The organism is Arthrobacter sp. NPDC080031 (assembly GCF_040702485.1).
Lineage (GTDB): Bacteria > Actinomycetota > Actinomycetes > Actinomycetales > Micrococcaceae > Arthrobacter.
This window is the reverse complement of the sequence record NZ_JBFBLA010000028.1, coordinates 1-57671: the sequence shown is the minus strand read 5'-3', so window position 1 is coordinate 57671 and position 57671 is coordinate 1. Positions and strand designations below refer to the sequence as shown.

The following is a 57671-nucleotide window of genomic DNA, read 5'->3' as shown; positions in this document are numbered from 1 at the left end:
CACGGAGCTAAGTTGTTGCCGAGCCTGTGTCAGTGGTCCGGAAATTTGCGGGAGCAAGTTATTGGGGTCAATCCCATTCAATCGCTCGGCTGACGCACGGACGGCGTGGGCAGCGGTCGCTACGGTCGGTGCTGCATTGCGGATCGGTTCGAGGTCTGCACCGCTGCCGCTGGGCATCAGTTTGTTCCAATTCACGGAGTCGTAGACACCCACCAAGGGAGCGATTCCTAGGGCAGCTACGTCATCGGCTGAGCGGGCAATTTCCGCCGTCGCGGAAAAGTTCGCACCAAGCCATGGGGTTGCTGAAGCCAAGTTCCAGAGCGGATCTGATGCCGCATCGCGGGCGGCCGCGGTGTGGCGCCGAAGCTCGTCGACAAGCGACATGGCGTCTGCCGAGCGGTTCGCGAGGAGGTTCTCCTTGAGCTTTGGCACCAGCTGGGTGGAGGCCTCAAGCTCTGTCTTGATGGTGGAAGCCTTGGCGCCGAGCCACACTACTGCGGCCCCTAAGATCACTAGGATGGCTCCGAGGCACATTCCGGCGATGAGCAGACGACGCCGTTTGCCCAGGCCACCTTTGCCGTTGATCCGCATAGTCCCGGGTTCCTCTGGGATGCGTCTGGATTGTTCAGTGTCGGTCACGCTTAGGGCCTTCCCAGTCCACGGTAATTCCAACCAGCGGCACGCCATTTGGCAGCGTCAAGGACATTTCGCCCGTCCAAGATGCGGAGCCCCGAGACTCCTTTGCTCACGTCAAACGGATCAAGCTCTTTGTATTGCTGCCACTCGGTCAGTAAGAGCAGTGTGTCAGCTCCGGCCATCGCCGTTTCCAGATCCGGCTCGTACTGGAGTTCAGGGAAGCGCTTGGCGGCGTTCCTCAGTGCCTTCGGGTCTGTAACTGTCACGACTGCGCCTTGGAGTTGAAGCTGGGCTGCGATGCTGAGAGCCGGAGAGTCCCGGACATCGTCGCTTTCGGGTTTGAAGGCCGCACCGAGCACAGTGACGCGATGTCCAAGTAGGCTTCCGCCGCAAAGTTCGCGCGTCAGCTCTACAACTCTTGTCCGTCGGCGCATGTTGATGGAATCCACTTCCCGCAGGAAGGTCAACGCTTGGTCCGCCCCGAGTTCGCCTGCCCTGGCCATGAACGCCCTGATGTCCTTGGGGAGGCATCCACCTCCAAAACCAATGCCGGCATTGAGGAATTTGCGGCCGATCCTGTCATCCATTCCGATGGCGTCGGCCAGCCGTGTGACGTCTGCCCCTGCTGCTTCGCAGACCTCGGCCATGGCATTGATGAAGGAGATCTTGGTGGCCAAGAAAGAGTTGGCGGCGGCTTTGACGAGTTCGGCCGTAGGATGGTCCATGACCAAACGAGGAGTACCTTCAGAGATTGGTACGGCGTAGACCTCGTCCAAAAGGGTAACGGCGGAGTGGTCTTCGGAGCCATTCGCAACACCGTAAACTAGCCGATCTGGGGAAAGCGTATCGTTGACGGCGTGTCCTTCGCGGAGGAACTCGGGGTTCCACACGAGGTGGGCGCTGGGTTCACTTTCGGCCAAGATATCAGCCAGGCGGGAGGCGGTCCCCACGGGGACCGTGGACTTGCCCACCACGAGGTCCCTTGGCCCGATGTGAGGAACGAGCGCTTCCATAGCCGCATCCACATGGCGGAGGTCGGCCGCGTTTTCGCCCTTCTTCTGGGGTGTTCCAACGCAGATGAAATGTACGCTGCTCCCTTGAGTCTTAGACATATCCGTGGTGAATGACAGTCGTCCAGTTTCCTGCACGTCCCTAAGGAGCTCATCCAGACCTGGTTCGAAGAAGGGGGCTCGGGCAGCGGAGAGAGCGCTGATTTTCCGCTCGTCCACGTCGATGCCAACCACCTCGTGTCCAAGTTTGGCCATGCAAGCGGCATGTACGGCACCGAGGTAGCCGCAGCCGATGACTGAAATGCGCATTATGTTGCCTTCCCCCAGAGGGTCGTTTCTGCGTCAGAGGTGGTTAGTAGGCGCCATGGCCGCCGACGACGGCCCGGGCGGTGCGTAGCAAGATGATGAGGTCCCCGGCCAGTGACCAGTTTTCCACGTAGTAGAGATCCAAACGGACCGAGTCCTGCCAAGACAGACTGGATCGTCCGCTGACTTGCCAGAGTCCTGTCACCCCGGGCTTGACCAAAAGCCGCCGACGCACGTCCTGTTCGTAGTCTTCCACCTCGCTCGGCAGAGGAGGCCGAGGGCCTACAAGGCTCATGGAACCGGACAGAACATTGAAAAGCTGCGGAAGCTCATCCAGGCTATATCTGCGAAGAAAACCTCCAATGCGTGTGATGCGTGGATCATTCTTGACTTTGAACAAGAGCCCGCTGCCTTCATTCCGGTCAACGAGCTCAGCGAGTTGCGACTCGGCATCCGCCACCATAGAGCGAAATTTGAACATTCTGAAATGAGTGCCCTCTACCCCAACCCGTTCTTGCTGGAACAGCACAGGCCCTGGGCTATCGAGCTTCACAAGTACCGCAAGCACAGCAAAAAGGGGCGACAAAAGCACTATCAGCCCGGCTGAGACGACGATGTCGAACAGTCGCTTTGCAACGCGTTGCCCAGCCTCAAGTGTGGGTGTAGTTACATGGATAAGGGGTAGCCCGGCAACCTGTTGGGTATGGATCCGGGGTCCAGCGATGTCGGTGAGCGCGGGAGCCATGATGAGCCCGACGTTCCGGTTGGCTAACTCCCATCCGAGCTGGCGGAGGGCCCTCGGATGCAGCTGCACTCCTGCGGTGACCGCCACCGCGTCAGCCTTGCAGTGGTCTATGGCATCAAGAATTACTCGCGTATCCGGCTCATGCCCGAGTATTGGCAGCCCAATACCGCTCAATTCTTTCGAGGGGGACGAATCGCCGGGCGTATATGCGGCGATGGGGATGTATCCGGCGTGCTTTTCTCGTACTAGGGTCTCGGCGAGGTGGACAATTGCGCTGGGACCGCCAAGTAGAAGCAGCCGCGACATACGTCGACCGTTTTGCCGGTGAACGCTCAAATGCTGGCGAAGGAGCCAACGCGCCAGTAGCAATCCGCTAAGGCCCGCAGGCAAGGCAATCCCAACATAGCCGCGGGCTGTTTCAACGCGGAACACATAGGAGAAAATGGCAACAAGACCGAACAACCATAGAGACGCTGCGGCGACACGCTTGTACTCATCCGGTCCGGAGCCGAGAATACGACTTTGTCTTGTGCTCCAAGCTCCAAGCATGAGCCACCAGGCGAGAGCCAAGAAGATTGATAGCCAGACATAGGTGGAGTCCTGTCCGGAAATAGTAAAACCAGAATCGAGGCCGAAACGGATGCTGTAGGCACCAGCCACCGCCCAGACAATTACAAACGCGTCAACTATTCGGAGGGTACGCGACGTGCGTGCCCTCCAATTTGCCTCCTGACTCAAAGAGCCCCCCATTCCAGCTTGAGTACCGTTCTGACCTCTTAGTTGCGAATTGCAGCCAAATTTGATCTGTACCAGTCCACGGTGGCCTTGATTCCTTCTTCCAGACCAATGGAAGCAGACCAACCAGCGTTGGAGAGCTTAGAAACGTCCAGCAGCTTTCGTGGCGTGCCGTCGGGCTTGGAAGTGTCCCATTCGATGGCACCGGAGAAGCCGACTGATTTTGCCACGATGTCGGCCAGTTCCTTGATTGTCACATCCGTCCCGGTTCCAACATTCACCTGTTCCGGGTCGTCGTAGTTCTCCAGCAAATGAAGACAGGCGGCGGCCATGTCGTCCACGTGGAGGAATTCACGCCGCGGTGATCCTGTGCCCCAGTTGGTGACCACTGGGGTACTTGATCTGGCCGCTTCGTCGTAACGACGAATCAGGGCAGGCAGAACGTGTGAACCTTCCGGCGAGAAATTGTCGCCAGGCCCATAGAGGTTGGTGGGCATGGCTGATATCCATGGGAGTCCATACTGCCTGCGAACTGCCTGCACCTGCATGATGCCCGCGATCTTCGCGATCGCATAGGCGTCATTGGTCGGTTCAAGGTGACCCGTGAGTAGCGAGTTTTCGCGGATTGGTTGCTCTGCGAACTTCGGATAGATGCAGGATGACCCAAGGAAGAGGAGCCTTTCGACACCTTGCTCGCGGGCCGCATCCAGTACATTCACCTGGATACGCAAATTGTCGCTGAGGAAGTCCACAGGGTGGGTGTTGTTGGCAAGAATACCGCCCACTTTCGCGGCGGCTAGCACTACGTAGCGGGGTTCGTTCCGCGCAAAGAACTCGAAGACGGCGTCCCGGTCCTTGAGGTCCAGTTCGGCCGACGACCTGCCCACAAGCTGAGTGAAACCCTCGGTTTCCAGCTTGCGCCAAATAGCAGACCCGACCAGGCCGCGGTGCCCGGCTACGTAGAAGGTCGAGTCACGGTCAAGATTGCCAGGCGTGAATGAGATGGGCTCTGACATCAGTTCTTCCAACTGTCGAGATCGACTCCATCGATCCAGTGGTTGCCCGCGTGCTTCAAGGCCTCGATGTCAGCATCCACCATGATTCGAGCGAGCTCAGGGGTATGGACGGTCGCTTTCCAGCCAAGTTTCTCCTGGGCCTTCGAAGCATCACCTACCAGAGCGTCAACCTCGGTTGGACGGAGGTAACGCTCGTCAAAGCGAACATGGTTTTCCCAGTTCAGGCCAGCGTGCTCAAAAGAGATTTGAAGGAAGTCGCGGACGGTGTAGTTACCGCCTGTAGCTAAAACAAAGTCGTCTGGCTCGTCAACTTGGAGCATGCGCCACATGCCTTCTACGTACTCGGCTGCATAACCCCAGTCGCGGACGGCGTCAAGGTTGCCCATGTACAGGGCATCTTGTTTGCCCGCCTTGATGGCGGCTACAGCCCTGGTGATCTTTCGGGTTACAAATGTTTCCCCACGGCGGGGCGATTCGTGGTTGAAAAGAATGCCGTTTACGGCAAACATTCCATAAGCCTCGCGGTAGTTCTTTGTCACCCAGTAGCTGTACACCTTAGCCGCGCCGTAGGGGGAGCGAGGATAGAACGGCGTCTCTTCGTTCTGTGGAGGCGGCGTGGCACCGAACATTTCCGAGGAGGACGCCTGGTAGAACTTGGTTTCGATGCCGGACATACGGACGGCCTCAAGCAGACGAATGGAGCCGATGCCGGTCGTGTCGCCAGTGTGTTCGGGCTCGTCAAAGGACACCCGAACATGCGACTGCGCCGCGAGGTTGTAAACCTCATCCGGTCGGATCTGCGCGAGAAGGGTCACAAGGCGTGCCCCGTCGCTGAGGTCGCCGTAGTGGAGGAAGAGCTTTGCTTTGGCATCATGCGGGTCCACATACAAGTGGTCGATCCTCGCAGTATTGAAGGTGGATGCCCTGCGAATCAGTCCGTGAACTTCATAACCCTTGCCGAGAAGCAGTTCAGCGAGGTAGGACCCATCTTGGCCTGTGATGCCAGTTATGAATGCTTTTTTGGCCATGATTCCCCCGAGATACGAATAGTTAGATGACCCGCAACCTACCGACATCGCTGATCGAAGGGCGCCATCGTGATGATAATAGCCTCAAGAGGCAACGAAGAAGGAATCGGTGCGTACATATTTTGATGCGACAGAACGCTGTAGAGCGGGCGATGTGGGCGCCGCTGCGAACATCAGACTCAGTTCTTCAAGAACTTGGAACGGCGCCCGGACCTGCATAGCCGCTCATACCCGGGGTCTGCCGCGAAGCCAGGCAAGGAGCAGAGTGGCGATCCTCAGGCAGATGCACACAGCGAAGTCAATTGCTCAGGTGCTCACTCGGTGATAATCTGCAATCCGGGAATATTGAGGTTTCTGTCGTGGCAAAATTTGGGGGTTTTTTTGGGGTTTTCAACAACCAAAGTAGGGTCAGTTTCATTCTCGGTGGCAAGGATTGACGAAGTTGTTGAGCGTGCAATCAAGAATGCAATTTCCCGCCAGGGCCAAAATCTTCGCTTTTCAAATGCTTACTGTGTCGGCTTAGCTGACAGAGATGATCTCTATCGTCGCGCTTTGGAAGCCCCCGGGGAAAACTTTGCGGATGGGCTTCCGGTAGCGTGGCTCATTCGAATGGCGAGTGGACGATCTGGTCCGCTATCTGCATTTAGAGTACGGGGGCCGACCTTCTTTGAGAAGGTGCTTGCTAGTGGATGCTCGGATGGATTACGCCACACGTTCGTTGGGACAACATCGTCAACCTTAGAACTCCTCGAAGAGTGGGTACGAAAGAACTATCCCACGTCCGCTATCGCTGGGGTTTATGCTCCGCCGTTTGCTCCGTTAGACGATGAGTTCATCGAGGGAATTTGCCGAGAAATAGAGGAGCAAAATCCTCACATAGTCTGGCTAGGTCTGGGGACACCTAAGCAGGACCTGGCAGCTGAAAAACTTGCCTTAAGGTTTCCAAATCTGACTTTTGCAAGTGTAGGGGCAGCCTTCGATTTCAAGGCGGGAACTGCCTCGGAAGCTCCTCTCTGGATACAGAAATCCGGATTCGAGTGGTTCTATCGCTTCATCAAGGAGCCTCGCCGGCTCTGGCGGCGATACACGGTGGGCAGTTTCTATTTTTTCCGTTCCGTTCTTACGTCCAGGTCCTAGACCCTGGATCGAGGAAAATGTCTGCGAACCGCCATGAACGCTTGCTCGCGAAAATTCATAGAGGAATCGAAAAGCTAGTAAGTTCACTTGAGGGTGGATGGGATCCGCCGGGAAATCCGTGTTCTTTCTTGCTAACCGACCTATCTCTCAGCTAGCTTGCGCCCCGAAAAAAGGGCTTCATAGGCATAGCCAAGATTTCTCGCACCGTTGTCTAGAAAATAGCGGAAGGCTTTCGGCGAAGAAGGCATGATGAGTAATCGGAATGAGCTGTATGCTAGCGCGAGGGCGCGGGCTGGCAACCGGGCCGGAACGGACTCAAGTGAGCGCTGCGCCCGACGGAGAATCCGCCCGTTTGAAAAGTACCGTTTGATCAACCATCTGCGAGTGAGCCGGTTGGCAGCGACCGGCTCATAGGCTTCTCCTTCATCACACCAAACTATGGGCCCTTCATTCGCGCTGAGTCTGAGCGTAAAATCTGTATCCTCGCCGCCAGCCAGGCCCCAATCAAGGTCAAAGTCTGTGGCCTTCGCACGGTTTAGATCGAGCAACAGGTTCCCGGCGCCGGCGGACGGGACGATGGTTCCCGTTGCGTGGCGTTTCCTGATGTGAAGCGGGATATCAGCGGCTCTTAATCCCAATGGGGAGACGGGCCCTGCAACCGCAGCGCATGGGTGTGCTTCTGCAGTCTGGAGCATTCGCGCTAGCCAGCTGGGAGATACGATCTCGTCGTCGTCAATAAAAGCGAGATAATCATAACCGTCAACACGGGCTTTTGTAAGCAAAAACTGCCGCCCGGCCGCAATAGATCCGAGTCCCATCTGAACCCTTTTTGCGGTCGGTATGTAGGTCGCTACGCAATTTGAGTCGAGCTTATTATCACCGATTAACACGTCGACAGGTACAGCGACATTCTTGATCGCGTCGCTGATGGATTGAAGGCAAAGCTCAAGTTCGATCTCACGGTTGTATGTTAGAACGGCAATGAGAACCTTCACAGCATTTTCCTTCTAGGAGAGGGGAGCAACTGACATTACGAGACGGTGTTGGGTTGATCCTAAGCTTAGGATGATACCTTCTAGTTCGTCTCGGTACATTTCTCGAGAGAATTATGATAGACATCAACGCCGTCGCTGCGGATGATACCGCCAAACCTGTGGCGGCCAGGAGTCCACCTCCAGCCAAGGCTCCAGCAGCAACAATGGCAATTTGGGGAAGGATCAAGAGTAATCTCCACCGATTCAGACTTTGGGTTGCTCCCACTACGCGCGCGGCTGTGCCGACTCCGAGTACGACACCGCCGGAAGCCAAGGCAGCTCCACAAACAGCAACGATTGGAGGAAGGCTAAGATCTCTGTGCCCCGTGAGCAGCCCCAGAAGACTGAATCCAGAAATTTCGACGCTTAGGCCAAGGCTGAGAATCATTGCCCCGGCAAAGGAGCAAGCGGCAAGCAATAGTCCAAAATTCTGACCCGCTCTCGTTACTGCTCGTTTGTTGTTCTCACCCAACCGGCCCAGTTGCCTCAACAGTTGTGGGGATAGCCCGGAGTATACGACGGACATTGGCCCAAGAAGCGTTTGGGCGATTCTAATACGACCGGCGGTTTCGACGTTTGAAAGAACCGTAACAAGTAGAAACAGGAGCTGCTGGGTGATCGATCCGAGTGAAATCTCGAGGAGAAAGGGGCCAGATCTCCTGCGGTTGACAGAGGCATAACGAAACGAAGGTAAGGGAGGCCATAGTCTGAGCGCGAGGAAACCAGAAATTGCGGTCAGAATAACGCCCGCCAGGTAGACGCTTAGTAGCTCGACTGCATTTCCAGCAACAAACACCACATACGCGAGTCCACCAAGAGTCATTGATTGGACGCATACAGACACCCAAGTCTTTCCTGCGTGGAGAAGCAGGATTCTTACAGCATCCAAAAGTACGATGACCGGGGTTGCCGCCCAGTAAAGAATAACCGGGACGCCATGGGCGAACTGGAGGGCCGCTGGGATCGTATTGACAACGAGTACGCCGAGGGCCAGGAGAACGCTGGAAGAGAGGGCAGAGCGCCGATCGGTCGGGTTTGCACCCGACGCAGCCCATACATCCACTCCAGTAGCGCGCGCCGCCGCGAGACCTGTTAATGCGATCGTCTGAAATATGGCAATCGACCCAACCATGGAAGGGCCGCCCGCTCTCGACAGACCTGCAATCAGGACAAAGGTAATTATGCTGCTTACGGCCTGATCAATAACAAAGAACGATGCGAAGATTCTCCTCAATTTTCAACAACAGCCTCGATATGTTGTCGAATATCTTCAGTCGCTGCGATCCGACTGTAGCTAGCGTAATATCTCTCAAATGCCCGTCGTCGAAGCTCGGTGAGTTGCAAGTGGTCTTCAATTACACCAAGTGCCCGCGAGACGCTCGGGCTCGTGAGGTCATTCAGTAGGATGCCGGTGTCGCCGACGATCTCAGTCAGGGCACCTCCATTCGTATGAATTACAGGTGTGCCGACACTCATGGATTCGATCGCAGCTCTCCCGAATGGCTCGGCCCATTGCGAAGGCACGATGCTCAGAGAACTCGCCTTTAGTAGATTCAGGACGGCCGAGGCGGGTTGGATGCCCAACCACCGTATGTTACTTGCCTCATCATTTGACGCGCGCCTCGCTATATCCGCCAGTGGGCCGTCGCCGACAAGAGTCAGCAGTGGTGCATCCTTAATCTCAATCCAAGAGCTAATTATCTCAGCAATTCCTTTCTCCTCGGAAAGGCGGCCGACATAAATTACCCCGGAACCGATGTCAAACGAAGGCTCAACGAAAGAAGCTAGAAAGTTATGTCGAATTCGAATTCTGTCTGAAGAAATCCCATGTCTGACCAGCAAGTCTCTCGTGGTCGCACTTGTCGCCAGATAGGCATGATTCCTCCTTCGTGCGTTCGAAATTCGAACGTTCCACGAAAAAAGGGAGACTAGCGCGGTTTGTATGCGACTGTGGTTGTAGCAGCCGCGTGCTATACATTTGAAGGGAAACGTGAATGCCCCGCAATTTAGGCAATTTCCCTCGTTGGTCAATTTACCTGAAGGGCACACAATCCGATAGTTACGAAGAGCCTGAAGGGTTGGAATATTGCAGATGCGAGCTGCCCAAAGCACTGCAGGGGAAAGAGCAGGCCAAAGATTGTTGACGTAAACAAATTTCGGATTGCTCCGGCGCATCTTGCGCAAAGCCTTTATGAAGACGATTGGATTGAATATTGAGCCGATCGCCGATAAAAAATTCGAACGAAGATCCGTATTGGACAACTCGAATCTTTCCACTCGGAATCCGATAACCTCTAAGAGACTAGCCTCCTCATCAAAGCTGCGCTCCTCGCCTCCGAGCGTTCGATAGCGGGCATGAAACATGAGCACGACCGGCGTAGTTTCATCGAATTGCTTCGTCATACCAATTCCTCAACTCGAGAGTCAGGTTCTCCAAATAGTATGGGGACAGGTCGGCGTCGCTAGGACATGGGGGGCTGCCGGCAATAGCCATCGCTAGTTCGTGAACACCCTCGGAGCTTGGCGGAGTTGTTGTCCCGCAGCCGGTCAGGCTCACGATTTCTGCAGGACCCCCGTGGTTCCACGTATGCACAGGAGTTCCGACGGAGATCGATTCTGCCGCTGACCAGCCTGCTGCATCATGAGTTGAGAGAAGTAGCGAACAACGAACTTCTGCCAAGTGCCTTAGGACTGTATCTCTCGGGAGCTGGCCGTGAAAAAGAACTCGATCGGCGACCCCGAGTGACTTGGCTTGGTTCTGCAGTTTCTCGCGTACTGGACCATCACCAATTACGTGGAGGGTCCATTCTTTGAGTGCGTCCGATGCCATTGCCGAGATCGCGATATGAACCCCCTTCATCTCGATGAGGCGTCCCACTATTGCGATGTTCTTTTCCAGCCGGGGACCGAAATCCGCACTAGTTGGCGGAGTAATAACGTAGTTTGGTCGCACGTACACGCGTCGTACACCGGCATAATTCCTGGCGGTGTCGTGATTTTGAGCGATCAAGATATCAACATTTGTCTTGGCCCACCGGCGCGTGAATAATCGGACGGTGCCAGTCAGGCAGGATCGAATAAGCTCCTTTGCCAGGAGCCTTCGAGAAAACAGTTTCCCTAAGGCCTTGGGAAGCCCTGTGGAACCACCCACGGGTCCCCATATTAGGGGAACTCCTTCAAGCTTAGGAGCTGGCAGCCAGTCGGTTGCATATGTTATGTGGTGTACCAAGGAGATAGGACTCGCCGCATGTATTTCCGTTAACCGCGCCTGAGCTTGGAGAAGCCATCGTATATAGGAAAGCTGGGGAATCCTCCGAAAATGGCTAACTGCAACCTCATTGACACCGATTCCGGCGCTCAGCAATGCCGTTCTTGTATCTTGATCCAGAGGCCTAGTAATAATTTCCACGGCAGCAGACCTCGCCGCGGCGATCGCCCAATGGAAGCCTGCGCCTGGTTCACTCCCTGCGTCAGTTTTGCAGGCATATGCAAGTATTGCTATTCGTCTCAAGAAAGTCCCCCGATTTTCGATCGATAGTCGCTCAGAAATATCCAGGCCAAGAACCACGTGAGGCCAAAGTAGAATGTTGATTCGGCCAGATCCATAGTGAGGATAAGTACAACATATCCAATCTTCCAAGGATACTGTGCCGCTGCTGAGGTCGATTTCAACATTCGCCGTACCAGTAGCCAGAGTCCCAGTGCAAATAGGCCAATGCCCAATAGCCCCAATTGAAGGCGTAAATCGATGAGGCCGTTATGAGCGCTCCCAGGTACAAATGTCAATTGCTGGGATATCGCATCACCAACGCCACCAGCTGTTTGCCAGACTGCACCGAATCCCCATCCAAGAATAGGTTTCTGATCGGCGAACTGGTTGGCAAATGTCCAAAGAAATGTTCGACCAGTGAGCGTGGTATCTCTGGAAAGATAACCGGCAATTATCGGGCCTGCCAGTGGTATGAGATTTGACAGTAGGATGTAACTTGCCACGAGGATGGTTGCAAAACGAGATGCCAAGTTACGCCGATACGTTCTTCGTTCAAGTATCAATGCGACAACAAGGCCCGCCAGCGCAGCTACAAGGGCAGTCTGGCTGTCTGAGTTCAGAACCACAAGAACGCTTAGAAGTATCGACAGCAGCCAGGCCATTCTCAAGAATCCCGACGCTTTGATGAATAGGTATGCCGACAATAATAGTTCAATGGCGGCGACCCTTCCTAACGAGTTCTTATTCAAAAAGACTCCGCGCCAAGCGATCGAACGAGTATCGTTATCGATTCCGTAAATTGGAGCCAATATTACGACGAGAACCGAAATAACCAGCAGTCCGCCGAGCACTAAGGCCGCCGTACGGAGCCGTGCATCGAAATTGAGATATTTGGATATAGTAATGCCCAGTAGTCCAAATACTATTAGAGTTACCGCATCGTTGACGGTCTTCTGCTGGTAACTGGACCACAGGACGCTAAGCGTCGGTGCGAGACACAGCACGAATAGCGGAAGTAGCTCGTGCCAGCTTTCTTTCGGAAAACGAACGGGACTGAGGATCTGAATGAGGATCAACCAGCATGCGAGAGTTAGCGGAGCATAAACGAGAATTGCGCCACCGCCGGTTTGTGCAAATACTTGAAAAGCTCCGGTACAACCGACAAGCACGCTTGCCAAGGATAAATGAACGACGATTGGAGAGCTTGATTTAGGCTCCCCTGACAATGATTCGGAGCGCCCGTCAAACTTCGACGAGGCCGCTCTTCGTTTCTGCTGACGGATGGCGGGGGTGTCATAGCCTCGCGTGGATCCTGGAATGGTTGCGAGTCGCCCGGCACTTTTGCGAGATTGAGGCTGCATGTGCTCAATCCTCCTTCAGGTTCGACGTCAAGCAATTTCTAGCTTGCGTGGTCTGCATTGCCGGTAGATGCGGATACTGTGCGAGGCGCGTCGATATCGATGGGTCATGAATGCAGAGTCTGGAGACCTAGTTAGATAGCCCCAGTCGGCAGTTCAATGTTCCCTGTTTAGCTCGATGGAGTGTGAAGGCGCCGTGCTGCGCTTATGACTTCAACTACGGTCAATTTGGGCGTAGGGGTACGTACTCGCGGGTCTGGGATCATTGATTGAAGCGCGATCTTGGGATCTTCCGCTGCCGTCGGTTTCGATGTATTGACCGCTAGATGTCGAAGTGGAACGTGGTTCTTTGTCTTGACCGTAGTAGCCGTAACCGTACGTGTACGCGTCTGGGCCCTTTCCAGGCAAAAGGTTGAGGACAACTCCCAGAAGATTGGATTCCACCATGGACAGGGCGTTAAGGGCCTTCTGGAGGTCGTGCTGTTTGACTTTCGTCGTTCCGACCACAAGAACTACGCCTCCTACATACTGGGAAAGCACAGCTGCGTCTGTGACTGGGAGAAGCGGCGGTGCGTCAATGACGACCGTATCGAAGGCTCGTTCGAGTCGGGCGATGAGATCCTTCATCTCTTCTGAACCGAGCAGCTCGCTCGGATTGGGGGGAATCTGTCCCGAGGTCAGAACAAAGAGTTGATCCTCGCCCCAGTTCTGCAGCAAATCGTTGACATCTGCTGCGCCGAGGAGGGCAGTTGTGAGGCCAGCGTTTGAATCCAGGCCAAGATACTCGCTCACCATTGGGCGTCGGAGGTCGGCGTCAATGAGGCAGACGGATTGTCCAGCCTGTGCAATCGCAATTGCGAGGTTGGTTGCAGTTGTGCTCTTACCCTCACCAGGCAAAGAAGAGGTAACGAGCACCGTCTTCGCCCTCCCTGAAACGTTGGCGAATTGAAGATTTGTGCGGAGCTGTCTAAAAGACTCGGCCCGCCGACTTTGCGATGCGGTTTGGGTCAAGAGCGGTTTCTTAGCTGCATCTTGGTCAAACGTAATGGCGCCCAGAAGGGGTGAATCGGTGATTCGGCGCAGATCAACCTCGCCGCGGACCCGATTGTCCAAAGTCGTTCTAAGGACTGCTGCGATGACACCCAGGGCAAGTCCAGCTAAGAGGCCTAGCAGGAGATTAAGCGTTGTGTGGGGTGCCGACGGCGCTGGCGGCACTGTTGCAGGCTTTGTGACGGAGAGCCTCACAGGGGAGGAGTCGCCACTCTTAGGCCTCTCGAGCGAGTCGATGGCGTGAATCAAACTGTCTGCAACGGCCCGGGCGATTGCCGCTGCCTGCACTGGCGAGTGATCATCAACGGAGATGTTGATGAGTACCGTGTTAAGGTCAGTGCTTGCCTTGACCTGCTTCGACAGCTCTTCTGCGGTCACTGACAGGCCAAGTGTGTCGATCGCAGGCTGGAGAACAACCGGAGAGTCCACGGTCTTTACGTAGGACTGAACTCGTGCCTGACTGAACGTGTTGCCTTGTTGGAGTTCTTGCGCCGAACCAGAATTTTGAATTGCCACGAAGAGTTGCGTCTCCGACGTATATGTAGGTTTCGTCAAGATCGAAACGAGACCGCTGACAAGAAGTCCAGCCAACATGGTGGCCACGACCAAAATCCAGTTTCGTCTCAGAATTCTCACGTAATCGCGTAGGTCCAAACCGGGGTCCCCCTGTGTCGCTTCCCGGAGCCTGCGTGCAGGACGCGCCCCAGTACGTCGTTCAATCATGTGGTCCCGGTCATTCTACCCGCATAACTATTCTAAACTGTTCGCTGTTACCTCAGCCTCCGGCCGCACGTCTTGGCCACTTAGGCTGAGGCATCGCATATTGGCCTCATCGAGTGCCAGAGGCGACTGAATCTGTGCACTTGGTGCCGCCCGGCAGTTGTGTTCTTCGGAGTAGACCGGTCTCCATCAGACGGGATCAAACGAGTCGAAGTGCAGCGGGCCCTCGCGCTGTCCTTACTTGCCCGGGTTCGTGGTCGATACTTATCCAGGGGACGTTCAAGAACATCAAAAAATGGAGGACGCTTTGCCCGGCTACGTGGACATCAATCCATACCGCAAGAGTCGGCGAAGGCGGCGTAAGTATATGGGGCTCGCCGTCCTGATTTTCGCGACGGCAGTGGTTCTCTGTCTAGCGTTGTTCCGGTAATTCCCGAGTGTCCCCCGAAAATTTCGTATTCGGTCTGGCGGTCATGCTCGCGCCCTTGGTTATCATCGGAGTATCTGGGTTCTTCTTGACACTTGTACTTCTGAAACCGGGAAAGACCAAGTTGAGTCGTCCTGCGCCCACGGGATGACGTGCGTCTGTCCAACGACCTAGGCCGACACGCAGAAGGATCCGGACCTAAGATCCCAGCGACGGCGTCAAACACTCGTTGTCCTACCGCGTATCCAGATCCTCGAACACCAGGAACGTCTGCGTGTCCTGTACACCCGGCATCGACTGCAGTTGGTCGAAAATGACCCTGCGCAGATGAATATTGTCGGTGGCGCGGACCAGCAGGATGACGTCGAAATCGCCGCCCACCAAAGCAATGTGCTGCACCTCAGGAATGAGCCGTAGCTCTTCCCGGAGCTCCCGCCAGGAGTGCTGCTGCACCTTGAGCGTGACGTAGGCCGATGACTTCAAGCCGGCCTTGATGGGGTCCACCAGCGCGGTGAACTTGGTGAGCACGCCTTCGCCCGTCAGCCGGGAGATTCTCGAGTACGCGTGCGCCCGGCTGATGTGGACGTTTTCTGCCACTTGGGTAACCGACATCCGGCCGTCCCGCGTCAGTTCGGCAATGATGTCCCTGTCCACTTGGTCAAGTGGAACCTCTGCCTGATCCGCTTCGACCTCGGCCATCGCATCTCCAATTCGTCCACAGTGTAGGTCCGTTACCCAGCTCACATTTGCAATTTGTCTTCCAGACTAAAGGTTTCACGCAAACTTTTCCATGATTCTCCCCAGAGCTGGATACGAAACTTCTCCGGGGAACATACTGGTGACAAATAGTGGATACAGAAGGACGGACCAATGACGATCTCCGCAGACCATGAGGCCCAGGGTCTGGCTGACGCTCGGCCGGACGATACCGAAGCAAGCGACCAAGCGTCCGAAGTGCGGCGCAAGTTCGGCATCAGCGTCGAAGACTACATGCTGCCTGCCCACCATCAGATCCAGATGGTCGATCCCTCTGGTGGGCTCAAGCCTGAGGCTGAGCAGGGCACGGAACCGGGTCACGAATATCCCATCCCAGGCGACGCGGAACTCATGGCAGCTTATGAACAACTCGTAGTCGGGCGCCGCGTCAATGACCAGAACTCCGCCCTGGTCAGGCAGGGTCGTATGGCGGTTTACCCGTCCAGCCACGGCCAGGAGGCGTGCCAGGTGGCCGCCGCTCTGTGCCTTAGTGAAGGCGACTGGCTGTTCCCCACTTACCGAGACGCTGTAGCGGTCATGTCCCGGGGCGTCGACCCGGTGGAGACCATGACGATCTTCCGGGGCGACTGGCACGGCGGCTACGACCCGACCAAGCACAAGGTGGGCATCCAGTGCACGCCGCTGACCACCCAGCTGCTCCACGCGGTCGGAGTTGCCCATGCCGCCAAACTGCGCGGCGAGGACACCGTGGTGTTGGCAATGTGCGGCGACGGTGCAACCAGTGAAGGTGACTTCCACGAAGCACTCAACTTTGCTGCGGTCTTCCACCTGCCTGTCATCTTCTTCGTGCAGAACAACAAATACGCCATCTCAGTTCCTTTAAGCCAACAGTCTGTGGCGCCGTCGCTGGCCCACAAGGCCGTCGGCTACGGCATGGCCGGTGAGCGCGTCGACGGGAATGACCTGGTCGCGTTGCTCGCCGTGCTGGACCGCGCCGTGAAATTGACCCGCGAAGGCTCGGGCCCGCTTCTCATCGAGGCCCACACCTACCGCATGCAGGCCCACACGAACGCCGACGACGCCACCCGCTACCGGGAGGACAGCGAAGTGGCCGAATGGACCGCCAAGGACCCCATTAGCCGCATGACGGCGTACCTCACCGATCGTGGACTGCTCGACGACGACGGCTCCACCCGGATAGCAGCGAAAGCTGAAGCCGTTGCCTCGCAGCTCCGTGAAGGCCTGGGGGAGGACGTACCCGTAGACCCGCAGAATCTCTTCCGCTACGTCTTCTCCACTCCCACTCCGCAACTGAAGGAGCAGTCCGCCCTGCTAGCCGACGAACTCGCCCGTGAGGCGTCCAGCCAGAAGGAGGCAGGCAAATGAGCCCCGCCGTCACAACATCCTCTGAGGCCACCGAGCACGCCGCAACAGGTGACGTCAGCTCCGCCACCGCCAGTGCGGCCGCAAGCGCAGCAGCTGTCGCCGAAGCCTCCGGTCCACAAACCATCACCATGGCCAAAGCTCTCAACACCGCGATGGCAGACGCCATGGAGGCCGACTCTTCCGTTTTGGTATTCGGTGAAGACGTTGGCCGCCTCGGTGGCGTCTTCCGGATCACCGACGGCCTCATGGCCAAATTCGGAGAGCAACGGTGCTTCGATACCCCTCTTGCTGAATCAGGCATTGTGGGCATGGCCGTCGGCATGGCCATGAACGGAATGCGTCCCGTGATCGAGATGCAGTTCGACGCCTTCGCTTATCCGGCATTCGAACAGATCGTCAGCCACGTGGCCAAGATGCACAACCGCACCAAGGGTGCCGTGAAGCTTCCCATGGTCATTCGTGTGCCTTACGCCGGCGGGATCGGCGGCGTGGAGCACCACTGTGACTCGTCCGAGTCCTACTACGCCCACACTGCTGGCCTGAAGGTCTTCACGCCGGCGACAGTAGCGGACGGCTACCGCATGCTCCGCGAGGCCATCGATTCCGACGATCCCGTCATGTTCATGGAACCCAAGAAGCTCTACTGGTCCAAAGACCAGGTGGACCTGGGCGCCCTGCGCGCAGAACACGCCGCGAACGCTGCCGCAGGATCCAGCAGCGAGGGGCGCGCCGCCGTCGCGCGTCCCGGCACTGATGCGACGCTCATCGCTTACGGCCCCTCGGTCCCGACGGCGCTCGCCGCCGCGGCCGCGGCCGCTGAAGAGGGCCGTTCGCTTGAAGTGATCGATGTCCGCTCGATTGTGCCGTTCGACGATGAGACTGTGTGTGCTTCCGTCCGAAAGACAGGCCGAGCGGTTGTCATCGCCGAAGCCCACGGATTCGCCTCGGTGTCCTCCGAAATTGTCGCCCGGGTACAGGAACGCTGCTTCCACTACCTGGCCGCGCCCATCCGCCGCGTGACCGGCTTCGACATTCCGTACCCGGCTCCGAAGCTGGAGCACTACTACTTGCCAAGCGTCGACCGCATCCTCGACGCCGTCGACGACCTTCAATGGGAGAACTGACCATGAGCGCAGAAATGCAGGTGTTCCTGCTTCCGGACCTGGGGGAGGGCCTCACAGAGGCCGAACTCGTCAACTGGCTTGTGGCCGTAGGCGACGAGATCCGCGTCGACCAGCCGATCGCCGAGGTTGAAACCGCGAAGTCCATGGTGGAGGTGCCCTCGCCGTACGCTGGCATCGTCGCCAAGCTGCACGGTGAGGCCGGCCAGACGCTCGACGTCGGGAAGCCGCTGATCTCAGTGGCCCCTGTTGGTGCTTCGCTTGGTGCTGAGCCCAAGCCTGTGGAAGAAGAAGATTCCGCGGCACCCGCGGTCGCTGCAGCCGCCGAGACCTACCGGACCGAAGAGAAAGCCGGATCCGGGAACGTCCTCATTGGCTACGGAACATCCGGAGGCGGCGAAGCTCGCCGCACCCGGCCGCGGAAGGTGTCTGCTCCCGCTGTCGCTGTGACCTCAGAGCCCGACCTTGCCGAGCTCTCCTTGTCCCGTACGCGGATTCCCGGGAAGCTTTCTGCAGTGATTTCCCCCTTGGTGCGGAAGATGGCCCGGGACCATGGGGTCTCGCTGGACGCCGTGCCTGGTTCGGGGGAGAGCGGACTCATCCTGCGCCGCGACATTGAGGCCGCCATCGGCGGGGCCACGCGCGAGACCGCGCCCGTTGATGCGCCGGCCGTTGTCCAGACTTCCACCGGCGACCAGGATGCCCGTACCGGCTTGACCGTGGCTTCGCGCGCTCCCGTCCGCGGAATACGGAAGGCTGTTGCGGCCAATATGACCCGCAGCCGGTCCGAAATCCCGGAGGCAACTGTCTGGGTCGATGTCGACGCCACCGCGCTCCTTGAAATGCGCGCAGAACTCAAGAAACACGATCCGCACGGCGCTCCCGGGCTGCTCGCCTTCATTGCTCGTTTTGTCACAGCCGGGCTAAAAAAATTCCCCGAGCTGAACACCCGGATCGTCACGGCCGAGGACGCAGCGGGCGGTGAGATGCAGGAGATTATCGCTTTTGACGGCATCAATCTTGGCTTCGCTGCACAGACGGACCGTGGACTCGTGGTTCCCTCAGTCCGCAACGCCCACCTGTTGAGCGCCCGCGAACTCGATGCTGAAATCCGCCGGCTCACTGCCATTGCGCGCGACGGCAAGGCAACCCCGACGGAGTTGGCCAGCGGCACCTTCACACTGAACAACTACGGAGTGTTCGGCGTGGACGGTTCCGCAGCGATCATCAACTATCCCGAGGTGGCGATGCTTGGCGTAGGCCGCATCATCGACAAGCCCTGGGTGGTTGATGGACAGCTCGCCGTCCGCAAGGTCACGGAGCTGACATTGGCGTTTGACCACCGGGTTTGTGATGGGGAAACGGCTGCGGGGTTCCTGAGGTATGTTGCAGATGCGATTGAGAACCCTGGGACGGTGCTGGCGGATTTGTAAGGGTCGAGGCTCGCCCGGAACAGATCAATTGTAACGTCGCTGATTTTTTGGCCCTGGTATCGCAAGGTTGGGCAGGCGAAGAATTTCCCTCCGCCCGCTCGCTGAAATTTCCGTTTGGGTGACCCTGCAACAGCATGGGCTGGAATATCGTACGCGAGTAGGAATGCGCCACCTTCAGCCTGATATGCCGAAGGTTTCGTCGAAACTAGTGCTGCTCAGTCCTTTCGATTTCGCGTATGCGACAAGCGCTTGGAAGTCACTTACCGTCCAGTCCTCGGGAGCTGTCGGTGTCCCGGTGGTGAGAGAGTGGAACGCGAAGTGCGCGGTGTTTCCGTTGGCGGCAACCCTGTCGATGTAAGCCTGGGCGTCGGCGAGGGGCCGAGTCTGAGTGATGTAGTAGACGGGCGTGTCACATGGGTCGTAGACACCCGGAATGATGTTGTTGACCATGGGGCTCACTTTGCGGCGCGTGAGGAAGTACCGGCTCGCAATCATGTCCTTTTGTGGATCCGTTTGACCACCAGGCCATACCCAGTGTGAGGTTCCCCGGAGGAAGCCGTTATTCTGGGCCCATTCACGAGCGCCACGGAACACAGTCTCTGCGTCCGCGTCGCTCAATGACGTGATCTGAGTCGTGTGGTGCCCGATGAATTCCCAACCGGCTGCGTAGAGTTCCTTGTATTGATCGAGAGTGCACCTGTTCACAGCCCCGACATTCGTCCATTCCACAGCAATCGTTCCCGTATACCCGGCGGCCTTGAGGATCGGGTAAGCGACCGAGTATTGGTCCGCTCGACCGTCGTCGAATGCCCAGATAACTCGGGGAGCGCCGTCACCTTGGATCACACGCGGCTCGGCGAACTCAAGTGTCGCTGCTTGTCCTGCGGCAGGAATCGCCTTGATCTGTAGCTCGATGCACCAGTTCATATCTACACCCGGGTCCGAATACCTGGTCAGGAAGGCGGCAGGTAGGACCATGTCATACCACTGCCCCACAGGGACGGGGTACGTTCCGGTATCGGTATGAAGTGTCCTTGGTTTCGAGTATGGGCCCGTGACGACCACCACCTGAATTCCCTGAACGGTGGCGTTTCGCTTAATACGGATGGCGATGCCTCCGCCTTTGCGGACCGTGAAGGTGATTGGTGCACCTACCGTGGCCGTCATTCCCGGAGCAGTCACCAGCTTCAAACGCCTGGGCTGACCCGGGTCGTCAGTTTCAACAGTGAGGACTCCGCCACCTTCTTGCCGGACCCACGAGTTGAGGGTGTCCCAGTTTCTGATTGGGATGCCAAGACGGCGCGCGTTGAACGGTCCCGGATCGGACGTTGCCGCCGTTGTGAGTGGTGTAGCGATATCCGTGACGGCGTGCGCCGGGGTGGATGTGCTTAGTGCGGCCGCGCCGGTCCCGGCCGTCAGGGCTGCCCCAATACGAAGAAGAGAGCGCCTGTTTACCCCAGGCTGCATAACAGAACCCATGATTACCCCTAAAATCGTTGCTTTCCCAACTAATTTCGAGGCTACGGGGCAGGCCTCTATCAGGCTTGAGTGGTATTCACCTGTATTCGCAGCGGTTTCCTGATATTTCGGCAATCAACACGGGTGTCACTACTTGCTTTCAACTCCTGATACTTGCGATGGATCAGAAGGCAACGGCGCTGCACTAGAAATGAAGTATCATTCTCAGCTTGGGAAGTTTCGACACCAGATTAGCTACCCTGTCGTCTTTCAAAATGAATTACCGGCGGCTGTATTGGGCTTCCTTGGCGTACGGGCGCCCAGCACTGAATGAATCCCATCGGCGCCGACAACTGCGGCACGGAGAAACGGCTGCGAGCCTCTGTGCCTTCGGTGCCGAGTGGCGACAATACGGAGCGCTGCGTTGAGGTTTGGGTAATGGAGGGGGCTACGGATGGGGTTGTTGCTGGAGGAGGTGTGGCCTATCAGTGCGCGCTTTCCTGTAGCCTTTTGACGGGTGCCCGGCTGAACCCCGCTCCTCTCGCGGCTGGGGGTGTGACTCGTTCGAACTAGAAAGAACTTGAGACTGGAGGCTTCATTGGCGGAGAACGGGGAAGGTGAAGAACGGAACCAAAATTCGGCAAGGACGGCTGTGAGCCGGCGATCCTTGCTTGCTGGAATCGGAGTAGCTGCTGCCGCGGCGACTGGAGTTGGTGCGATCCACGCGCTGTCTTCAGAGCAAGTACAACAACCGACCAAGCCAGCATCCGTACTGCCTGTAATTAGAGAACCCAATGAACTGCCACGAACGGTATTGGCTCAATTCCAACGCGACCACGGCTTTCGCGGGGACGGAACGGCGGCAGGAGCCGTTGACGACACGGGGGACTACGTCGAGGGTGCTCAGTCCGTGTACTTTGAGACAACTGGAAATGGGGTACAGGCTAGTATAAGTAAACCTTCTGCCCTTTCGGTCGGTTTCGACATGTCGGGAAAGGTATTCGCCGTCCTTCTCAAAGTTACGGGCGGTGAGCATTTAACCAGACTTTCACTTCGCGCAGGCGATTCTGCCTTCAAAAACTACTTTCAGTTCATGATCCAGGCATCACCGACTCTCCCTTTTCAAGAAATCTTTCCGGAAAATCGGTGGTCATGGGTGACCATGCCCTGGATCCCAGGCTCAGAGGGGAAGCCGGCGCGTGAGAATCTAACGGATCTTTGTATCACGGCCGCGGACGACGGCACCGGCAACCGGGTAAAAATTCAGATTCAAGCGATTGCAGTGCAGAACGAACGTCCGGAGGCCTTCCCGTCCGGGGTGATCTCGATCAGCTTCGATGACTGCTGGGGATCGCAGAGAAAATATGGCACCTCTTTTCTTGAGAAATATGGATTTCAGCCCACGATATACACCATCGTTGACGAAGTGGGACGCCCTGGTCGGCTTTCGTTGCCTGATTTGCATCAGATAGAGGCTAGTGGCGGAGAGATCGCGGCCCATGCATGGACGACGGCAAGTCACAATCTGGGCTTCACGCGTCTCCCGGCTGACGTGCTTGACTCTGAACTGAGAATGACCAGGAATTGGCTTTTGGAGAATGGATTTCGGGGGGCTGATCTTTTCGCATACCCACTTGGCTACTTCAATGCCGATGTTATTAAAGCGACGTCCAAGTATTTCAAATTCGCCAGGACTCTGAACAACAGACAAGAGGAGACACTGCCTCCGGGAGAGATGTACACGTGCAGGGCGCAATCCAGCACAAATACAGTCACTCTTGCCCATCTCAGGGATCGGATCGATGCCTGTAAGGCCAATGGAACGTGGCTGAACCTTGTCTTTCACGACATAACCCCTGGGGTACCGGCTGCAAGCGTCCAAATCGCGCTATCGACGTTTCAGCAGGCAATCGACTATGTTGCCCGAATGGGTATTCCTGTTCGTACCACTTCAGAGGTGCTTCGCCGGGCGATGTGAGTATTCGCGGTGCGATCGAGCTCCCATCACCCCTATCCCGAGGTGATGAACAACTCGGGATATCCTTCGGGATAGCCCGAGAACACTGCAGGATCTGGTTGTTTATGTAGTTCACACAACGGTATTCGCGCCCGTCGGGGAGTCGACGGTGCCGACCATTCACTGACCCTTCAGCAATCTGGGTAGATCGCGACCTTGACGAAGGCCGCAGTTTGGTACAAGTACTGGTATGCCCAAGAGTACGTAGGGGTGGTCAGGGAAATCAGCGGCAAGTCCATCCTGTCAGCGACCATCCACACGTCTCCTGAGTAGCATCGGCTCACGATCACCCGGGCCCGGGTCACATGGAACTGAGCAGTAAGGACGTTCGCGCTCTTCCATCCGTACTGGTTTGACAGGTCTCTAAGCGCCCGGGCTTCGCCCTGTGTTGTGAACGGATCCGAATGGAAGCAAATAACCCGATAAGAGCGGTGATCCCAGCATATTTCTGCCTCGAATCGGCCGTCTTTGTCCACTGGACTTGAGACCGCAAGCGTGGGGGCGTACCCCTGCTGCATCAGTTGCTCGGCGTAGACCATGCGTTGGTCCGGGGGCCCCAGCACGAATAAGACATCAGCGTGCTTCGGTTCGTCAGCAGGCGGGGCCACGTACAGAAAGATGCCGGCAACGGCCCAGAAGATCGCCAAGGCTGCAATGACCGCAAACGACCGGAAGAAGAGACGCTTCTTTCGGGTAGGCGGTTTGGCCTGTGTTTCGTGATCTCGGAGAAAGGTCATACCGTCCTCTTACCAAGTGGGATGTGGGCGGCAGCGCTGCACTGGATCTAAGACTACTATCTGCTCACACAGAGACCCATCGGCGGCCTCACGCAAGAACAACCAGGAGGACGACGTTTTCGCCATCCTCGCTGAGTGTTACTTCCTTGCAGAGGGCCTGAAGCGTCGTCATCCCGAGACTGGGGTGGACCGGGCCTCGGAGCCGGCCCGGGGAACTGATGGATATGTGAATAGCTCCGGTGCCAGCCGCCGTTCGTGTCGGGTGCTGGTCTTGGGCGGACATTGTGACCCGGACATGGCTTCGTTCACCGTGGCGAATGGCGTTGGTAAATCCTTCTGAGAGCACTTCGATGACTGCCTCGGCCCGGGCAGGGTTCTCGTCGCACAACGCCCACACTTCAGGGTCAATGTCGCATGCCAGCTTCAGCACGCGCTCCCAGATACTCAGCAGGTCCTGGATACTCGATGCCGCGCTCCCTGCTTGCCCGGGCGTCTCGTCCAAGATCTCGCTCTGAGCGGTAGCCACGGCACGCGTCAGAATGTCCCTGACGCGTTGCCGACCAAAATCCTCTTCTGGATCGTTCCCTCTGGAGGTACCCAGGGCGAGGGCCCTCGAAACCAGGTTTCCCTGGAGGTTGTTGTGCAGAATCCTGGCGACTCTCCGGCGGGTGTGGAGCAGCTTTTGGTGCGCGCGGTCGGCTAGCTTGAGTTGCTCGTTGAGCGAGCGTGCCAGCCTAACCTCGTGCCGCCGTCGTTGGCGTTCGGTAGCTCGAAGAACCGCAACTGTGAGCGCGGTGAGCGGATAGGCCCAGACGGCGGACCAGTAGAAGAACGGGGTATAGCCGAAAGCGCCCTGCAGTAGGCAGGTCACCGATGCGGAAACCTCGGCGGTGGCCGCGTAGCAGAGGGTCATCGCGGAAATTCGCCATCGTGAACTGGTAATCCTGCCCACCGTCCGGGCCGTCGCGGTGTTCCCGAGGAGCAGGATTACCCCTCCGACTGAACCAGCAGGAAGAGGACGCCGTATTCGCCAGCAGACGGACTGCAATGAGTGACGTAAAGAGCAGGACAGGTAATCCGACCGGCGCGGCCCGGATCAAATGCGTGAGTCCCTCAGTGCGTTCTGCGAAGGAAAGCGGCCGCTGAGGGGCCCTCTCGTGCGGCCAGGGCGGTCGTGGAAGAGTTGGTGGCTCATCGGGCGGACGACGTCATCCGAGATCGTCCGCAGCAAGCGTGAGGCCTCGGTTCTGTCCAGGGTTGTCGTCATCCGGGTCAAGACGCTTGGAGAGTTCGGCGCCATAGTCGGAACGGATCGAGCGCAAGCGGTGCTCATCGAAGCCGAGCTGCGCCTCGATCGCAGCCTGGGCAGCGCGGAGCCGGGGTTCGAGCGCGGCGTGCCCGCGGATGGAGTCCGTCAGCATCGCGATCGCCGAGAGGAAGACCAGGGCCGCCCCGATGTTGATGAGGACACGGGCCCAGAGATTTTCGCTGAGGTCTGCGATATTCAAGGCCTGCGCGGACCAAGCCACCAGGAGAGGGCGGCAGGCGCCCAGGAACGCGAAGGTGCCGAACGCCGTCGCGATTCTGCCTTTGAAGCTCGGGCGTGCCGTGATCAAGGGGCGAAGGAGTATCCCCAAAAGACCAAGCACGACGTGAACCAGATCCACGATCGCCGTGCCGGAACCTTCCACAGTCGGCGTGACCGATCCCGTCCCAGCCAGCGTGATCGATCCGGCGAACATGTTCATGACCGTCAGCGCCAAGGGCAAGGTCAGAAGCCACGACCAGAGGCCCAGGGCATTGCTACTGCCGATACCCCGGGCCCAGAGCGCAGGGGAGCGGCTGATCATTTTTCGCTATCGACCGGGGCCGGCAACCCAAACGCGCGCGCGTACAGCGTTGCCGCGGCAACCCGCGGATTGACGCCCGGAGTCCGGTTCAGGCCAAGAGCCTCGAACGTCCGCGAAACGGCCTTCTCCACGGAGCGCGTGCTGCTTCCCCGTTGTTTGACGATTTCAGCGTTCGACCAGCCCTCCGCGATCATGCGCAGGATATCCAGCTGTACGCGAGTAAGCGAGCCGATCTTCGCTGCGTCCGACGCCACAGCGGGAGTCACAGTGAGCGGAAGCTCCACGAGGGTCGAGTTCACTGCACTGATGAGGCCATCCACGGAGTCAAGGGATGCCTTGTTGACGAAGGTTGCTCCAGCCGGCAGCCCGGAAAAGGGAGCTTCCGACGGATAGTTGGTAAGGAACACAATGCATGCGCAATCATGCACGTCGAATTCCGCGCCCCTCAAGGCCTCAGCAACCAGCCCGCGCATGAATGGTTGATCTTCGACAACCAGCACCCGCCGAACCCACCCCAGATCCCCCATGGTGTGAAGGCTATCCGAGCACGCCCTGTAATTCACCAGCGGCGCGTGTTGGTTACGACTCAGGATGGATTACGACGGCGGCGCGCTGGCGGTACTCTTCGCGACGGCGGCTGCCTGCGGCGAAGCGTCAGGCGACGGCCTCAGTGGCGGAGGGCAATCGTCACGACGAAAATTGTGGCGGCAGCCAACACCCCTAATCCGACGTAGGACAGCTGCCGCTGAATTCTTATTCGCCGCTCGCGTCGTTCGTCCCTGGCAAGATATCCCGTTCTGAAGTTCCCCATGCCGGGAGGGTATCGTCGCTGATTTCCGTTGGGGTCCCGGGGTTCGGGTATTGCGACCGGGTTCGATGCCGCCTACTCGTCCTTCCCATGGTTGGTGGGAAGGTCCCTCCCTTAGCTAATTTCCACGGCCGGTAGGGGATCGGGAACAGACGTCCCAACAGACAGTGACGTGAGCAGAATTGCTGTGTTCATCACCAGCGCGGCCAGACTGACTAGGAGTGCTATGTGGTACGCGTGCTGACCGGCGCCGCGCTCGCCGGCGATAGCCCACACCAACACAAGCACGGACAGCGCAGCTCCCAGAATTGGATGCAGGACTGCCAAGACGCCCCCAATGACCCCGGCGATTACGCATAGTCGGGACAACAGGATGCCGCTTTCGGTACCGTTTAGGTTCGGGGTCATTTTGAAACTCCTGTCCAAACAGATTCCGGTTCCAAATGCTGCTTACTCGTCCTTCCCATGGTTGTTGAGAAGGTCCGGGATCCGGTTTCGAAGCATGTGTGCTGCGATGCCCAGAGCTACGAGTGATGCGCCAAGCGGGGCAAGCCCGAAGCGCACGACTGAACCGACGAGGCCTGTCAGCCATATACCGACGCCCGCGCCGGCCCCGCCTTGGAGGGAGATAAGCAGCGAAAGTAAGTTTGTGGCCAACGTTTCGAAGATGACTCCGCCCGCGCAGACAATCACGCCAATAATGAGCAGCCGGTTTCCTATCTGGGCAATAATGTGCGAAGTTTGCAATTGAAGCTCCTATTCATCTTTGGCTCCTTGACGGGTTTAGTCCCTGACGGGCGTAGGGAACGCCCCACCCACGGGTGAGACGCTCCCCTCAAAATCAGCTGTCATATCGCTTGAAGGCCACTTGGTCCGCGCCATGATTGCGCGCCGTCGATCGAGGGACTAGGAAGGCGGCTCCCGGTAGGCGTGCACCATCGGGTCGGTGCGATCGACCTCGGCTGCACGTGCACGTGCCGCCTTCTCCCTCCGATAAAGAACTACTTCATTGATCACGTACAAAACCAGAACCACCGATGGCAAGAGGATTCGAAGCCACAGGTCCCAACTGGTCATAAAAAGGATCGCCAGGGACACCATAAAGATCGGCGGATGCGCGTAGCTGTACCGTTTCACGATTGCCTTCTCTCAGAAGCCGCAGTCCCGCCCGGGCATATCCCGGAGCGGAGAGGACGGGTTGGAAAGGTTGATGCCGTAGCACTTTGTGGCAACTAGGCTGGCATTGCTGAACGCGCCACTGATGATAGCGACGACAGATGCAACACTACCCACGCCGATCACTCTGCAAATCTGGCTCACGACTTTCGCGATCCACCCGGTCAGCTTGCTGAATGTGCAGCCTACCCACGCTCCGCCTACGAAGACCGCGGTCGTGAGTCCAGCAAGTACTTTCAACTCGGCGCCGCTAATTGCGAGAACTGGCCATGGTACCCACTGAACGCTCGTGGGATCGGCCGTTAGGGGAAATGCGTTCGAGGAATTGAATTCAATCCGCTGAACTAAGGTGCCGTCCTCGATCCTGAATGTCGTCGGTACCGGCTCGCCCTCGGCGTCGAATGCCCATGGGGCGACAAAGACGCTTGTTACTCTTCCCTCGGCGTCTCGAATGAGGACCGAACCGTCAGCTTCCACCTTCGCCGTGGATCCAGTCGAGAGAGCTAATGGGAATCGGTAATCGCGAGGTGCTTTGTCCGATTCGACTGTGATGAGCGTCTGCGAACCGCATGGAGTGCCATAGGTAGTTGTTGTCGCGCCCGACAGGACGGTTGTCAAAAGTGGTGCGCCTTCGCCAATAAAGTGCCCGATCGGGACGCCCTTTAGCTGGGCGGGTCTCGTCTCTGACTTTTCGCCGGGAACCGTAAACCGCAATGCACCCGAGCGTGACGGTGTTTGGAGCGTCGTGGTGCCGGGGGCGTTCCCGTCGACCACGTACACGCCGTCGCACTTCTTGGCGATTTCATGTAGTGGACTGGCACTTCGCCCGGACGAGAGCCCCTGATCCCAGGCGGCAGGCTGGATATTACGACCGGCATCGGCCAGTATCCGCTGATCTTCCCGTTCCTGGGGTGCCGTGTTCCTTTGAGCAGTACCTGCCTGTACTGGTGCGGCGATAAAGATGGCCGCAATCAAAGAAAGACATGCGGTAGCTGAAGCAATAATATGTAGACGCTGCAAGGGAAACTCCTATTTATGTAGGTGCCCCCTGAGACCCACAGCTTGCAACAAACGATACGGCTTCTTTGCCTTTGTTGGAAGGGAATTTCGAACAAAGTCGGACTATTTCAGTTCTTAAATTTGCATTTGAAAAGGAGGATTAGCCTAGTCGTCATGGTAACAACACGGGCCGCGAAGCCTTCCGACGGCCCGTTCGGGGGACTAGGATGCCGGAATGAAAGTTACGTTGCTCCGTGGGGAGGGCGATGGCTGGCCCGACTGCCCGCATCAATTCGTCGGTCGCTGCAATGATTGTCGGGACGCTGACCGAAATTCCAGTCGCGAACCGGGTGCCCGTGAGCCCGTTGGCCCCAGCGAATAGCCGGTATGGGGCGGCCGAGAAGTGTGATCCCGGGAGACTCCATCGCCGTCGGCTTGGCCAAGATTGCCGGCCTTGACGGTCAGGTGACGATCGATGCCAGCAATACCTTCGGCGAGCCGCTGCCGGGGTACGACTCGATCGCCCATCAGGTCAAAGCGATTGTCGGCGGCCCCGCCGCCAAGGCCTTCAACACCAACTTCGCTTCAATCTATGACGCCGTCGACGCTGAGCCAATGCCACCGGGAACCCTCTTCGCGTGCGACGCCGATGCCCGCGAGACGACCGAGCGCCTCATCCGGGACGCGGGATTCGAGCCGATACATCTTGGCGACTTGGCGAAGGCTGCGCTGCTGGAAAGTCTCATCACCCTGACTTCGACGCTCGACAGGGGAGAACTCGGTCCATTCTTCTACCGCTTCCACGGCCCAGGCGAGCTGGCGGCACGCTTAGGCCTCAACCCGAGCTGAGCGCCGGCAACACCTACTGCAGCTTGAACAGATTGTGCGTCGCCGGCCCCTCCAGCAGCTTGCCCTCGGCGGGGTTGGTTTCCTCGGTGATCGCCGGCTTCTCCTTCAGGGCTGCTTTGTCCCCGTAGGTTTTGCCGGATTGCAGGTTCCTCGCATCGCTTGACATCTTGCCGGCTGGACATGAACATGGTGCTAAATGGATTTAGCCAGGAAATGTAGCCCGCCTCTCTTGGGCCAACTCTTCGGACATAGACAAGGAGTCCTTCATGCTTTCGACCGCTCCCCGGGGCCGAGACTTCGATCCGACGCGCCAGCAGGTGTTCGCCCGATGACATTCGCAAAAGAAGACCACTGGGTGTGGGATTTCTGGATCGCCGACGATGGCGAGGCATACCATCTCTACTACCTACAGGCCCCGAAATCGCTCGGCCACCCCGACCTTCGACACCGCAACGCATCCATCGGCCATGCCACCTCCGCGGATCTGCGTACTTGGCAGGACCACGGCACGGTCCTCGTCCACGGAGGACCGTCGGAACCGGATGCTTCGGCAACCTGGACGGGAAGCGTCGTGCGTGGCGATGATGGGCTCTGGCGGATGTTCTACACCGGTTCGAGATTCCTACGTCCGGACGCGATCACTAATATCGAGACCATTTGCGTAGCGGTTTCGCCCGACCTGCACGCCTGGCACAAGTCCGCTGACTTCGCGCTGAATGCTGATCCGCGCTCCTATGAAACCCTGGACGACGGCGTCTGGCACGAAGAAGCTTGGCGCGACCCATGGGTATTCCAGGGCCCGGCGGGATCGTGGCATATGCTCATCACTGCCCGCGGCCGGAATGGACCAGACGAACGAAACCGGGGCGTTATCGGATATGCGCGTTCCCACGACCTTGAAAACTGGAGTGCGGGCACGGCGCTGACGGGAAGTGCCGGGTTCGCTCACCTCGAAGTTCCCCAGATCGTCGAGTTGTCCGGGAGGGACTGGCTGCTTTTCTCGTGCGACGGGAGTCATCTAGCCGGGCCGCGGGCCGGGCTGCCAGGCGGGATATGGCTCGCCCCGGCAGCCTCCCCGCTCGGTCCCTTCGACCTCGACCAGGCCAGCCTTCTGGCAGAGGAGCACCTCTACAGTGGTCGGATCGTGCATAACCGTTCAGGGCGTCCGGTTCTTCTTGCCTTCGAGAACCTTTCCGGTACGGGCGACTTTGTCGGGCGCATTTCCGATCCGCGCGACGTGGAATGGGATGGTCAGGGTTTTGTGCTCGCCCCAGAGCCTCAAGAGAGGCAGGCCGTTAGGTGACGCATACGCAGACACATGGAACCGTCGCACCTGGGTACGAGCCGGTGGCCGAAGCTTTCGCCCGAGCCTTCGACGGCCGTCCAACCATGGGTGCAGCCCTGGCTATCCTCGTCGGCGGAGAAACCGTGGTGGACCTCTGGGGCGGAGTCGCCGATGAAAGATCGGGATCGCTGTGGGAGCAAAACACTGCGACCGTGGTGTTTTCCTGTACCAAAGGACTCGTCTCGATCCTTGCCGCGCGGCTGGTCCAGGAAGGCCGGCTGAGCTACGACGCCCCCGTCCACCGCTACTGGCCCGAGTTCGCCACGGCGGGCAAGGGGAAGGTCACGGTTGGAGAGCTCCTCGCCCACAGGGCCGGCCTTTCGGCTCCCCGTATTCCATTCACTACCGAGCAGATCCTCGACTGGGACTATGTGACCTCCCGGCTGGCCCTGCAGGACCCGCTCTGGGAACCGGGCACCGGCTATGCCTACCACGCGATCACGCACGGGTGGCTCGCCGGGGAAGTCATCCGCCGTGTCGCATCTGAGTCAATCGGCGATTACTTCGGACGCACAATGGCTCAGTGGACCGGGGACGCCTGGATCGGACTACCGGCCTCGGAAGCGCATCGATCCGCGCACGTCCAAGTGAGTGAGAGCCAGGCGCAAGCCGGGCGCGCGCTTGCGGACATGCCGGATGGGTGGAACCTGCGGGCGATGACTCTCGGGGGTGCGCTGCCACCGGAGCTCGTCGGGGACGGCACCGGTTTCAATGACCCGCGAGTGCGAGCAGCTCAGATTCCCGGAGCCGGAGGTGTAGCCACCGCACATGCCCTCGCGTCTATTTGGTCGGCAACCGTCATTGAAACTGAAGGTGACCGCATCCTTGACGATGTGACGCTTGACCGTGCTCTCCAGCCCATGAGCGAAGGCGTGCCGGTTTACCATGCGCCCGGTCCGTGGCCGCGCTGGGGCGCGGGATTCCAGCTCGACTCAGCGGCCCGCCGCTACCTCAGCCCCCGAAGCTTCGGCCATGATGGCGCCGGCGGACAGGTAGCCTTCGCCGACCCCGATTCGGGGACCGGCTTTGCCTTCCTCACCAACTGGATGGAAGCCGGAGACGATCGCGCGACGCAGATTATTGACGCGCTCCGCACCGTCCATCGGGACTGAGTTCGCCCCGCAAGATTCCTGCCAAGTCACACCCCGAAACAAAAAGGACCACTCTTGACAACCTGGGAGAGGTCCGAAACCATGGCTAAATCCATTTAGCAAATTTTCAGCCGTAGCCCTACACGACGAAGGAGTCACCCGCTATGACACCAAGTACCCTCCGCCCAACCCCGCATCCGAGGCGGCGAAGCATCGCAGCGGGCGGCCTCGCTGCGCTCGTCTCGGTCGCCTTGGCGGCTTGCGGCGCATCATCGGCATCCGACTCGCCCTCGGCAGCATCGAACATTTCGGCAGGGTCCGGCACGGGCACCCTGAAGGTCTGGGCGCTGGACGGCCAGTCCGCGGAGAACACCGCGATCCAGAAGATCGCCTCCGACTTCGAATCCACCCACCCGGACATCAAAGTCAAGATGCAGTTCCTGCCAGCGGACTCTTTCGCAAAGGCAATGCAGACTTCCAGCCCCGCTGACCTACCCGATGTCCTGGAAGTCGACGGGCCGCAGATCGCCAACCTGGCCTACGGGCAGAAGATCGCTCCACTGTCGGACTACGTCTCGGCGGCCACCGTGCAGAACCAGACCGACGCCATCAAAGGCCAGAACACTGTGGACGGAAAACTCTACGCCGTGAGCATGATGAACTCCGGCCTGGCAATGTGGGGCAACAAGAAGCTGCTCGACAAGGCCGGGGTGACGATGCCGAAAAGCGCGTCAGAGGCCTGGACGGCCGACGAATTCACCGAGGTCCTCAGGAAGCTCTCCGCCGTCGTGCCCAACGGCAAGCCGCTCGGCATCGCGGAGAACAACGGACTGAGCTCCGAATACGGCATTTATGGCTTCTCTCCGGTCCTGTGGTCTGCCGGCACGCCGATGATAGCCAACGGCAAAGCCTCCGGTGCGCTTGATTCGGACACTGCGGTGAACGCCCTGAAGAAGTTCGCCTCTTGGAAGCAGTTCACCAACCCCGACGGTGACGGCACGGCCTTCCAGTCCGGTCAGGTGGCGCTGAACTGGATGGGCAACTGGATGTACCCGGCCTATGACAAGGCACTCGGGAACGACCTCGTCGTGGGCCCGCTGCCCAACTTTGGCAAGGGTGCAAAGACCGGTTCCGGAACGATCGCGTGGAGCCTTGGAGGGCACACGAAGAACGGGGCGGCAGCAGGCAAGTTGCTTGATTTCCTCATGAGCGACCCCATCGTTTCCACCTACACCGCAGCTAACGGGGCTCCGCCGGCGACGAAAACCACCGCCGCTTCCTCTCCGCTTTACGGAGCAGGCAAGCCCCTGGCTTTCCTGCAGGACCAACTCGGCGCAGCTTGCCCCACCGAGGATCGGCTGACCCAGCAATGCGTTGCCGTATCGCGGCCCGTGACGGCGGGTTACCCGGTGGTGGCGTCATCGTTCGGCAAGGCGCTTACCGCCATCTGGGGCGGGGCCGACGTGGCTGCAAGCCTCCAGGCAGCCGCACGGGCGATCGACCGCGATTTCGCGGACAACAACAACTACAAGTGATCGCTCCCGTACGGGGTGGGGTTGCCTTACCCCGTACGGTGATCGTCGAAGGCTAGGTTATGACTCTTCTTATTCGATCCCAGGCCGGGCGGACGGCGCCGCCCACCCAGCGGCGAAGGCGCCTCTCGTCCCATTCGATCATGGGCCCCGTGATGGCAGCCCCCGCGCTCATCCTTCTCGCCGTTTTCCTCGCCATCCCGTTCCTTGGTGCGATCGCCATGTCGTTCTACCGGCTTCAGCTCAATAGCACCCGGGCCCCACGATTCATTGGGCTGGAGCAATATTCCAGGCTCTTCGCCGACCCTGACATCAGCGCAGCCTTCCTTCATTCGCTGGGCAACAACTTCACCTTCGCGGCCGTGGTGGTGCCCGTCCAGACCGCGCTGGCCCTGGGACTAGCGCTTTTGGTGAACGGCAAGCTCCGTGGCATGGCCGTGTTCCGCACAATGTTCTTCATGCCACTCGTCTTTCCGCTGGCCCTGGTTGCCGTCGTGTGGCGGCTCATTTTCGCACGGGATGACCACGGCCTGCTGAATTCCGCAATCTCCCTGTTCACGGGCGGTTCCGTCGGTCCGCACGACTGGCTTGGAAGCAGCGCAACTGCCTTGGGGGCGATCATCGTGATGTCGATTTGGCAGAGCGTGAGCTTCCAGATGATCATCCTCCTCGGGGGACTGCAGGCTGTTCCCCATGACCTGTATGAGGCTGCCTCCCTGGACCGCGCTGGACGATGGAGTCAATTCCTGCACGTGACCGTGCCCGGAATTCGAAACACCCTCATCTTCGTGGCCCTGCTGACCACGGTCTTCTCTTTCCGCCTCTTTGACCAGGTGTACCTTCTCGGCCAAAGCGGATCCGTTGATATCGAATCGACCCAGACAATGATGTACCAGGTCATCACTACTGGCTATGACCAGAACAACATCGGCCAAGGCGCAGCCATGGCCGTGGTCTTCCTCGTCATTGTCACCATCGTCGCCGTCATCCAACGCCGGCTAGTCCGTCAGGAAGGAAGCATCCGATGACCCGCGTCCGAAGCATCAAACGGTCCCGGCTGCTCTCGAGGACCGGACGCTATGCCCTGCTCGTCTTCTTCGGCCTGATCTTCTTCGTTCCGGTGTACTACTTGCTGATCGGAAGCCTCAGGCCCGGTGACAAAGTCCTGGGCGGCCTGAGCGCCTTGGTCCCATCGGACCTGTCGCTCGACAACTATGCCGGGGTGTTTAACCGGTTCTCCAACGACACCACGGGATATGTGTGGCAGTTCGCTGGGGTCTCCCTGGCGGTTACCGCCGTTGTTGTACTCGGAGGTCTGCTGGTGAACTCACTCGCCGGCTACGCATTGGCGCGCATGAAGTGGCGGGGACGCAACATCGTGCTCCTCCTGGTGACCATCATGACAATCATCCCGTTCGAGGCGGTGGCACTGCCTCTTTACTACATGCTCTCCGGCCAACGGAACACACTATACGTCCAGGCCCTGCCATTCCTGGCCAATGCGTTCTCGATTTTCCTCTTCTACACGTACTTCCTCAGCATCCCCGTGGAGGTGGAAGAAGCGGCAACGATCGATGGGGCCGGACCGGTGCGGACACTCTTCCAAGTGGTGGCCCCCATGAGCCTGCCAGCTTACGCGACGGTAGCCATTCTGACTTTCCTGGGCCAGTGGGGCCAATATCTTTGGCCAGTACTCATGATTACCGACACCAAACTGCGGCCCCTTCCGCTGGAGCTGAGCGTTTTCCAAAACGCGCAGCCGCCGGAATGGGGACCGGTGCTAGCGTTCGGAGTCCTCTTTGTCTTGCCGGTGCTTGTTGTCTTCCTGATCTTCCAGAGATCCTTCGTCGCCAGCGTGGCAAGTTCCGGCGTGAAGGGTTGAGCGTCGCACCCGATTCCACCTGTTCCCCAGGAGAAAATGCACATGAATGAAGTAAATGGATTCGCGGCCGATGGCTTCGGCCCGGTGGCCGATGCCTACCGCAAAAGCGTCGGTGACGGCGAAGGCGGCTCTGCGCTGAACATCAGGGTCGGCGGTAAGACGGTCGTCGACCTGTGGGCAGGCCTCGCCGACCGGCACGAGGGAAGAGCTTGGGCACGTGATACGCCGACGGTAATCTTCTCTTGCACCAAAGGCCTCATCGCGGTCCTTGTCGCCATGCTGGTCGGCCAAGGCCGGCTCGGTCTGGACAGGCCGGTTGCCGATTACTGGCCGGAGTTCGGGGTTGCCGGCAAGGAGGCGGTCACAGTCCGTCAGCTCCTGAGCCACCGCGCCGGGCTTGCCGCGCCCCGGGAAGACATCAGCCTCGAGACCGCGCTCGACTGGCCCTCGATTGTATCCGTCCTGGCATCGCAGGAACCGTTGTGGAAACCCGGAACGGCGTATGGCTACCATGCATTGACTTACGGCTGGTACGTAGGCGAAGTCATCCGCCGCATTACCGGTACCAGCGTGGGCTCGTTCCTGCAAAAGTCCGTCAGTGGTCCGTTGGGCACCGACGCGTGGATCGGGATCCCGCCGTCGGTGGAGCCGCGGGTGGCCAGACTCAATGCGGGGAACAGCATCCGGAATCCGCCTGCGAGCGGCACGCGGCAACCAGATGAGGACGACCTGTACTGGGCCGGCCGGGCGATGACGCTGGGAACGGCTTTCCCGCCCGAGCTGGTGGTTGCAGGCGCAGGATTCGACTCGTCGGAGGTGCATCAGGCCGAGGTTCCGGGCGCGGGCGGAATCGCCACGGCCGCTGCACTCGCCACGATCTGGTCAGCGACAGTGGCTCCGACCGAGGGCGTGACCCTTGTGGAGAGCGATGTCGTCGACGACATGACCCAGGTCCAGAGCGAGGGGGAGCCTGTCTGGTGGCTTCCTGGCCCGTACCCCCGGTGGGGAACCGGGTTCATGCTCTCGTCTCCACGCCGGGAGTTCCTCACGTCCTCTTCGTTCGGACACGACGGCGCGGGCGGTCAGGTCGCTTTCGCGGACCCCGTGCATAGCATCGGCTTCGGCTACGTCACGAACACTCTCGAAAACCAAGACGATCCACGGGCGACATCCATCGTGCGAGCCCTGCGAAGAATCATGGAAGCCTAGCCAATGACCGATGAACGCTCAATCAACGGCATTGGAACCAGCCGCTCGCCTGAAGCCGCATCATCGGACAGCAGCAAACTGACCGCATCCCTGCCCATCTGTTCGTGGGGGAGGGCAACGGTGGTGAGGCCCGGACGTAGATATGAGGCCAATTCGTCGTTATCGAACGACACGAGTGAAACGTCGTCCGGAATCCGAAGACCTTTCTCCTGAAGCGCCTGATAAGCGCCGAACGCGAGCCGGTCGTTCATGCACAGCAGAGCGCGGATGTCCGGATGCCGACGCAGGATCTTCTTCGCCGCCACGTATCCGGTATCCGCCTCCCAGAGCCAGACTGATTCCCAAGCAGTGACGTCGATGCCGTGTTCGGCGACGGCATCCTTTATGCCTGCCACGCGGCGATTGACGGCGACCGAGCGGAAGAGGCCCCGCTCGGCTTCTTCCGAGTACCCGAGTACGGCCACCCCGTCCGCGATCTTGTGGCGGGCGAGTACTTCAACCGCGGTCCTCCCTCCGGTGTATTCGTCGGACAGCACGCTGACAGCATGCCTCTGACTCGTGGCGTTCAAGAGAACCGAACGCGTCCCTGCGGGCAGTTCGGGGATGTGTAGCTCCCGGGCACGCATGGAGGCAAAGATGATTCCGTCTACCTGCCTATCGAGTACGGCTTCGAGCGCCGAGGCTTCCAGTTTGGCTTCGCCACCGGTCTCGAGCACAAGCATGACATGGTCGGCGGCTCTCGCTGCCGCGAGGGCACCTTCGATCAGGCCGCTTGCGAATCTGGTTGTGGCGACGCGGTCCGATATGAAACCGATGGTCCGTGTCTTCTGCGTCCTCAGCCCTCTTGCCGCAACATTGGGGCGATAGTTCAGCTCGGCCGCCGCCGCGAGCACACGCTCGTGCGCCTCCTTGGACAGCCGGGTATCCGGACGTCCATTGAGGATCATCGAGGCGGCGGTGGTCGAAAGCCCGGCGAGCTTTGCAACATCTGCCAAGGTAACGCGCTTGGGCGCCATTCATACTCCTTCTGTGACCGCACGCGCCCCCGGGCAGGAGTAGTGCCATCTCAGTATATTTGCTAAATCCATTCATCTCCGGGCGGCGGCTCCAAAGGCAACGCTTTTCCCGGCAACCCCTACTGCAGCTTGAACAGATTGTGCGTCGCCGGTCCCTCCAGGAGCTTTCCCGCGGCGGAGTAACGCGAGCCATGCAGAGGGCAGTCCCAGGTCTTTTCGGCGTCGTTCCAGTGCAGGATCCCGCCCAGGTGCGCGCATTCCGCTGACACCCTGCACACCACTCCGTCCACCGTGCAGACGGCCGCGGGCTTCCCGTGGAAGAGCCCCGTGACGCCCGTTCCCTCGGCGGGGTTGGTTTCCTCCGTGATGGCCGGCTTCTCCTTCAGGGCTGCCTTGTCCCGGAAATTCTGCTGCTGTGTCTCTACGTTGTACGAAATCGTCGATGCTGCCCCGCGTGGACCCGTGACGCGGCGGTGGATCGTGTGGGCCCACTCCAGCTTTTCGCCACGGATATCGGCCGCGATGTCCAGCGCCGCCGCAACACCATTTGTCATGCCCCACTTGTTGTAGCCGGTGCCGAAGAAAATCTTCCCGTGGCCACGGGGGAACCTGCCGAAGAACGGCATGAGATTGGCAGCCTGGTAGTCCTGGGCAGCCCACGTGTGTGTGACCTCGGCACCCGGATAGTGCTGTTGGGCCCAGCCGAGCAGCTCATTCACATGGACCTGCGTCGACGGCGCCCGGCCACCCGGATGCCCGAAGCCGCCCACGAGAAGCAACGCCCCGCCGTCGGGCATTGGATAGTCCCGCAGCGAGCGGGTGGGCGGCTCAACGGAAAGGTACATCCCCGGCGGCGGGCTCATGCCTTCCGGCAGCCGCAGCGCGGCGGCGTACGAACGATTCGTCCGCAGCTTCGCGAAGTAAAGCCCGCGGTTCAGGATGGGTGTCCCGGTGGCGAGCACCACGTTGCGGGCGCGGACCTCGCCCTTCCTGGTGACCACCGTCATGGGATCGCCGTTGCGGACGTTCATGACGCGGATACCCTCCACGATGCTGCCGCCGGCAGCCCGAACATCCGCAGCCAGCGCATCCAAGACGTCCATCGGGTTGAACTGGGCCTGCTTCGCAAGCCGCAAGGCGTCGTCGACGTCGAACGGCAGCCCCGTCTCCCGGGTGGACTTGACGTTCAGTCCCGCAGCCCGGGCCATGAAGGCTTCCGCACGGAGCCGATCCGCGCCGGCCGGGGTGGTGGCGAACGTGTAGGCATCCCGATACTGGAAAGGCACACCCCGCTCCTCGAGATAGGCGAGCAACCACTTCTGGGCTGCCCTGTTCGCGTCAACGTAGGCGCGGACCACGTTCACCGAATACTGGTCCCGAAGCCTGGACAGCGTGGTGCCCTGCAACAGGGTCAGCTTGGCCGTGGTGTTACCGGTGTTGACAGCCCCGATATGTCGGGCCTCGAGGACCAGCACATTGCTCCCGGTCCGTGCCAGCATGAGTGCCGTGGCCAAGCCCGTGATTCCGGCGCCGACCACGACGGTGTCGTAACTGTTCCCCGGCGTGAATTCATCGGGGCTCGCGGCTGCGGAAACCTCGCGCGCGTCTAGCCACAAAGAAGTCATAGCGGTCCCACGTCCCTTCAGCCGGGCGCGGTCCACACCGGAAGTAGCGCGGCGGCGGCCCGGTAGTGCCAGAGAATCAGATGACCGCAGCAGAAGCAAGAGGGGAGCGCGCCGAGGAATTCGCCCGCTCCTGGCACATCCTGATCAAGGGTTCGATCAGATAAGGCGCCCACTGCTGAGGCGCCAGGTCGGTCAGGTCAGGTTCAACTAGCTCCGCAGGTTCCTGCCGCGACCGCCGGGGGAGGCGAGATGCCTGGCACGGCCGCCCCACTTGGCCCATTCGCGGGGCTGGACCGAGGGCCGCCCCAGGTGGTAACCCTGTCCGATCGTCACTCCCAGGCCTTTAAGGGTGGCAAGTTCGGCCTCGGTTTCGATGCGTTGGGCGGTCAGGACCGCACCGATCTTCCGCGCGAACCCGACCTCCGCCTCCACGAGTTCCCGCCGGAGCGGATCCTGGTTGAGGGCTGCAGTCAGACTCCAATCCAGCTTGATCATCTCGGGCTTGAGCCGAAGAATATGGCTGGCCCCGGCGAAGAAGGAGCCGGTATTTTCGATCGACAGGCGCATGCCGGCACTGCGCAGCGGCGCCACGGCCGCGTCGAGCGAAGCGGCCTGCTCCGGGGGGAACTTCCCGGAGACTTCAAGGATCATCCGGGCGGGCGCCACCGGAGTTTGCTCGAAAAGCACGGGAAGGCGCGGATCGAGGCAGACCGCCTCGGAAAGCTTCAACGCCACGAAAAGGTGGGGCGGCAGATCCAGCGCGGCCGTGAGCCCGGACTCCAATGCCGCGAATTCAAGATCCGTTCGGAGTCCCGTGTCCTCGGCTTCCGTGAACCAGTAATCGGCAGGATCCCCACTGTCGCTGACGAAACGCGTCAAAGCCTCGGCGCCGACGACTGTGGCCGTGGTGAGGTCGAAAACCGGCTGGAAGGCGGTCATCAGCATCCGGTCCCTGAGGACCGCCTCGAGCCGCGGGCTGCTGGGGTCCTGGCTGCTTGGGTCGCCTTGCGGGGCTGGATCGCCTTGCCGGGCCGTGTCGTCTTGCGGGGCCGTGTCGGGCTGGCCTGGCCGTTCCGACCTGAGTGAGGTCAAGTGCGCCAACAACGCCTCTTCCGGACGCCCGGGGTGGGCAGCAATGTGCTGGCGAAGTTGCTCACGAACCGCATCCGTTGCCTGCGAAGAGTCCGACAACACCTCATCGATGATTTCCAGGACCTGGCGGCGCAGCCCACGCAACTGCATGACGGGTGGCTCCACAGTCTCCGGACGGGCCCGCATCCCGGTGTTGTTCAAAGACGGTTTCCGCTTCGACATGAAGTTATTCCTTTGCCTTTAGCTCCGGCTGAGCCCGGGACCTGCAAACTAAGGGAATACTACCGCCAAACAAACCGGACGGCCCGGATTGAAAAGAAATCTTCACGGGGACGTAACGTGCGGTGCGCACGGGATGCAGTTACGCACGTCCGTGTTCTGTTCCGGAATCTTCCGCGCCTGACAGAAGCGCGTAATATCCCGGAACCCACTGCGGAAGACCGCTGGCGTTCATCGGGACCACTTCGATGTTAACCGGGCCGTCCGCAATTAACTGCCAGTCCGAATCCGAAAATACGCCGTGCCGTTCCCTGGCACCGAAATGCCCGGGCCGGGGAAGGTTCTCCAAGGCGCGCCGCAACTGCACGGGCATGCTCTGCCGGGTGGCGCCGAGCTCAGTCAGGTAACCGAGGCTATTTCCGCGGAAGTTGGTTTCGGCCAGTAACACCCGGCCTCTGTTCACGATGACCTTTCGCAGGTTGGCAGCCATGGCGGCCTGCTTGCCGGGTTTCAGGACGTGGAAGACTCCGCGGACGAAGACATTGGCTGGACCCAGCCGCTCCAACAGGACCTCACCGGCACCTGCCGCCGCAGCATCCAGAACCATGAAGTCGGCATTTTCGATGCCTTCTGCTTCCTTGCTCGCCCTCTCGACCGCCCCCTTGGATACGTCGATCCCGAGAACTCGTGGAAACAGGCCGGCAAGCCAGCGGGTGTGGGTTCCGTTGCCACACCCGACGTCGACTACCGGAAGGGCTGGATCGAAGTGAGCTGCAATCGCGTCGGAGTACTGCGCACGCTCGGCCGACGAGTCGGAATCCCAAAGGACGTCTCCGGAACGGCCAGTGGTGCGGATTCCACGCCAGTACCCTTCCCAGGCTGCGTCTGGGTTGCGCGGTGCCCGGGAAGCGAGGCGGACTACTGTGGGGACTAGCAGCATCTGGTCCCAAAGCTTCGACATGCGCTAACTCTACAGATGCCGCGCTGGCTGGCGGAGCTGATGCGGTATTTTCGCGGCCGGTACCGGATATCCGTAAAAGTAGCCTTGCCCGTAGAGGCAACCCATGGCCCGCAGCTGGGCCGCCTGCTCTGCGGTTTCGATGCCTTCCACGGTCGCATTGAGCCCCGCAGCGAAAATCAGCTGCAGAATGGCTGAAACGAAGTTTTGCTGCCGGGAGTCCGACTCCATGTCCTTGATGAGGGACTGATCGACCTTCACTGTGTCTGCCGGAAGCGAGCGAAGGTAGCTGATGGACGAATAGCCGGTACCGAAGTCGTCAATTTGCAGCCCCACGCCGAGCTCCCGGAGCCTGCTCAGGACTTGTTCCTGTCCGGTTCCCCGGGACATCAATACGGTCTCGGTGATTTCCAGGACCAGACGCCGCGGATCCACGCCATACTTGGCCAGCGTGTCGCTGATGTCCTCCAGCAAGTCGGTTCGAAGCAGTTCGGCGGCAGAAAGATTGATGTGCAGGCAAAAGTCTGTCAGGTCCGGGTCGGTTTGGCTCCAGCGCCCCATTTGGGCGAGGCTTTCATGCAGCACCCACCGTCCCAGCTCAAAGATCAAGCCGGTTTCTTCTGCGATGCCAATGAAACTGCCGGGCATAATGGTTCCGCGCACGGGGTGATGCCATCGGAGGAGGGCTTCGATGCCGATCACGCGGCCCGAAGCCAATTCGACCACCGGCTGATACAGCAGCGCCAGTTCTCCTCCGGCAACGGCGGTGCGTAGTTCGGCGGTTATTCGCGACCTTTCCTGGACTGCGTCAAGCATCTCCGGCTGGAAGAGCTGGACATTGTTGCGGCCCCGCGCCTTTGCCTGATACATCGCAATGTCGGCGTCGCGCATCAGCGCCTCCGCCCGGTACCCCGGCTTGCCGACGCAAACGCCGATGCTCGCCATCGCCCAAACCGTTTCTATCCCGATACACATGCTGTCCTGCAGATACTCCGATGCGCGGTGCGCAATTCGGATGATCTCCTCTTCCGTGGCCGAGGTAATGAGGATGGCAAACTCATCCCCGCCCAGGCGGGCCACTGTATCCTGCGGCCTGACGGCTGAGCGGAGACGTTTGGCAACCTCCACCAGCACGGCGTCACCGGCGCTATGGCCCAGGATGTCATTGACGGCCTTGAAGGAGTCCAGATCCAGGAGCAACACGGCCGGGGCTCTTCCGCCGTCCGTGCAGGAGAGGATCGCTTCCTGGATCCGCTCGGTAAGCAGCGTCCTGTTTGCAAGTCCGGTGAGGGCATCTGTCTTGGCCATCTGTTCGAGCTCAACCTGCGTCCGCCGCAGCATCGCCGTGCGTGCGGCCACCCGCTCTTCGAGTTCCGAATGAATGTAGCCCAGTTCTTCTGCGAGCAGGTTGACTCCCGTGATGACAGCATCAATGTCATCCCGGTCCTCCGAAGGTTTAATGCGGGCGTCCAGATCGCCGGCAGCCAATCGGACCACGCCGTCAACCAACTGCTGCAGGCGCGTGTCCTCAACGCTCTCGCTCGAGGTCACGTAATTCCTGCGGGCAGAATCAGGAAGCACAACCGGGGCTCACACGCCCGCATTGAGCCAGTCCAGGGCCTCGCTGCGCGATGTGAAAAAACGGGTCGGGCAAGGCGGGATGTGGACTCCCAGGAAAAAGTTCGCCAGGACCCGGTCTACTGGCGACGTACCCAACAAAGCGATGCGCGAAGCGCCGCAGGGAATAGACCATATACCCCGGGCCTCCCGGCTGACGGAAGCGACAGTGGCCATGTCTACAAGCATCGGATGCTGTTCCTGCTGGCACAGCTCGTTGACTTTCGCCATGGCCACCCGGGCATCCTCAACTTCAATATCGACCCCGGGACGCCAACGCAGATGGAGAAGTCCATCGACGCCTAAAGCGACACTGGCCTTTCCACCGTCCTCAGTATCCGGCACCACGATCACGTCCTCCCCCGACAAGCAGCAATCGCCAACCCCGACAGCGTAGCTTTCCCGAGCATTGGTCCTCAAGCCTCCTACGCATTGCATTTCGAACGGCCAGGGCATCCACTGCGCCTTTCGTCCCGATCCTCCCGGCTCCACGTGGGTAGAATCGAGGCCTGAACACTGCCGGAACGCATCTGAAGACGGAGAAACAATGTCAGCATGGCTCGAAGTCGGCCCTAACAACTACGTGTTGGAGACCGAAGGGTGTCTGCTCAACACGGGCCTCGTTGTAGGCACGGAACGAGCCATGGTGATCGACACCGGTTGCGGGCCCCGCCAAGGCCGGCAGATCCTCGCCGCCGTCCGCGAAAAGACCCAGCTGCCGCTGGTCGTCGTGAACACCCACGCCCATTACGACCACTACTTCGGCAACGCCGTTTTTGCTGACGACGGCGTCACCGAGTTTTGGGGGCACGTCAACTGTGCGGCGACAATCGACGACGACGGCGACCACCAGCGCCGCTTCGTCGCCGCCACGGAACCTGAGATGGCCGCGGGCCGGGGCGACGCCGTCGAACTCGTCATTCCCAACGCGATCGTCAAGGACCAGCCCGTCCTGGTTGACCTCGGCGGCCTCACCGCCACCCTGTTCTACCTGGGCCGCGGCCACACCGACGGCGACCTCCTGGTAGGCACGCCCAGCACCCTATTCGCCGGTGACCTCGTGGAACAAGGCGCGCACCCCTCGTTCGAGGACTCCTACCCGGAAGATTGGGCAGACGTCCTGCGGCACATCTCCGCCCTGCGGCATCGTTACGAGTTCCTCATCCCCGGCCACGGCAAGCCCTGCAGCGACCAATTCGTGAAGACCATGGCCGACACCATGTCCACAGCGGTACGGCAAGCAAGGCAGTCGATCCGGGACACGCCGTCGGACGCTACCAAAGCGATACCGGTGCTTCCCTACGGACCCGAGCAATCACGCTGGTTCATCAAGCGGCTCCAGGAGACGCAAGCGCACCACTAAGGGGTGTGTTTGAAGGTCAGCGTTGGGGAGACGCCGGCGGGGCAGCGGTCATCAGTGGGTTCCGGATTCGTGGACGGCGTGGCCGGCGGGTTCGAGCTGGAAGGTGGAGTGTTCGACGTCGAAATGCCCGGTCAGGCAGCTTTGCAGCTGGTCAAGGATGAGCGGGGCGTGTCCGTCGTTGAAGCAGCTCTCGTCCAGGACGACGTGCGCGGAGAGGGCCGGAAGGTCCGATGTGACTGTCCAGACGTGCAGGTCGTGGACGTCATGCACGTGCCCGGTTTCGAGGAGGTGTTCCCTGACCTGGTCCAGGTCGACACCTTCCGGCGCCCCTTCCAGGAGGATCCTCCCGGAGTCCCGCAGCAGCCCCCACGCGGCGTGCAGCATCAGGGCCACCACGATGAGCGAAGCAATCGCGTCCGCACGGGTAAAACCGGTGGTCAGGACGACGAGCCCGGCGACCGCCGTCGCAATGAACCCGTAGAGGTCGGTCAGGATGTGCTGGAATGATCCCTCGACGTTCAGGCTGGACCGGTTGGCTTTGGCCAACACCCACACCGCCACGAGGTTCACGATGATCCCGAGGATCGCGACCACCAGGACAGGGCCGCCCTGGACCGGCGGAGGATCGAGGAGGCGGTGGATGGCCTCCACAGCCACGAGGGCGCTGATGACCAGCAAGGTGATTCCGTTGGCGGCGGCGGAGAGGATTTCCGCGCGCTTGAATCCGAACGTCCAGATTCCCCGCGCCGGCCGGGCCGCGAGGTTGATCGCCCAGAGCGACACGGCGATCGCTCCTGCGTCGGTGAGCATGTGCCCGGCATCCGAGAGCAGGGCCAGTGAGCCGGAAACGACGGCGACAATCACCTCGATGATCATGAAGCCGACGATCAGCGCCAACGCGACAACAAGATAGCGCCGGTCTGCGTTCGCTGCTATTGCGTGGCTGTGGGCATGGTGTTTGGAGGAGTTCCCCGACGTGTCGTGGGTATGGTGGTGGGTGCTCATTGGCCCTTGGCCTTCTTGGCCGTGCGCTCGGGATGAACGGCCACGGTATGTCCGGTGTGGGTCAAGCCCAGGTCCAGCAGCATCCGTACGTGCCCATCATCCAGACGGTAGTAAGCCATCCGGCCGCGCCTCGAAACGGAAACCACCCGGTGGGCGCGCAGCAGCCGCAACGCATGGCTGACCGCACTCTCGCTCATCGCCGTCGTCGCCGCCAGGTCGCACACGCACAGTTCCCCGCCTTCCAGCAGCGACGTCAACAGCCGCAACCGACCGGGATCGCCTAACAGCGAGAACACATCCGCCAGCTCGGCAATGTCATGGTCCGAGGGCAGGGCCGCCCGGACGAGTTCGACCTTGTCGGGGTCGACAAGTTTCACGCCGCATTCATCGACGGCTTCACGGGCAACCACGGGACCTCCAACATATGAACAACTATTCAGATGTCAGTATAGGGGAACGTGGTTCTAGCCAGGGGTGCCAGCTGGGAACTTCCTAGCAGTTATCCCCTTTGTTGCCTGAGCGAAACAATCGCGGCGTACGCTCCCCGTATGGGGAACAAGTTGATTGGGCTCTCGACTCGTGAATCGAAGCGGGAAATTCGGAAGCAGCGCCTTCAGCTGCTTGCGTACGTGGGCCTGGGGATCCTCGCGGTGGCGACCGTGGTGGTCGTCGTCATCGCGCTGCGGCGCTAGGGGGTTTGGCTGCTGGAGCTACCCAGGGGCCACCGGGGCTGATATTTTTCTGTGTACTCCTTCGGAGGAACACAAATATTGGGGGAAGAGCATGTATAAAGCACAGAAGCCACTTTTCATAGTCGCCATAGTGCTTGGAGCTACCGCCGTTCTGGTCGTTAACTACATCTGGATCGGTTCGGCGGTATTTGGGCTCAACACCTCGCGGCTCGATCCCGAGCACGGCCCTTCCTGGCCATTCGCGGTCGTATCCCTCTCTGTCGTCGGCGCGCTTTTTGCCTTAATGGGAGGAATCCTCTTTGCGGTATTCAGCGCGCATCGGACGCCCCACTCGCCGGACCGCCGGTAACTTCATCACGAACACTCACGCTCGTTCCTCCACGAAGCGCGAACTGGCAGCAGATGCCCTCTGGAAACGATTTTGCGGGCATCTGCTGCCAGTTCGCGCTTTAGGAAGCCGGCGCGGTCAGGATTTGGGCTGGCGTCAATCTTGCCCAAGGGGAGTCCGGGGCGCCTTGGACTGCGGCTTCCGGGCTGTCGCCTTGAGTCCACCACTTGGCCTCGAACGCGGACCCGTCGAAGAGGATGCGGTCGCCCTTATGGTAGACGGTCGCCGGCGCCCATCCCGGGAAGGTACCCGCGGGCACGGTTGCTTTGGGGCTTGGCCTATCTCCGGGCAGCACCGGACCCACCAGTTTCCACGGAGTGGCACCGCCCTGCAAGACCGGGTTATCCGGGACGTCAGCGCGGGTCCACCATTTTGCCTCGTAGACGCTGCCGTGCCAGACCACCCTGTCCGCCGCGGTGTAGGCGGCATTGGTGTTCCAGACCGGATAGGGGCTCGTTGCCGGGTCGTCGGTGGCGGTGGCCGTGGCGCTGCTTGACGCAGTGGCCGTAGGCGACGGAACCACAGTCGGGGTAGGCAGCGCCACGTCGTTGGCAAGGGTGGCGGAGAACAGCTGGGAACCCTGGACCACTCCGCTGCAGCTGTCCGAGACCTTGCTCAAGTCGGGGTAGTTGGGACTGCACGTTCTATCCCTGTTCATGGACCACATCGACAATCTGCCGACGCCCTTGTCTTTGGCGAAGCTGTTCATGGTGGAAGCGTCATTGAGGGTGAATATTTCACCGGCGATATCGTTCTGGCCGACCATGACGGTCAGGCCAAGCTTGCGCCAGAGGGTTTCGCTGCCGAAGTCAGTTCCGGCGTTGCGGTAGAGGGCATCAAGCTGGCCGTGGGCGGCATCCGCAGCCGATTCTGCGGCCCGGGACATGCTCCAGCTTGAAGGCTTACTCGCACCGAAATCCATCGCCATGATGTTCACGCCCTCCAGTTCGACCCCGCCGGCGAGGGTATGCGCCACGATGCCCTGGCCTTGGCTCGTGAGGCCATTCGGGTCGGCGGCAAGGGTCAGCCAAACGGCGAGGGGCTTGCCGCTGGCTGCGCGTTCCTTCTGGAGGGCGGCAATGGCTTGCGCCCGCCGGTCGGCAGCAGCCGTGTCCGTCAGCGCATTGCTTTCGATATCGAGATCGACGGTGGTGAGATCATAGCGATCCACAATCTGCCGGTAGGCATCAGTCAGGGCCTTCGTGTCTTTGCAGGAAACGGCGAGTTCGCTGTTGCTCAGCCCGCCAAAGGATACCGCTGTGGCTCCGCCAAGCTGGCGGAGCCGGGCGATCCTCCGGTCCAGGTCGAGATCGGAAGCTGCCTGGCCGGGGCTGTACACCGCACCCCAGGACGGGGCGCAGTCCTGCTTCGGATCGGCGACGACGAACGACAGCACCACGGCTTTCGCGCTGGGCACGGCTGGATCTTCGAACGCGAAGCGCGGCGTCGCTGTCACGTCCACATAGCCGGAGAACACCGAAGGCATGGATGCCGCGGCACTGACGTCCTGGACGTTCCGGAGGCCGAGATAGCCAGCCGTGACCGCCGCGACCACAATGACGCAAAGGATTCCCAAACGCAGGACGGACAGCCGGCGGCCGGGAAAGCGCTTCGACACAGAGATACCCCTAGAACTTTGTGAATAAGGACTTCACGGATGTCTGGGAAAGATCTCACCCCCGGGAAACGCAGCATCTTGCGTAGCATTTCCATGAGTTCTGTCGGAACTCCGCGTTGTTCGCCTATCATAGGGGCGCACTGGAGTGCGGTCCGTTACATTACGCCCGCATTGTGCCGCGCGCCCGCTGGGGGTGCACGGACAGCGAATGGGGATTCATGTCGGATCAGATCGTGCTGCTTCGCCCCGATGAACAGGGAACGGCCGAGGGGCAGTCTTCAAAAGCCCGAAAGCGTCAGTGGGGCGCGGAAAAACGCTCCGAACCGCTCTCGATCGTCCACCCTGCACCATCGCGGCGGAAAATAGTCCTCGGCCGCATCGCCGTACTCACCACCGTGCTCGCCTGGGTCGGCTATGTGGTCACGACGGTGCTCAAGCAGTTGGTGGACAACCCCGGCGCCGGATTCCGCTTCGGCGCCGAATCCCTGTCCTACCTGGTGGTGGTGTCCTTCCTGACGTTCTCGGCCCTGATGTACCTCACTGCCCGCCAGGGCGCCCTGACTCGTTTCCGGGCCCACCGCCGGGTTCCCCGAGGGGAACTGGACCGGCACTTCTTCGACTACTCCGAGGGCATCACCGTGCTGATTCCTTCCTACGCGGAAGAGCCGGAAGTCGTCCGTGGCACCATGTGGTCCGCGGTCCTGCAGGAGTTCCCGGACCTCAGCGTTGTGCTCCTTCTCGATGATCCGCCCTTCCCCGAAGACCCCGACGTACTCCGGCGCCTGGAAGCCACGCGCGCGCTCGCAGGCCAGATCGCGGACACCCTCAAGGAACCGGCGGCCAGGGTCAACGCGGCCTACGCGAGGTACCGCCGTCGTCGTGATCAGGGACCTGAACTGGACGCGGGCACCGAAGTGGAGCGGCTGATCGCCGAATACGAATACGCTGCGGAGTGGCTCGAAGCAATGGCGGAGACCGAGTCCGTCGAGGACCACGTGGACGAGTTCTTCGTGGACCTGGTCCTCATGGGCCTGGCACGGGAACTACGACTGGTGATTCTGGCCCTTACGGCCGCCAACGCCCAGCAGGCCTCGCCCGGCCCGGAACGCATCGCTGAGCTGTACGCGCGGCTTACCTGGATCTTCAACGCCCGGGTGTCCACGTTCGAGCGAAAGCGGTTCGCCAGCCTCTCCCACGAGGCCAACAAGGCCATGAACCTGAACGCCTACCTCTCGCTCATGGGCGGGACTTGGCACCCGGAACAGACAGCGGACGGCACCGTCTTGCGGCCCGCAGGGGTTTCTGGCCCTGCAGGGGTTTCCGACGGCGGCGCGCTCTCGATCCCGGACACCACCTACGTCCTGACCCTGGACGCGGACTCGCTGCTGCTGCGCGATTACTGCCTCCGCCTGGTCCAACTCCTCGAATCTCCGGGCAATGAGCAGGTAGCCGTTACCCAGACCCCGTATTCCTCCTTCCGAGGCGCCCCGACGCGGATCGAACGCATCGCCGGCGCCACCACGGACATCCAGCACATCCAGCACCAGGGGCTGACCCAATACGGCGCCACGTTCTGGGTGGGAGCGAACGCCGTGATCCGCAAACGCGCCTTGGAAGACATCGTTGAGATTTCCACGATGGGCGGCTTCGAGGTCAGAACCTACATCCAGGACCGCACCGTCATCGAAGACACCGAGTCCAGCGTGGACCTCGGCAAGCACGGCTGGACCTTGGTCAACTACCCGGAGAGGCTCAGCTACAGTGCCACGCCGCCCGACTTCGGATCGCTCGTGGTCCAGAGACGCCGTTGGGCCAACGGCGGCCTGCTGATCCTGCCCAAGCTCTGGGAACAGATCCGCAACCGCCGAGGCCAGGCGCGGCCAGTCCTCTTCCGCGAAATCCTGCTCCGGGTCAACTACATGGCCTCCATCACCTGGGCCAGCTTCGGGCTGCTGTTCCTCCTGGCGTACCCCTACGACAGCCGTCTCCTCAGCCCCTTGGTCTTCCTTGCCGCGCTGCCCTACTTCCTGGCCATGGGCAGCGACCTGCGGGACTGCGGCCACCGGTTCAGCGACATCTTCCGGATCTATGGTTTCAACCTCGTTCTCCTGCCGGTCAATCTGGCCGGCGTCCTGAAGTCTCTCCAGCAGGCGCTCACGGGAGACAAGATCCCGTTCGTCCGCACCCCCAAGGTCAAGGACCGCACCGCTGCCCCGGCCCTCTACGTCCTCGCTCCGTACCTGATCGTCGCGTTCTCCTTGTTGACCGTCTGGCGCAACTGGGAACTGGGAAACTGGGGCAACGCCGCATTCGCTGCCTTCAACGCCGTCATGGCCGCCGGCGCGATCCGGGCCTACATCGGTCTGGCCAACTCCGGAGTGGACATGTACCTGGGCGTGTTGAACTGGCTGTATGTCGCGCCCAAAAAGCCGAAAGCGCTACCGCCGGCCATCATCCCCAAAACTCCGGAGCAGGTCGATTGGGAGTCGCTGCTCTATCACGGGGACCGCCGCCTGAACCGCGACCTCCGCGGCAAGAACGACCGCCGGAAACGGGCCGGATCGGTGTAGGGCTACGCTGTCCTTGGACGTCGGTCTTCCGGCGCCGCAAGGGCATCGGAAAGGGCCACGATGAATCCACTGGCAGTGGTATTGGGATCCACCGGCTACATCGGGGGACGGCTCGTCCCGCGCTTGCTCGACGCCGGCTACGACGTCCGCGTCCTGGTACGCCACGCGAACAAGCTCAGGGACGTCCCCTGGGCAGGGGGCGTGGATGTGATGATTGGCGACCTTGAGGACGTGGACTCCCTGCGGCAGGCCTTTGCCGGGGCTGACGCCATCTACTACCTGGTCCACTCGATGGGTCCTTCCGGCGAGCGGTCTTTTGAAGAGACCGAAAGGCTTTGCGCCAGCAATGTTGCACGGGCGGCGGCCGACGCTGGCGCCGGGCGGATCATTTACCTGGGCGGACTCCACCCGGAAGGAACGGAACTCAGCCGGCACCTCCGATCCCGCAAGGAAGTGGGCGACATTCTCCTTTCGGAAGCGCGGGTGCCTGCGATAGTGCTTCAGGCCGGCGTCGTGATCGGCTCCGGTTCGGCCTCTTTCGAAATGATCCGGCAACTGACCGAGGTGCTGCCCCTCATGGTGGCTCCGCGATGGGTGCGGAACAAAGTCCAGCCGATCGCTATCCGCGACGTACTGTATTACCTCGTCGCCGCAGCAGGACTTCCGACCTCGCTCAACCGCACCTTCGACCTCGGTGGCCCGGATGTCCTCCGCTACGACGAGATGATGAACGGCTACGCCGCGGAAGCGGGCCTGAGGCGCCGGCCCGTGATTTCACTGCCCGTCCTGACTCCATGGCTGGCATCCCAGTGGGTCAACCTCGTCACCCCCATACCCCGTTCCTTGGCCGTGCCGCTCATCGGATCCCTGCAGCAGAACTGCGTGGTCGGGGAGCAGGACATCCACCGATATATCGATCCGCCCGAAGCCGGGCTGCTTGGATACCGGGAATCCCTTCGCCTGGCGTTGGCGCGCGAGGCCGCCGGGGAAGTGGAAACAAGCTGGCAGAACTCCTCCGTTCGCGGTGCCCCGAGTGATCCGCTTCCCAGCGACCCGCAATGGGCTGGCCACCTGGTGTACCAGGACAACCAGGAGCAGGCTACGACAGCCACCCCGCAACAACTATGGCAAGTCATAGAAGGCATCGGCGGCGACAACGGCTGGTACTCGTTTCCCCTGGCCTGGTCCGTGCGCGGCTGGATGGACAAGATCGTGGGCGGAGTCGGGCTCCGCCGCGGCCGGGTCAGTCCTACCCGTCTGAATACCGGAGACGCGCTGGACTTCTGGCGCGTGGAGGAGATCGACCGCGGCTCCCTGTTGCGCCTCCGCGCGGAAATGAAGGTCCCAGGGCGCGCCTGGCTGGAAATGCGCGCCGAAGAAGCCGAAGGTGGGGCTCTGTACCGACAAAGGGCGGTCTTCTTCCCCAAGGGGCTGGGCGGACGGTTGTACTGGCTGGCGGTGCTGCCGTTCCATGGCGTCATCTTCAAAGGAATGGCCAACCGCATCACTGCCGCCGCGGCGTCGATGGCAGACGACGATCCGGCGTTGCCTTAAACATCGATAAGTGTGAATATTTACCTGTGTCTATGTCCATGGAGTTAACGCCTGTCCAGACGGTGGCGTGTTGTTCGCCGCTGTCCCGGGAACCCTTGTCGGAATCCGAAGCCGAAGGAATCGTTCCGCTGCTGAAAGCTCTGGGTGATCCCGTGCGGCTGCGGCTGATGTCCCTGGTGGCGTCCCACGAGGGCGGCGAAGCCTGCGTATGCGATCTCAACGACGCCTTTGAGCTGTCACAGCCCACCATCAGCCACCACCTGAAGGTCCTGCACGAAGCGGGCCTCCTGGAACGCGAGAAGCGCGGCGTCTGGGTCTACTACCGCGCCCGCACCGATGCCCTGTCCGGCCTGGCGGCCTTGATCGGGGGACAGGCCCAGTGAGCGTGCTGTCACGGCGGGCCGTGGCGGAGTTCGCCGGCACTGCCTTCCTGGTCATGGCCGTGGTGGGGTCCGGCGTCATGGCCTCGCGCCTGTCCCCGGACGACGTCGGACTGCAGCTCTTGCAGAACAGCGTCGCCACGGGCGCCGCCCTCGTGGCGTTGATCCTGGCCCTGCAGCCTGTCTCGGCATCCTTCAACCCCGTGGTCACTGTGGTGGAGCGCGCACTGGGGATCCTGGACACGCCCACGGCGTTGGCCCTGATCGCCGCCCAGTTCGCCGGGGGCCTCACCGGAACCGTGCTCGCCAACCTGATGTTCGGCCTCGACGCAGTGACACTCTCAACGCACGAACGTGCCGGCGGAGGGCTGTGGCTCGGCGAAGTCATCGCCACCATGGGGCTGCTCCTGGTTATCTTCGGCACCGTCCGCTCCGGCCGACCGGACAAGGTTGCCTTTGCCGTGGGCGGGTACATCACGGCCGCCTACTGGTTCACCAGCTCAACCAGCTTCGCGAACCCGGCTGTGACCGTGGCCCGGACCATCACCGACACGTTTTCCGGGATCGCCCCGGCCTCTGCCCCGGCGTTCATCCTCGCCCAGTTGCTGGGCGGCGGCCTCGGGTTCTTCCTGGTCCGCGCCTTGTACCCAGGTGTTGCCACGTTGCCCGCAGCCTTCCCGGCGCCCGATCGAAAGGTCCTCTCATGAGCACTGAAACCGTCAAGAAACCCTCCGTCCTCTTCGTCTGTGTCCACAACGCAGGCCGTTCCCAGATGGCTGCCGCCTTCCTCACGACTCTTGGCGAGGGCCGGATCGAGGTCCGATCGGCGGGTTCGCAGCCTGCAGATAAAGTCAATCCGGCGGCCGTCGAAGCCATGGCCGAACTTGGCATCGACATGTCCGCCGAAATCCCCAAGATCCTCACCACCGAAGCCGTGAAGGAATCCGACGTCGTCATCACCATGGGCTGCGGCGACGAATGCCCCTACTTCCCGGGGAAGCGCTACGAGGATTGGGTCCTCGAAGACCCGGCCGGCCGGGGCCTGGACGCCGTCCGCCCCATCCGCGACGAGATCAAGAGCCGCATCGAGGGCCTGATCGAGTCCCTCACGCCTGCCGCCAAGTAGCGCTACATTCTGCTGGATCACCGCCGAGGTATCGGAGGAAGATCTGCGCCTTTCCGGGGCATGAGCCGCGGGCGGCGCCGGGTGATCCAGCAGAATGTCGGCGGTCCGAACTGCCCGGCACGGCCCGTATGTCAGGTTTGGGGCCGGCGCCGCCTAGAATTGCTGGTTGAAGCAATCTAAACGAGAGCCGCGGCGCACAACGCTGCGAGTCCTAGGGGACAAGACCATGCCGGATTCTGTGGACAACGAAGCCAGCGCCGCTGCATCTAACGAAGGGCAGCCCGAACTTCGTCGACGCCGCGATCGCCGCCGCGAAGAGGGTGACGCCTGGACAGGAACTATGCCGATCATTACGCCGAACGACTCCGACGCGCCCGCATCCACTCCTGCCCCGCTCCAAAGCAGATCCTGGGCCGAAGCGGCAGCCGCCGCCGACGCGTCCGCCGGGGCGGTAGCGGACTCGGGCAGCGGTGACGCGAGCCGCGTGGAACCACGCGGCGACATCGCGACGGCGGCAGCACCGGCGTCGGGCGCTGGTTCCCCGGCTGCCGCACGGGCCGGACGCGCCGCAGCCGCCAACGCTCCGATTTCCGACTTCATCTCCTCGCCGGGTTCGTTCGTGCGGGAACAGAAACCGCGTCCCGTCGGTGGCTTCCGCGGCATGCTCTACAGGTTGACCGGCGGGGCCTGGAACCTCGGGCCGAGCGCCAAGCAGCGTGAAGAGGACGAGCTGGCGCGGCGCATTTCCCGCCAGCTCCAAGGCAGCTACAACACGGCCGTCCTGAGCCTCAAGGGCGGGATCGGCAAGACCTCCACCACGGTCGGCGTGGGGCTCACCTTGGCGGAATTCCGCGGCGACCCGCCCTGCGCCATCGACGCCAACCCCGATTCGGGCGACCTCGTGGAGCGCGCCCTGGGCGAGGGCATCTACCAGAAGGCCACGCCGCGCACCATCACGGACCTGCTCAAGAACGTCGACAATGTCGATTCGCTCACGGCACTCGCCCGGTACATGCATCATGCCGGCCGACTGCACCTGATCGCCGGCGAACAGGACCCGGAAGTTTCGGACTCACTGACCGCCGAGGAATACCTGCGGATCCGCCAGCTGATCTCGGGCTACTACTCCGTTGCCCTGACCGACTGCGGCACCGGCGTCACACACAACGCGATGAGCGGCATCCTGCAATCGGCCGACAACCTCATCATCGCCGCTGGCTATGCCGTGAGCGGCGCCAAGCGTGCCCGGAGCACCCTCCAATGGCTTGCGAGCCACGGCTACGAGGAACTCGCCCGCAACGCGATCGTGGTCATCACTGACAAGGACGAGGTGTCTTCCCGCGTGGACAAGGACGCCATCGAGGAACACCTCTCCGGGATCTGCCGCCAGTTGATCGCCGTCCCGCACGACAGGGGAGTGGCCGACGGTGACCTGGTCACCCTGGACGTCCTGCGCCCCGATACCCGCCGTGCGTACAAAGAGATCGCGGCCGCGATCGTGGACGGGTACGTGTAGCGCCTCCCCTTTTCGGTGGGGCGACTTAGTAGTAACGGGTTCTTACTCGACGACTATGCGGATTGCAAATTGTCGCTTCCGTCGGGATTTCCCTAGAGTTGCACCTGGACGTCATTCGCTTTGCGGGGCGTCCTCGCCATGACCGGGAACTGGGCCCGGGCATGGTGCACCCCGTTCCGTGCCTTCGTGACACCCTGCTGCGCCCGTTTCTGGACCCGAGGCCAGCACCCCAGGAGCCTCTTTTGATTCCCAATAAACTTGCCTTGATGTTTGCTGCCGTGCTTCTCCTCGGACTGAGGGGTGCCACCGGGGCTCGCCCCTCCGCTAACCCAGCGCCCGACGCCGCCCCCGCACCAATCGCGAACGCCGCACCTGCCGCTGAGGTGGCCCCGCTCGTTACCCCGGCTCCAGCACCGCCAGCGGTTCCGCAGCCTGCCGCCGAACCCGGGCCCGCCGTCGTCGTGCCCCAGGCTGCCGTCCTGCCCCAAGCTGCCGACGTGCCCCAAGCTTCCAAGGGCGGCTCCGTGAAGGTGCTCGACACCACCGCAGCCATCACCGATCCCAACTGGTTCCGTCAGGCCTATGCCGAGGGTTTCCGCCTCTACGTGATGCACTCCACCGTCTGGGGCACGTGCACCCCGTGGCAACAGACCCAGGCCCAATTGAAGATGGCGCTCGACGCCGGCCTCAAGATCGCGGTCTACACCCGTGACGCTTCGTGCTGGGAGAACGGGATCAAAGCCGCCGGCCCGTACATGTCCCGACTGCAGTTCTTCGCCCTGGATATCGAGCCCGGGGGATCCTTGGTGACGCGGGCCATGGTGGATGGCGTGCGGAGCCTGGGCGTGCGGCCTGTGATCTACAGCGGCAGCGGCATGTGGCCAGGCCTGATGGGCAACAGCACCGCATTCTCGGACGTGCCCCTCTGGGATACCGACACAAGCAACCTCAACTACTCCAGCTGGACCGCAGACTACCTGGCTCCGGCACCTGTGCAGTACGGCGGCTGGAACACGGCCGGCACCATGCGCGTGGGGATCCAGCAGAAGTTCGAACACACCCTGAACGGCATCAACGTGGACCTGAACTCGTTCGACGCGAGCTTCCTGAAGTAGGCGCTGCGCCAAATTCCTGCCGGATAGGGAATTCCGGGCTCGCAGGGACAACTGAATGCCTCGCGCTGCGCTGAATGGCCGGCGCAGCCGGAAATCCCTTCGCGAGAGGTATTTGGCGCGTCGCAAAGGAGGCAGCGTCCTAGGATGAAAGGGATGACCACCACCAGCACCCTTCAGCCCTTCAATCTTCGCAGCATTGCCCTGCCCGCTTTTGGGCCCGCCCTGCTGTTCTGTATCGGCGAAGGGGCGGTACTTCCGGTGGTGGCATTGTCCGCCCGCGACCTTGGTGCTTCCGTGGCCGTTTCCGCGTTGGTGGTCACCCTGATCGGGCTGGGGTCGTGGTTCTTCAACCTGCCCGCGTCGCTCATCACCATCAAGTTCGGCGAACGATGGGCCATCGTCGCCGCGGGCGCCGCCGGAGCATTGGCCTTGTTGGCCGCAGGATTCGCGCCGCTCCTTGCCCACAACGGCATCTGGCTGCTCGCCGCGGCGATGACCGTCGTCGGGATGTCCACGAGCGTCTTCAACCTCGCGCGCCAGAAGTACCTCACGGAAGCCGTCCCGGTCATCTACCGGGCACGCGCCCTTTCGACGCTGGGCGGCGTCACCCGGATCGGCGTGTTCATCGGCCCGTTCGTGGGCGCGGCCGTCATGCAGTTCGCCGGGATCAGCGGCGCGTATTGGGTTGGCGTGGCGGGCATGGCGGCCGCCGCGGTGCTGTCCCTCACCATCCCGGACCTTGTGTTGCCGGACGACGTCGACGGCGGACGCAAGGGTCCCGAGCCCACCCTCCGTGGCGTCGCGGTTTCCCATGCGGGCGTGTTCCTGACCATCGGGACCGGGGTCCTGCTGCTCAGCGCGCTGCGGGCCTCACGCCAAGTGGTCATCCCTTTGTGGGCGGAGCACCTGGGATTGGACGCCACACACGCGTCACTGATCTACGGTCTGTCCGGAGCGATCGACATGCTGGTGTTCTATCCGGCCGGCAAGCTCATGGACCGCAAGGGGCGCATGTGGGTCGCGGTGCCGTCCACCCTCATCATGGGCGCGGCGTTGTTCCTGATACCGTCGTCCGCGGATTTTGTGGGGCTGCTGCTGGCTTCGCTCCTGATCGGCTTCGGCAATGGCATCAGCTCAGGACTCATCATGACGCTCGGCGCCGACTTTTCCCCGGATAAGGGTCGCGGGCAATTCCTCGGCTTGTGGAGGTTCATTTCCGACGCCGGTGCCACAGGTGGACCCGTGCTGCTCTCGGCCCTGACTGCCGCTGTGTCGCTCGCGGCGGGCGTCTGGGCCACAGGCGTGTTGGGCGTGGCCGCGGCGGCGGTGTTCGCCGTCGCACTCCCGAAACTCAAGCACCGCAGGAACTACTGAACCCCACCGGCGTCCGCCCAACTGACTAGCAATAGATGTCGTTCAGAGCGCGGCAAAGTCAACTGGTCGTAGCAACGCAGGGGGTTTAGGCTGCCTGCAGCAGCTGGTTGAGCCGGTTGGCTGGGGTTTGTAGGTTGAGGG

Annotated in this window: 52 protein-coding genes (1 of these 52 running past the window's edge); 22 read left to right on the top strand and 30 right to left on the bottom strand. The window is 60.7% G+C overall.

The genetic code is table 11. The features are described from left to right. The 5 genes in view from AB0323_RS19890 to gmd are tightly spaced (at most 43 nt apart) and all read right to left on the bottom strand, a layout consistent with a single transcriptional unit that may run on beyond the window. A protein-coding gene (locus AB0323_RS19890; protein ID WP_366178859.1) for a DUF4012 domain-containing protein crosses the window boundary here: on the bottom strand, positions 1-639 show its beginning. 1245 nt of this gene lie to the left of the window's left edge; only the first 639 of its 1884 coding nucleotides appear in the window; its start codon is at positions 637-639; its stop codon lies beyond the left edge, outside the window. A 2-nt stretch (positions 640-641) separates the two neighbouring features. Further along, positions 642-1955, bottom strand: coding sequence for a UDP-glucose/GDP-mannose dehydrogenase family protein (locus tag AB0323_RS19885; protein ID WP_366178858.1), 1314 nt, complete (start codon positions 1953-1955; stop codon positions 642-644). Between the two features lie 43 nt (positions 1956-1998). Next, positions 1999-3435, bottom strand: coding sequence for a sugar transferase (locus tag AB0323_RS19880; protein ID WP_366178857.1), 1437 nt, complete (start codon positions 3433-3435; stop codon positions 1999-2001). A 38-nt stretch (positions 3436-3473) separates the two neighbouring features. Continuing rightward, entirely contained in the window at positions 3474-4448 is a 975-nt protein-coding gene (locus tag AB0323_RS19875; RefSeq protein ID WP_366178856.1) for a GDP-L-fucose synthase, read from the bottom strand. Next, positions 4448-5476, bottom strand: coding sequence for a GDP-mannose 4,6-dehydratase (gene gmd, locus AB0323_RS19870; RefSeq protein ID WP_366178855.1), 1029 nt, complete (start codon positions 5474-5476; stop codon positions 4448-4450). Before gmd ends, AB0323_RS19875 begins: the two co-directional genes overlap by 1 nt. Before the next feature lie 321 nt (positions 5477-5797). Between gmd and AB0323_RS19865 the strand changes: the two genes are divergently transcribed. After that, the gene (locus tag AB0323_RS19865) at positions 5798-6613 is read left to right on the top strand and encodes a WecB/TagA/CpsF family glycosyltransferase (RefSeq protein WP_366178854.1); all 816 of its coding nucleotides are present in this window, start codon (positions 5798-5800) and stop codon (positions 6611-6613) included. A 140-nt stretch (positions 6614-6753) separates the two neighbouring features. Here AB0323_RS19865 and AB0323_RS19860 read toward each other — a convergent pair whose 3' ends face one another. From AB0323_RS19860 to AB0323_RS19835, 6 genes are all read right to left on the bottom strand, one after another. Then, entirely contained in the window at positions 6754-7608 is an 855-nt protein-coding gene (locus tag AB0323_RS19860; RefSeq protein WP_366178853.1) for a glycosyltransferase, read from the bottom strand. Between the two features lie 1269 nt (positions 7609-8877). Continuing rightward, on the bottom strand, positions 8878-10050 hold the full coding sequence (locus AB0323_RS19855; RefSeq protein WP_366178852.1) for a glycosyltransferase family 4 protein: 1173 nt from the start codon (positions 10048-10050) through the stop codon (positions 8878-8880). Continuing rightward, entirely contained in the window at positions 10031-10600 is a 570-nt protein-coding gene (locus tag AB0323_RS19850) for a glycosyltransferase (protein ID WP_366178867.1), read from the bottom strand. The genes AB0323_RS19855 and AB0323_RS19850 overlap by 20 nt, the downstream gene beginning before the upstream one ends. A 554-nt stretch (positions 10601-11154) precedes the next feature. Continuing rightward, a complete protein-coding gene (locus tag AB0323_RS19845; protein WP_366178851.1) occupies positions 11155-12498 on the bottom strand; it encodes an O-antigen ligase family protein in 1344 nt (447 codons plus the stop codon). 210 nt (positions 12499-12708) lie between these two features. Continuing rightward, complete coding sequence (locus AB0323_RS19840) at positions 12709-14199, bottom strand: polysaccharide biosynthesis tyrosine autokinase (RefSeq protein ID WP_366178866.1); 1491 nt, start codon at positions 14197-14199, stop codon at positions 12709-12711. Positions 14200-14926: 727 nt separating this feature from the next. Beyond that, positions 14927-15391: an Lrp/AsnC family transcriptional regulator gene (locus tag AB0323_RS19835; RefSeq protein ID WP_234748882.1), complete on the bottom strand. Its 465-nt coding sequence runs from the start codon at positions 15389-15391 to the stop codon at positions 14927-14929. Between the two features lie 171 nt (positions 15392-15562). Here AB0323_RS19835 and AB0323_RS19830 point away from each other — a divergent pair, with 171 nt between their 5' ends. The 3 genes from AB0323_RS19830 to AB0323_RS19820 are packed head-to-tail and all read left to right on the top strand — an operon-like array spanning position 15563 to position 19349. Continuing rightward, entirely contained in the window at positions 15563-16795 is a 1233-nt protein-coding gene (locus AB0323_RS19830; RefSeq protein WP_366178850.1) for a thiamine pyrophosphate-dependent dehydrogenase E1 component subunit alpha, read from the top strand. Then, positions 16792-17919, top strand: coding sequence for an alpha-ketoacid dehydrogenase subunit beta (locus tag AB0323_RS19825; protein ID WP_366178849.1), 1128 nt, complete (start codon positions 16792-16794; stop codon positions 17917-17919). The genes AB0323_RS19830 and AB0323_RS19825 overlap by 4 nt, the downstream gene beginning before the upstream one ends. Before the next feature lie 2 nt (positions 17920-17921). Continuing rightward, positions 17922-19349, top strand: coding sequence for a dihydrolipoamide acetyltransferase family protein (locus AB0323_RS19820; RefSeq protein WP_366178848.1), 1428 nt, complete (start codon positions 17922-17924; stop codon positions 19347-19349). A 174-nt stretch (positions 19350-19523) separates the two neighbouring features. Here the strand turns inward: AB0323_RS19820 and AB0323_RS19815 are convergent, their stop codons facing one another. Beyond that, complete coding sequence (locus AB0323_RS19815; RefSeq protein WP_366178847.1) at positions 19524-20531, bottom strand: polysaccharide deacetylase family protein; 1008 nt, start codon at positions 20529-20531, stop codon at positions 19524-19526. A 928-nt stretch (positions 20532-21459) separates the two neighbouring features. Here AB0323_RS19815 and AB0323_RS19810 point away from each other — a divergent pair. Beyond that, the gene (locus AB0323_RS19810) at positions 21460-22785 is read left to right on the top strand and encodes a polysaccharide deacetylase family protein (RefSeq protein ID WP_366178846.1); all 1326 of its coding nucleotides are present in this window, start codon (positions 21460-21462) and stop codon (positions 22783-22785) included. A 170-nt stretch (positions 22786-22955) separates the two neighbouring features. On the opposite strand, the gene AB0323_RS19805 is transcribed toward AB0323_RS19810, so the two are convergent. The 8 genes from AB0323_RS19805 to AB0323_RS19770 all read right to left on the bottom strand — a co-directional run bounded on the left by AB0323_RS19805 (position 22956) and on the right by AB0323_RS19770 (position 28415). Then, entirely contained in the window at positions 22956-23561 is a 606-nt protein-coding gene (locus AB0323_RS19805; RefSeq protein ID WP_366178845.1) for an ElyC/SanA/YdcF family protein, read from the bottom strand. 88 nt (positions 23562-23649) lie between these two features. Further along, the gene (locus tag AB0323_RS19800) at positions 23650-24474 is read right to left on the bottom strand and encodes a hypothetical protein (RefSeq protein ID WP_366178844.1); all 825 of its coding nucleotides are present in this window, start codon (positions 24472-24474) and stop codon (positions 23650-23652) included. Positions 24475-24769: 295 nt separating this feature from the next. After that, positions 24770-25411 (bottom strand): hypothetical protein, encoded by a 642-nt coding sequence (locus AB0323_RS19795; protein WP_366178843.1) that lies wholly within the window; start codon positions 25409-25411, stop codon positions 24770-24772. Beyond that, on the bottom strand, positions 25408-25938 hold the full coding sequence (locus AB0323_RS19790; RefSeq protein ID WP_366178842.1) for a hypothetical protein: 531 nt from the start codon (positions 25936-25938) through the stop codon (positions 25408-25410). The genes AB0323_RS19795 and AB0323_RS19790 overlap by 4 nt, the downstream gene beginning before the upstream one ends. A 395-nt stretch (positions 25939-26333) precedes the next feature. After that, positions 26334-26627: a hypothetical protein gene (locus tag AB0323_RS19785; protein WP_366178841.1), complete on the bottom strand. Its 294-nt coding sequence runs from the start codon at positions 26625-26627 to the stop codon at positions 26334-26336. A 42-nt stretch (positions 26628-26669) separates the two neighbouring features. After that, a complete protein-coding gene (locus AB0323_RS19780; protein ID WP_366178840.1) occupies positions 26670-26966 on the bottom strand; it encodes a hypothetical protein in 297 nt (98 codons plus the stop codon). Positions 26967-27125: 159 nt separating this feature from the next. Beyond that, the gene (locus AB0323_RS19775; RefSeq protein WP_366178839.1) at positions 27126-27356 is read right to left on the bottom strand and encodes a hypothetical protein; all 231 of its coding nucleotides are present in this window, start codon (positions 27354-27356) and stop codon (positions 27126-27128) included. Positions 27357-27368: 12 nt separating this feature from the next. Further along, positions 27369-28415 carry a hypothetical protein gene (locus tag AB0323_RS19770; RefSeq protein ID WP_366178838.1) on the bottom strand — a complete coding sequence of 349 codons (1047 nt, stop codon included), beginning with the start codon at positions 28413-28415 and terminating at the stop codon, positions 27369-27371. A 366-nt stretch (positions 28416-28781) separates the two neighbouring features. Between AB0323_RS19770 and AB0323_RS19765 the strand changes: the two genes are divergently transcribed. Next, a complete protein-coding gene (locus AB0323_RS19765) occupies positions 28782-29243 on the top strand; it encodes a hypothetical protein (protein ID WP_366178837.1) in 462 nt (153 codons plus the stop codon). Between the two features lie 13 nt (positions 29244-29256). Here AB0323_RS19765 and AB0323_RS19760 read toward each other — a convergent pair whose 3' ends face one another. Continuing rightward, positions 29257-29409, bottom strand: a complete 153-nt coding sequence (locus AB0323_RS19760) for a hypothetical protein (RefSeq protein WP_366178836.1) — start codon at positions 29407-29409, stop codon at positions 29257-29259. A 162-nt stretch (positions 29410-29571) separates the two neighbouring features. On the opposite strand from AB0323_RS19760, the gene AB0323_RS19755 reads away from it, so the two are divergent. The 6 genes from AB0323_RS19755 (at position 29572) to AB0323_RS19730 (ending at position 36302) form a co-directional block, all read left to right on the top strand. After that, positions 29572-30546, top strand: coding sequence for a glycosyl hydrolase family 32 (locus AB0323_RS19755; protein WP_366178835.1), 975 nt, complete (start codon positions 29572-29574; stop codon positions 30544-30546). After that, on the top strand, positions 30543-31700 hold the full coding sequence (locus AB0323_RS19750) for a serine hydrolase domain-containing protein (RefSeq protein WP_366178834.1): 1158 nt from the start codon (positions 30543-30545) through the stop codon (positions 31698-31700). Before AB0323_RS19755 ends, AB0323_RS19750 begins: the two co-directional genes overlap by 4 nt. A 143-nt stretch (positions 31701-31843) precedes the next feature. Then, on the top strand, positions 31844-33214 hold the full coding sequence (locus AB0323_RS19745; RefSeq protein ID WP_366178833.1) for an extracellular solute-binding protein: 1371 nt from the start codon (positions 31844-31846) through the stop codon (positions 33212-33214). Positions 33215-33273: 59 nt separating this feature from the next. Then, positions 33274-34239: a sugar ABC transporter permease gene (locus AB0323_RS19740; protein WP_366178832.1), complete on the top strand. Its 966-nt coding sequence runs from the start codon at positions 33274-33276 to the stop codon at positions 34237-34239. Then, positions 34236-35093 (top strand): carbohydrate ABC transporter permease, encoded by an 858-nt coding sequence (locus AB0323_RS19735; RefSeq protein ID WP_366178831.1) that lies wholly within the window; start codon positions 34236-34238, stop codon positions 35091-35093. Before AB0323_RS19740 ends, AB0323_RS19735 begins: the two co-directional genes overlap by 4 nt. Positions 35094-35135: 42 nt before the next feature. After that, positions 35136-36302 carry a serine hydrolase domain-containing protein gene (locus tag AB0323_RS19730; RefSeq protein ID WP_366178830.1) on the top strand — a complete coding sequence of 389 codons (1167 nt, stop codon included), beginning with the start codon at positions 35136-35138 and terminating at the stop codon, positions 36300-36302. On the opposite strand, the gene AB0323_RS19725 is transcribed toward AB0323_RS19730, so the two are convergent. The 6 genes from AB0323_RS19725 to AB0323_RS19700 all read right to left on the bottom strand — a co-directional run bounded on the left by AB0323_RS19725 (position 36299) and on the right by AB0323_RS19700 (position 43177). After that, positions 36299-37318 (bottom strand): LacI family DNA-binding transcriptional regulator, encoded by a 1020-nt coding sequence (locus AB0323_RS19725; RefSeq protein WP_366178829.1) that lies wholly within the window; start codon positions 37316-37318, stop codon positions 36299-36301. The two genes, AB0323_RS19730 and AB0323_RS19725, sit on opposite strands and share 4 nt — an antisense overlap. Before the next feature lie 119 nt (positions 37319-37437). Continuing rightward, positions 37438-38943, bottom strand: a complete 1506-nt coding sequence (locus AB0323_RS19720) for an FAD-dependent oxidoreductase (RefSeq protein WP_366178828.1) — start codon at positions 38941-38943, stop codon at positions 37438-37440. Positions 38944-39150: 207 nt separating this feature from the next. After that, entirely contained in the window at positions 39151-40257 is a 1107-nt protein-coding gene (locus AB0323_RS19715) for an EAL domain-containing protein (protein ID WP_366178827.1), read from the bottom strand. A gap of 139 nt (positions 40258-40396) precedes the next feature. Then, on the bottom strand, positions 40397-41215 hold the full coding sequence (locus AB0323_RS19710) for a class I SAM-dependent methyltransferase (RefSeq protein ID WP_366178826.1): 819 nt from the start codon (positions 41213-41215) through the stop codon (positions 40397-40399). A 9-nt stretch (positions 41216-41224) separates the two neighbouring features. After that, entirely contained in the window at positions 41225-42763 is a 1539-nt protein-coding gene (locus tag AB0323_RS19705; RefSeq protein WP_366178825.1) for an EAL domain-containing protein, read from the bottom strand. Positions 42764-42802: 39 nt separating this feature from the next. Next, positions 42803-43177 (bottom strand): STAS/SEC14 domain-containing protein, encoded by a 375-nt coding sequence (locus AB0323_RS19700; protein ID WP_366178865.1) that lies wholly within the window; start codon positions 43175-43177, stop codon positions 42803-42805. A gap of 199 nt (positions 43178-43376) precedes the next feature. On the opposite strand from AB0323_RS19700, the gene AB0323_RS19695 reads away from it, so the two are divergent. After that, positions 43377-44192 carry an MBL fold metallo-hydrolase gene (locus AB0323_RS19695; protein ID WP_306959078.1) on the top strand — a complete coding sequence of 272 codons (816 nt, stop codon included), beginning with the start codon at positions 43377-43379 and terminating at the stop codon, positions 44190-44192. Between the two features lie 51 nt (positions 44193-44243). Here AB0323_RS19695 and AB0323_RS19690 read toward each other — a convergent pair whose 3' ends face one another. Both AB0323_RS19690 and AB0323_RS19685 read right to left on the bottom strand, forming a co-directional pair. Beyond that, complete coding sequence (locus tag AB0323_RS19690; protein WP_366178824.1) at positions 44244-45197, bottom strand: cation diffusion facilitator family transporter; 954 nt, start codon at positions 45195-45197, stop codon at positions 44244-44246. Beyond that, on the bottom strand, positions 45194-45607 hold the full coding sequence (locus AB0323_RS19685; RefSeq protein ID WP_366178823.1) for a metalloregulator ArsR/SmtB family transcription factor: 414 nt from the start codon (positions 45605-45607) through the stop codon (positions 45194-45196). Before AB0323_RS19685 ends, AB0323_RS19690 begins: the two co-directional genes overlap by 4 nt. 138 nt (positions 45608-45745) lie before the next feature. Here AB0323_RS19685 and AB0323_RS19680 point away from each other — a divergent pair, with 138 nt between their 5' ends. Then, positions 45746-45889 carry a hypothetical protein gene (locus AB0323_RS19680; protein WP_366178822.1) on the top strand — a complete coding sequence of 48 codons (144 nt, stop codon included), beginning with the start codon at positions 45746-45748 and terminating at the stop codon, positions 45887-45889. Positions 45890-46338: 449 nt separating this feature from the next. Here the strand turns inward: AB0323_RS19680 and AB0323_RS19675 are convergent, their stop codons facing one another. After that, complete coding sequence (locus AB0323_RS19675) at positions 46339-47895, bottom strand: chitinase (protein WP_366178821.1); 1557 nt, start codon at positions 47893-47895, stop codon at positions 46339-46341. Between the two features lie 218 nt (positions 47896-48113). On the opposite strand from AB0323_RS19675, the gene AB0323_RS19670 reads away from it, so the two are divergent. The 8 genes from AB0323_RS19670 (at position 48114) to AB0323_RS19635 (ending at position 57530) form a co-directional block, all read left to right on the top strand. Continuing rightward, positions 48114-50465, top strand: a complete 2352-nt coding sequence (locus tag AB0323_RS19670; RefSeq protein ID WP_366178820.1) for a glycosyltransferase family 2 protein — start codon at positions 48114-48116, stop codon at positions 50463-50465. Positions 50466-50525: 60 nt separating this feature from the next. Beyond that, a complete protein-coding gene (locus AB0323_RS19665) occupies positions 50526-52019 on the top strand; it encodes an SDR family oxidoreductase (RefSeq protein WP_366178819.1) in 1494 nt (497 codons plus the stop codon). Positions 52020-52051: 32 nt separating this feature from the next. Beyond that, positions 52052-52402, top strand: a complete 351-nt coding sequence (locus AB0323_RS19660) for a metalloregulator ArsR/SmtB family transcription factor (protein ID WP_366178818.1) — start codon at positions 52052-52054, stop codon at positions 52400-52402. Continuing rightward, positions 52399-53106 carry an aquaporin gene (locus tag AB0323_RS19655; protein WP_366178817.1) on the top strand — a complete coding sequence of 236 codons (708 nt, stop codon included), beginning with the start codon at positions 52399-52401 and terminating at the stop codon, positions 53104-53106. Before AB0323_RS19660 ends, AB0323_RS19655 begins: the two co-directional genes overlap by 4 nt. Next, positions 53103-53525: an arsenate reductase ArsC gene (locus AB0323_RS19650; protein WP_366178816.1), complete on the top strand. Its 423-nt coding sequence runs from the start codon at positions 53103-53105 to the stop codon at positions 53523-53525. The genes AB0323_RS19655 and AB0323_RS19650 overlap by 4 nt, the downstream gene beginning before the upstream one ends. 226 nt (positions 53526-53751) lie before the next feature. Next, positions 53752-55041, top strand: coding sequence for a MinD/ParA family protein (locus tag AB0323_RS19645; protein ID WP_366178815.1), 1290 nt, complete (start codon positions 53752-53754; stop codon positions 55039-55041). A gap of 266 nt (positions 55042-55307) precedes the next feature. Then, positions 55308-56156, top strand: coding sequence for a hypothetical protein (locus tag AB0323_RS19640; protein ID WP_366178814.1), 849 nt, complete (start codon positions 55308-55310; stop codon positions 56154-56156). Positions 56157-56309: 153 nt separating this feature from the next. Further along, entirely contained in the window at positions 56310-57530 is a 1221-nt protein-coding gene (locus tag AB0323_RS19635) for an MFS transporter (RefSeq protein WP_366178813.1), read from the top strand. The last annotated feature ends 141 nt before the right edge of the window (positions 57531-57671 follow it).

Excerpts from the sequence above, each read along its gene's own strand:
- AB0323_RS19885 (WP_366178858.1), bottom strand. The coding sequence starts at position 1,955 with ATGCGCATTTCAGTCATCGGCTGCGGCTACCTCGGTGCCGTACATGCC.
- AB0323_RS19875 (WP_366178856.1), bottom strand. The coding sequence starts at position 4,448 with ATGTCAGAGCCCATCTCATTCACGCCTGGCAATCTTGACCGTGACTCG.
- gmd (WP_366178855.1), bottom strand. The coding sequence starts at position 5,476 with ATGGCCAAAAAAGCATTCATAACTGGCATCACAGGCCAAGATGGGTCC.
- AB0323_RS19855 (WP_366178852.1), bottom strand. The coding sequence starts at position 10,050 with ATGACGAAGCAATTCGATGAAACTACGCCGGTCGTGCTCATGTTTCAT.
- AB0323_RS19845 (WP_366178851.1), bottom strand. The coding sequence starts at position 12,498 with ATGCAGCCTCAATCTCGCAAAAGTGCCGGGCGACTCGCAACCATTCCA.
- AB0323_RS19835 (WP_234748882.1), bottom strand. The coding sequence starts at position 15,391 with ATGGCCGAGGTCGAAGCGGATCAGGCAGAGGTTCCACTTGACCAAGTG.
- AB0323_RS19830 (WP_366178850.1), top strand. The coding sequence starts at position 15,563 with ATGACGATCTCCGCAGACCATGAGGCCCAGGGTCTGGCTGACGCTCGG.
- AB0323_RS19825 (WP_366178849.1), top strand. The coding sequence starts at position 16,792 with ATGAGCCCCGCCGTCACAACATCCTCTGAGGCCACCGAGCACGCCGCA.
- AB0323_RS19820 (WP_366178848.1), top strand. The coding sequence starts at position 17,922 with ATGAGCGCAGAAATGCAGGTGTTCCTGCTTCCGGACCTGGGGGAGGGC.
- AB0323_RS19805 (WP_366178845.1), bottom strand. The coding sequence starts at position 23,561 with ATGACCTTTCTCCGAGATCACGAAACACAGGCCAAACCGCCTACCCGA.
- AB0323_RS19800 (WP_366178844.1), bottom strand. The coding sequence starts at position 24,474 with ATGACCCTCTGCTACGCGGCCACCGCCGAGGTTTCCGCATCGGTGACC.
- AB0323_RS19795 (WP_366178843.1), bottom strand. The coding sequence starts at position 25,411 with ATGATCAGCCGCTCCCCTGCGCTCTGGGCCCGGGGTATCGGCAGTAGC.
- AB0323_RS19790 (WP_366178842.1), bottom strand. The coding sequence starts at position 25,938 with ATGGGGGATCTGGGGTGGGTTCGGCGGGTGCTGGTTGTCGAAGATCAA.
- AB0323_RS19785 (WP_366178841.1), bottom strand. The coding sequence starts at position 26,627 with ATGACCCCGAACCTAAACGGTACCGAAAGCGGCATCCTGTTGTCCCGA.
- AB0323_RS19765 (WP_366178837.1), top strand. The coding sequence starts at position 28,782 with ATGGGGCGGCCGAGAAGTGTGATCCCGGGAGACTCCATCGCCGTCGGC.
- AB0323_RS19760 (WP_366178836.1), bottom strand. The coding sequence starts at position 29,409 with ATGTCAAGCGATGCGAGGAACCTGCAATCCGGCAAAACCTACGGGGAC.
- AB0323_RS19755 (WP_366178835.1), top strand. The coding sequence starts at position 29,572 with ATGACATTCGCAAAAGAAGACCACTGGGTGTGGGATTTCTGGATCGCC.
- AB0323_RS19745 (WP_366178833.1), top strand. The coding sequence starts at position 31,844 with ATGACACCAAGTACCCTCCGCCCAACCCCGCATCCGAGGCGGCGAAGC.
- AB0323_RS19740 (WP_366178832.1), top strand. The coding sequence starts at position 33,274 with ATGACTCTTCTTATTCGATCCCAGGCCGGGCGGACGGCGCCGCCCACC.
- AB0323_RS19735 (WP_366178831.1), top strand. The coding sequence starts at position 34,236 with ATGACCCGCGTCCGAAGCATCAAACGGTCCCGGCTGCTCTCGAGGACC.
- AB0323_RS19730 (WP_366178830.1), top strand. The coding sequence starts at position 35,136 with ATGAATGAAGTAAATGGATTCGCGGCCGATGGCTTCGGCCCGGTGGCC.
- AB0323_RS19725 (WP_366178829.1), bottom strand. The coding sequence starts at position 37,318 with ATGGCGCCCAAGCGCGTTACCTTGGCAGATGTTGCAAAGCTCGCCGGG.
- AB0323_RS19720 (WP_366178828.1), bottom strand. The coding sequence starts at position 38,943 with ATGACTTCTTTGTGGCTAGACGCGCGCGAGGTTTCCGCAGCCGCGAGC.
- AB0323_RS19715 (WP_366178827.1), bottom strand. The coding sequence starts at position 40,257 with ATGTCGAAGCGGAAACCGTCTTTGAACAACACCGGGATGCGGGCCCGT.
- AB0323_RS19710 (WP_366178826.1), bottom strand. The coding sequence starts at position 41,215 with ATGTCGAAGCTTTGGGACCAGATGCTGCTAGTCCCCACAGTAGTCCGC.
- AB0323_RS19695 (WP_306959078.1), top strand. The coding sequence starts at position 43,377 with ATGTCAGCATGGCTCGAAGTCGGCCCTAACAACTACGTGTTGGAGACC.
- AB0323_RS19690 (WP_366178824.1), bottom strand. The coding sequence starts at position 45,197 with ATGAGCACCCACCACCATACCCACGACACGTCGGGGAACTCCTCCAAA.
- AB0323_RS19680 (WP_366178822.1), top strand. The coding sequence starts at position 45,746 with ATGGGGAACAAGTTGATTGGGCTCTCGACTCGTGAATCGAAGCGGGAA.
- AB0323_RS19670 (WP_366178820.1), top strand. The coding sequence starts at position 48,114 with ATGTCGGATCAGATCGTGCTGCTTCGCCCCGATGAACAGGGAACGGCC.
- AB0323_RS19665 (WP_366178819.1), top strand. The coding sequence starts at position 50,526 with ATGAATCCACTGGCAGTGGTATTGGGATCCACCGGCTACATCGGGGGA.
- AB0323_RS19660 (WP_366178818.1), top strand. The coding sequence starts at position 52,052 with ATGTCCATGGAGTTAACGCCTGTCCAGACGGTGGCGTGTTGTTCGCCG.
- AB0323_RS19650 (WP_366178816.1), top strand. The coding sequence starts at position 53,103 with ATGAGCACTGAAACCGTCAAGAAACCCTCCGTCCTCTTCGTCTGTGTC.
- AB0323_RS19645 (WP_366178815.1), top strand. The coding sequence starts at position 53,752 with ATGCCGGATTCTGTGGACAACGAAGCCAGCGCCGCTGCATCTAACGAA.
- AB0323_RS19640 (WP_366178814.1), top strand. The coding sequence starts at position 55,308 with ATGTTTGCTGCCGTGCTTCTCCTCGGACTGAGGGGTGCCACCGGGGCT.
- AB0323_RS19635 (WP_366178813.1), top strand. The coding sequence starts at position 56,310 with ATGACCACCACCAGCACCCTTCAGCCCTTCAATCTTCGCAGCATTGCC.